This is a genomic window from Pseudomonas salicis (assembly GCF_057128705.1).
In genome coordinates, this window is sequence record NZ_JBSKHU010000008.1 from 57672 (window position 1) to 114503 (window position 56832).

Sequence of the window (56832 nt, forward strand, 5' to 3'; positions counted from 1 at the left end):
GGAATCTGAACCGGTCTTCCGAGTCGTTGAGTACGGCCATGACCCGTCTGTCTTCGGGGTTGCGGATCAACAGTGCCAAAGATGACGCGGCGGGTATGCAGATCGCGAATCGGCTTACGAGTCAAATTCGCGGTCTCACCGTCGCACAACGCAACGCCAATGACGCTATCTCAATCATTCAAACGACGGAGGGTGCGCTGAAGCGTTCGACGGATATCTTGCAGCGCATGCGTGATCTGGGTTTGCAGGCAAAGAATGGCAATAACAGCCCAGCCGAACGCCAAGCGATCAATAAAGAGTTTCTGGAGTCTCAGGAAGAGTTGTCGAGGATTTCATCGACTACTCGTTTCGGGCGTGACTTGAATTTGCTGGATGGAACAGCGGGCACACTGACGTTTCATGTCGGGGCCAATACCGGCCCAAGCGAAGAAATCAGTTTGTCGCTGAATAAAAGTTTTGGAGCGTCGACCTTGTTTGTCGCTACGAAAACGATTGACGAAGTTCAAGCAGGGCCGGGGACCACAGGCAATCGGAAAGTAGTCGCTGGGGAGTACACACCTTACGCGCTGGATGGGACGGGCTATCGAAACACCGTTGAACCGAAGGTCACGAAGCAGATGCAGACGGATGTCGCCGATAAAACCAAACTGGTCGCCGCTGCACAGGCCGGATTGGATGCAGCCAATAAGCTTGATCCGGCCGACCCTGCGACGGCAGGGGCTATCACGACGGCGACGACTGCGGTTACTGATGCTCAGAAAGAGCTTGATACCGCCGCTGCGACCCTCAAAACCGCCCAAAAGGAAGATGAGGTCAATGAGCCTCTCAATAACGCAGCGATCAACGACAACATTGATGCAACCGTCGACGCCGTTGGCAATGCCTTGGAGATCCTGAACGCGTTCACGGCTGAGCTGGGTGCCAAGCAAAACCGGCTCACACATACGGTCGCCAACATTTCCAACGTTGTGGAAAACGTGACGGCCTCCCGAGGGCGAATCGAGGACGTCGACTTCGCCGCCGAAACCGCCGAGCTGACCAAACAACAAACCCTCCAACAGGCTTCCACGGCCATCCTCGCCCAGGCGAACCAACTGCCTGCGGCGGTGTTGAAGCTGCTTCAGTAAGGCGGGTCTTTTCAGGTAAACCGCTGAACCGGGCACGTCCAGGCGACGTGTCCATCTTGAATTCCGTTGGCAATCATAGGTTTAACGTCTTGATTAAAGCTTGCGAGGGTTCCGCCGAAACGCTGTGTAACCCCCGTCGAAAGCAGGGGTGGCGCTCTGGTGGCAAAAAATTTTTGAAAAGCCCTCAAGCTCCTGACAACTACGACGATAAACATTACGAAGGTTCTCTAGGCCACACCCGGCGCTTGCCAGGGCCGGAAAGCCGCAGTACCCAACCAACGAGGAATTCATCATGGCTTTAGGCGTAAACACTAACGTAGCTTCCTTGGCTGTTCAGAAGAACCTGGGCAAAGCTTCCGATGCACTGTCGACTTCGATGACTCGTCTGTCGTCCGGTCTGAAAATCAACAGCGCTAAAGACGACGCTGCCGGCCTGCAGATCGCTACTCGCGAAACTTCGCAAATCCGTGGCCAGACCGTAGCAATCAAGAACGCCAACGACGGTATCTCGATGGCTCAGACGGCTGAAGGCGCTCTGCAAGAGTCGACCAACATTCTGCAACGTATGCGTGAACTGGCTGTTCAGTCGCGAAACGACACCAACGGCTCGGCTGACCGTACCGCTCTGAACGCTGAATTCGCTCAGATGTCGGACGAACTGACCCGTATCTCGGCTTCGACCAACCTCAACGGCAAAAACCTGCTCGACGGCTCCGCCGGCAGCATGACTCTGCAAGTGGGTTCGGACGTAGGTTCGGCTAACCAGATCACCCTGACCCTGACCGGCAAGTTCGACGCAACTTCCCTGTCGGTTGCCAGCGGTTCGGTTGCCATCTCCGGCACCAGCGCCACTGCTTCGGGCAACATTGACAAGGCGATCACTTCGATCGACGCGGCTCTGGCCTCGATCAACTCCACCCGTGCTGCCCTCGGTGCTTCGCAAAACCGTCTGACCAGCACCATTTCCAACCTGCAAAACGTCAACGAAAACGCCACCGCTGCACTGGGCCGTATTCAAGACACCGACTTCGCAGCTGAAACCGCTAACCTGACCAAACAGCAAACTCTGCAACAAGCTTCCACCGCTGTTCTGGCCCAGGCTAACCAACTGCCTTCCGCTGTACTGAAACTGCTTCAGTAATATCGGAATGAGTTTTGGCGGGGGAGTGTGCTTGCGTACTCTCCCGCTTTTTACTTTTGAGAGGTGAGTAGACATGGACATAAGTACGCGGCTGAATCTGTCTTATGCTGCTGTGCAGACGACGCCATTGGTCACGGACAAGACCCCGGTACCTCCTCCGGTCATTCCCGCTCCCGTTCCCGTGTCGGCTTCTGATACGGACACGAACAAAAGTAAAGACTCAAATTCCGACAAAGGTGATCAAGCCTTGAAAGCCGCCGTCGATCAGATCGAAAAGTTCGTTCAGTCGGTTCGGCGTAATCTGGAATTCTCCATTGATGAGGCATCCGGTAAGGTCGTTGTGAAAGTCATTGCCAGCGAAACGGGTGAAGTGGTGCGGCAGTTGCCGTCCGCCGAAGCATTGAAAATCGCTGACAGCCTTCAGAACGCTCATAGCCTGTTGTTCGACGCTAAAGTCTGAGTGGCATGAAACGTGTACGCGGTTGTTTTGAGCTGTGATTAGTCAAAAGACCGACTCAACCTGAAAGGAGACACACATGGCGAGTCCAATTACCCCATCAACCGGCCTGGGGTCTGGCCTGGCGATTGGCGATATCGTTACCGCGCTGGTCAACTCTGACAAGCTCGCGAAGCAAACGCAGATCACGACCCAGACCAAACTGGTCACGACCAAGCTTTCCGGCATCGGCACGCTGCAATCGGCGTTGTCGGCGTTTCAGACATTGCTCAAGCCTCCAACCGGCACCACCAGCAAACTGCAATTCGCAGGCTATGCGGCGACTTCGTCGGACGCCACCAAGGTGAGCGTAACCTCCGACAACTCTGCCGTGCCTGGCACCCACACGGTTGTCGTGAACAAAGTTGCAACCAGTTCCAGCGTCGCAACTGCGGCGTTCGCCGGTGACGCCAAGAGCAGTGCTATTCCGACTGGGGGGTCGCTGACCGTCAGTCAGAATGGCATTGGCAAGACTTACACGATTGCCGATGGCGACACATTGGCTTCCGTTGCCAAACAGATCAATGCTGATACCAAAACCACGGGTATCAGCGCCAACATCATCACCGATACCAATGGTTCCCGGTTGGTGTTTGGCTCTACCGCTACAGGTGCCGGCTCTGATATCACTACCACCAGTGGTATCACAGGCCTTCAGATCGACGCGGGTGTTCCTGTCAACACGACCTCGGCGTCTTCCGCCGGTTACATCGGTGCCCAGCCGATCGATGCTGACGTCACCATCGACGGCTTCAACTTCACCAGCAAAAGCAACACCATCGATAAAAACCTCGGTGGTGTGTCGCTGACGTTGCTGCCGGGCAGTGACAAATCGACGACGCCGGTGACCGTGACGGTTGCCACCAACACCGACGGGCTCAAGGCATCGCTGCAAGCGTTCGTCGATTCCTACAACTCGGTTGTAAAGGCCGTCAGCACGGTCACCAAGGCCACGGTCAGCGCCACGCCCGACCCTACCACCGGCGCAACCGTGACCCCGGCGGCCCTGACCGGCGACTCGATGCCGCGCTCCATTCTGTCGGCACTGCGCAACGAGTTGGTCACCACGGGCGCGGGCGGCGACCTGTCGGTGCTTTCGCAGCTCGGCATCACCACGGCCCAGGCAGACGGTACGCTTTCGCTGGACAGCACCAAGTTCGATGCGGCCATGAGCAAAGGTCTGGCGGGTGATGTGCAGACACTGTTCAGCGGGACCGGTGACGGCAGCAACGGCCTGATCGCGCGCATGAACAACGCCATCACGCCGTACACCCAGACTGGCGGTATTTTCGCCACTCGGACCACCAGCCTGAACAAGCAGCAGAGCGACCTGCAGGATCAACAGACGGCGCTGGACCTGCGTGTGACCACGCTGACTGCCACACTCACCGCGAAATACAACGCGATGGACCTGTTGGTCGGACAGCTGAAGGCGTCGGCGACGAGCATCACCTCGTTCTTCGACTCTTTGAACGCGTCGAAAGGCTGATCCTTAGCGCTCTAAACCATGACCCGGCCCATGTGCCGGGTTTTTGGCATCTGGCCTTAAAGTTTCCCAGGGCCGTGTCGATACATTGAATATACGAACTTCGAGTTGTGCGAGGTAAGAAAACATGAACCGTATGGCAGCCCTTCGGCAGTATCAGAAGGTTAACTCACAGGCGCAGACCGCCGTGGCCACGCCGCACCGTCTGGTACAAATGCTCATGGAAGCCGGCCTGGACCGCATCGCTCAGGCCAAAGGTGCCATCGAGCGTAAAGACATTGCGGCCAAAGGTGTATTGATTGGCAAGGCGATCGAGGTCATCGGTGGTCTGCGTGAGGGGTTGGACATGGAGAAGCAGGCTGAAGCCCTGGCTCACGTCGACAACCTGTATGTGTACATGATGAAGCGTCTGGCCGAAGCCAACATCAAGACCAGCCCGAAAATCCTCGACGAAGTCAGCGATTTGCTGACCACCGTCAAGGAAGGTTGGGACGGTATCGGCGATCAGCAACCCGCGCTGTGAAGGAGACGACCATGAGCGCTGCACTCAAGCGAATCGAAGAAACCCGCGAAGCCCTGGTCGATGCCCTCGCCGAACGCGATTGGGAGACGATCGGCAAGCTCGACCTGGCCTGCCGTGCCTGTGTCGACGACGTGATTCGTGAGGCGAATGACGATGAGCCTGACTTGCGCAGCAATCTGGAAGAGTTGTTGGGGGTCTATCGGCAGTTGATAGATATCGCTGTGGGCGAACGCCAAGCGATTGTCGATGAAATGTCGCAGATCCAGCGAGCGAAATCCGCGGCAAAGGTTTACCATCTGTTCGGTTGACGCTGGGTTGATCGAAAAAATATGTGCGCCATAAAATTGACTGTGTACGGTTTTTTGACTTAACTAGTGATGTTCACTAATTTCTGGCTGTTGTAAACGTCTCTGCGGACCATACACAGGCCAAGCTTGCCCCTGAATGGGCATCGAGTTGACTAGGGAAGTTGCTATTGCATGTGGCGTGAAATCAAGATTCTGCTGATCGATGACGATAGCCAGCGCCGCCGTGACATGGCGGTGATTCTGAATTTTCTCGGCGACGAGAACCTATCCTGCTCCAGTACCGACTGGCAGCAAGTCGTGGGTTCTTTGGCATCCACTCGGGAAGTCCTGTGCGTATTGGTCGGCACCGTAAATGCCCCGGGCAGTCTTCAAGGGCTGCTTAAGACCGTCGCGGCATGGGATGAGTTCCTTCCTGTTTTGCTGATGGGCGAAAATTCTTCGGCTGACCTGGCTGAAGACCTGCGTCGACGCGTGTTGTCCACTGTCGAAATGCCGCCGAGCTACAGCAAGCTGCTGGATTCCCTGCACCGCGCTCAGGTGTATCGCGAGATGTACGACCAGGCCCGTGAGCGTGGCCGTCAACGCGAACCCAATCTGTTCCGCAGCCTCGTCGGCACCAGCCGTGCGATCCAGCACGTGCGCCAGATGATGCAGCAAGTGGCCGACACCGACGCCAGTGTGCTGATCCTTGGCGAGTCCGGCACCGGCAAGGAAGTGGTCGCGCGTAACCTCCATTACCATTCCAAACGCCGTGACGCGCCTTTCGTGCCCGTGAACTGTGGCGCCATCCCTGCCGAACTGCTGGAAAGCGAACTGTTCGGTCATGAGAAAGGCGCGTTCACCGGTGCGATCACCAGCCGGGCAGGGCGCTTCGAACTGGCCAACGGCGGCACGCTGTTTCTCGATGAAATCGGTGACATGCCGCTGCCGATGCAGGTCAAGCTGCTGCGTGTGTTGCAGGAACGTACCTTCGAGCGCGTGGGCAGCAACAAGACCCAGAGCGTCGATGTGCGCATCATTGCGGCGACCCACAAGAACCTCGAAGACATGATCGAGACCGGTGGCTTCCGCGAAGACTTGTACTACCGCCTCAACGTGTTCCCGATCGAGATGGCGCCGTTGCGTGAGCGCGTGGAAGACATCCCGCTGCTGATGAACGAGCTGATCTCGCGCATGGAGCACGAAAAGCGTGGGTCCATCCGTTTCAACTCGGCGGCGATCATGTCGCTGTGCCGTCACGGCTGGCCGGGCAACGTTCGCGAGCTGGCCAACCTGGTCGAGCGCATGGCGATCATGCACCCATACGGCGTGATCGGTGTGGCTGAGCTGCCGAAGAAATTCCGCTACGTCGACGACGAAGATGAGCAGTTGGTGGACAGCCTGCGCAGCGACCTCGAAGAACGCGTGGCCATCAACGGGCATACGCCGAACTTCGCCAACAGCGCGATGCTGCCGCCGGAAGGCCTGGACCTGAAAGACTACCTCGGTGGTCTGGAACAGGGCCTGATCCAGCAGGCGCTCGACGACGCCAACGGCATTGTCGCCCGTGCCGCCGAACGTCTGCGCATCCGCCGCACCACGTTGGTGGAGAAAATGCGCAAGTATGGAATGAGCCGTCGCGAAGGCGATGATCAGCTCGACGAGTGACGCTCGATTGACGCCCGCCAAAAAGACCGCTGATTTTTCAGCGGTTTTTTTTCGGCACGAGGATTGCTAAGTCTCTCGCAACATACCGTTTACTGACGGTTCGCCACCGAGAGATCAACTATGCCCCAGGCCGCTCAGATGTCTTCCGAACCCGTCTTGCCAGGTTCGCAAGTGCAGCCGTCCCCGGAAGTGGAAAGTCGACAGGGTTTGGAGCAGGCGTTCGCCCTGTTCAACCAGATGTCGGTGCAACTGACCGATTCCTACAGCCTGCTGGAAGCGCGGGTCACCGAACTCAAGGGTGAGTTGGCGGTGGTCAGTGCGCAGCGCATGGAGGAGCTGGCGGAGAAAGAGCGTCTGGCGAACCGCCTTCAACACCTGCTGGACCTGCTGCCCGGTGGCGTTATCGTCATCGATGGCACTGGCACCGTGCGCGAGGCCAACCCGGCGGCGATCGATTTGTTGGGCGAGCCGCTGATCGGCATGCTCTGGCGTCACGTCATCGCCCGTTGCTTCGCGCCTCGTGAGGACGACGGTCACGAAATCTCCTTGAAAGATGGCCGTCGCCTGTCCATCGCCACCCGCTCGCTGGACGCCGAACCGGGTCAGTTGGTGTTGCTCAACGACCTGACTGAAACCCGCCACCTGCAAAGCCAGTTGGCGCGCCACGAACGGCTTTCATCGCTGGGGCGAATGGTCGCGTCGCTGGCCCATCAGATTCGCACGCCGCTGTCCGCCGCGATGATTTACGCCAGTCATCTTACCGAGCAGGTCCTGAACGTCGAAACTCAGCAGCGTTTTGCGGGGCGCTTGAAAGAGCGTCTGCACGAGCTGGAGCATCAGGTGCGGGACATGCTGGTGTTTGCCCGTGGCGAGCTGCCGCTGACCGACCGCTTGGCGCCGCAAGCCCTGGTCGAGGCGCTGGAGTCGGCGGCCCAGACTCACGTGCGTGATGTGTCTGTGCGTTGGCAGTGCAACAGCGCAGACGGCGAATTGCTGTGCAACCGTGACACCCTCGTCGGGGCGCTGCTCAACCTCGTCGAAAACGCCGTGCAGGCCAGTGGTCCGGGCGCGCGCGTCAAAATTCATGCGTACAACCGGGGCAACACGCTGCGGCTGTGCATCAGCGACAACGGCAGTGGCATCGACGCCGCTGCGTTGGCGCGGATCGGCGAACCGTTCTTCACCACCAAGACCACGGGCACTGGCTTGGGGCTGGCGGTGGTCACGGCGGTCGCTCGCGCTCACCAGGGACAGGTGCAATTCCGTTCGCGTCCGGGTCGCGGCACCTGTGCCATCGTTTCTTTGCCGCTGATTCCGGGCGTCAGCGCCACAGGTAACGACTCATGACGATCAACGTATTGCTGGTCGAGGACGATCATTCGCTCCGCGAAGCTCTGGGCGAAACCCTGGAGCTGGCCGGCCACGATTTCCATGCCGTCGGTTCGGCGGAAGACGCCTTGCTGGCGGCGGCTGAGCGTTCGTTCAGTCTGGTGATCAGCGACGTCAACATGCCGGGCATGGACGGCCACCAGTTGCTCGCCCAGTTGCGCAGCCGCTACCCGCAATTGCCGGTGCTGCTGATGACCGCCCATGGCGCGGTGGATCGGGCCGTTGAAGCGATGCGTCAAGGCGCCGCCGATTACCTGGTCAAGCCGTTTGAGCCCAAGGCGTTGCTGGCGCTGGTCGCTCGCCACGCGCTGGGCCGTCTGGGGCCTGCCGATGGCGAGGGGCCGATTGCCGTCGAGCCTGCCAGTGCGCAATTGCTGAACCTGGCGAGCCGCGTGGCGAAGAGTGATTCCACCGTGCTGATTTCCGGCGAGTCCGGGACCGGCAAGGAAGTGTTGGCGCGCTTCATTCACCAGCAGTCGCCCCGGGCGGGCAAGCCGTTCATCGCCATCAACTGCGCCGCCATTCCGGACAACATGCTGGAGGCCACGCTGTTTGGCCACGAGAAGGGCTCCTTTACTGGCGCCATCGCGGCCCAGGCGGGCAAATTCGAACAAGCCGATGGCGGCACGATTCTGCTCGACGAGATTTCCGAGATGCCCATGGGCTTGCAGGCCAAGCTGCTGCGGGTTTTGCAGGAGCGCGAAGTGGAGCGCGTCGGTGCGCGCAAGCCTATCGAACTGGACATCCGCGTGCTCGCCACCACCAACCGCGATCTGGCGGGCGAAGTGGCGGCGGGGCGTTTCCGTGAAGACCTGTTCTATCGCTTGTCGGTGTTTCCACTGGCGTGGCAGCCGCTGCGTCAGCGTCCTGGCGATATTCTGCCGTTGGCTGAGCGTCTGCTGGCCAAGCACGTCAATAAAATGAAGCACGCGCCGGTGCGGTTGTCGGCCGAGGCGCAGAAGTGCCTGGTCGGTTACAGCTGGCCGGGCAATGTTCGCGAGCTGGACAACGCCGTGCAGCGTGCGCTGATTCTGCAGCAGGGCGGGGTGATTCAGGCTGAGGACTTCTGCCTCGCAGGCCCGATCAGCTTCGCGTCGGCCATTCCGTCTGCGCCGGCGCTTCAGGTTCTGCCGCCGCTGCCGACAATGCCCAGTGTCACGGAATCGTCGTCGGACGCAATCGGCGGCGAATTGGCCGGGGCGCTGGGTGAAGACCTGCGTCGCCGCGAGTTCCAGATGATCATCGACACCCTGCGCGCCGAGCGCGGCCGCCGCAAGGAGGCCGCCGAACGCCTGGGTATCAGCCCGCGTACATTGCGCTACAAGCTGGCGCAGATGAGGGATGCGGGGATGGACGTCGAGGGGTATCTGTTCGCCAGTTGAGTTTCACCGGCCTGTGCAGGAGCGTGGCTTGTCCCGCGATCTGCCGGGCACCGGCAGCAATATGTATTCATGCGGATCGTTTGACACACCGCGTGGCATGGATTTGCGGCGGGTTCCCCGCCGATCGTGGGACAAGCCACGCTCCTGCAGCCCTCGCGCATGATGTTCTGTAACCCTCCCAATACTTTCACAAAAGCTGGCACAGTGCCGCCATTGGTCTGGCACCGTTGTTGCTACTACATGGGTAACCGCTGAATCGGTGTCAAAAATTTGCGGCCCCTTTGAGAGAGAAGTCCATGAGCCAAGGTGTTGAATTTAATCGCTTGATGTTGGACATGCGCTCCATGCAGATGGACGCCATGGCCAAGCCGAAGGGCATTGAAGCCCCGGAAATGGCCAGTGGGACCCGTTTTTCCGACATGCTCGGCATGGCGGTTAACAAGGTCAACGACACCCAACAGGCGTCGAACCAATTGTCGACCGCATTCGAGATGGGCAAGAGCGGCGTGGACCTCACCGACGTGATGATTTCCTCGCAGAAAGCCAGCGTTTCGTTTCAAGCGCTGACCCAGGTACGCAACAAGCTGGTTCAGGCGTACCAAGACATCATGCAAATGCCGGTTTGAGGACGATTTAAGTCATGGCTGAAGCCGTCGCCGATAACGTACCTGCAAAAGCGGGTGCGACAGGAAGCAAGCCCCCGGTGTTCGGGCTGGCGTTCCTGCAAAATCTTTCCGAGATGACCATGCTGCGTCAGGTCGGCCTCATGGTCGGTCTGGCCGCCAGCGTGGCGATTGGTTTTGCCGTCGTGCTTTGGTCGCAACAGCCAGACTACAAGCCGCTTTACGGCAGTCTGTCGGGCATGGACACCAAGCAGGTGATGGACACGCTGGCCCAGGCTGACATTCCGTACACCGTCGAGCCGAACTCCGGTGCCTTGCTGGTCAAGTCCGACGACCTGTCCCGTGCCCGCATCAAGCTGGCCGGTGCCGGTATCGCGCAGACCGATGGCAATGTCGGCTTCGAGATTCTCGACAAGGATCAGGGCCTCGGCACCAGCCAGTTCATGGAAGCCACCCGTTATCGTCGTGGCCTGGAAGGCGAACTGGCGCGCACCATTTCCAGCCTGAACAACATCAAGGCCGCTCGCGTTCACCTGGCGATTCCGAAAAGCTCGGTGTTCGTCCGTGACGACCGCAAGCCGACCGCTTCGGTGCTGGTTGAAATGTACGCCGGGCGCAGCCTGGAGCCAGGTCAGGTGACCGCCATCGTCAATCTGGTGGCGACCAGTGTTCCCGAGCTGACCAAGTCACAGGTCACCGTCGTCGACCAGAAAGGCAACCTGCTGTCGGACCTGGGTGAGAACTCGGAACTGACCATGGCGGGCAAGCAATTCGACTACACCCGGCGCATGGAAACCATGCTGACTCAGCGTGTCCAGAACATCCTGCAGCCGGTGCTGGGCAATGACCGCTACAAGGCAGAAGTGTCGGCCGACGTTGATTTCAGCGCGGTCGAGTCCACCGCCGAGAGCTTCAACCCTGATCAGCCTGCATTGCGCAGCGAGCAGACCACCACCGAACAACGCTCCAGCGGCAGCGGTCCGCAAGGCGTGCCGGGTGCCTTGAGCAACCAGCCACCGGGCCCGGCCACTGCGCCACAGAACGCCACCGCCGGTGCCGCAGGTGCTGCCGGTCCGATCGCCCCGGGCCAACCGTTGCTGGACGCCAATGGTCAGCAGATCATGGACCCGGCCACCGGTCAGCCGATGCTCGCGCCGTACCCGGCCGACAAACGTAATCAATCGACCAAGAACTTCGAGCTGGACCGCTCCATCAGCCACACCAAGCAACAGCAGGGCAAGATCAATCGCCTCTCTGTCGCTGTCGTGGTGGACGATCAGGTCAAGCTCAACCCGGCCAACGGCGAAACCACCATGGTGCCGTGGACCGCCGATCAATTGGCGCGCTTCACCCGTCTGGTGCAGGACGCCGTCGGCTTTGACGCAGCCCGTGGCGACAGCGTGAGCGTGATCAACGTGCCGTTCTCCACCGACCGTGGCGAAGTGATTCCTGACATCGCGTTCTATCAGCAGCCCTGGTTCTGGGACATCGTCAAACAGGCGATGGGCGTGATCTTCATTCTGGTGCTGGTGTTCGGCGTGCTGCGTCCGGTGCTCAACAACATCACCAATCCGAAGGGCAAGCATGCCGACGGTGACGTGGAACTGGGCGGCATGGTCGGTCTGGACGGTGAGCTGGCCAATGACCGCGTGAGCCTGGGTGGCCCGCAAAGTATCCTGCTGCCGAGCCCGACCGAGGGTTATGACGCGCAGCTCAACGCAATCAAGAGCCTGGTGGCTGAAGACCCGGCTCGGGTGGCTCAGGTCGTAAAAGAGTGGATTAACACAGATGAGTGATAGTCGTGCTGCTGCGGTCAAAATGACCCGTGTCGATAAGGCTGCGATCCTGCTCCTCACCCTCGGTGAGACGGACGCCGCTCAGGTGTTGCGCCACATGGGCCCTAAAGAGGTTCAGCGTGTGGGCGTGGCCATGGCGCAGATGCGCAACGTGCACCGCGAGCAGGTCGAGCAGGTGATGAGCGAGTTCGTCGACGTCATCGGCGACCAGACCGGCGTGGGCATCGGCTCCGACGGCTACATTCGCAAAATGCTGACGCAGGCGCTGGGCGAAGACAAGGCCAACGGCCTGATCGACCGCATCCTGCTGGGCGGCAACACCAGCGGCCTGGACAGCCTGAAGTGGATGGAGCCGCGCGCCGTTGCGGACGTCATTCGCTACGAGCACCCGCAGATTCAGGCCATCGTCGTCGCGTACCTCGACGCCGACCAGGCCGGTGAAGTGGTGAGCCATTTCGACCACAAAGTGCGTCTGGACATCATTCTGCGCGTTTCGTCGTTAAACACCGTACAGCCAGCGGCCCTGAAAGAGCTGAACCAGATTCTTGAGAAGCAGTTCTCGGGCAACGCCAACACGTCGCGTACCACCCTGGGCGGTATCAAGCGTGCAGCGGACATCATGAACTTCCTCGACAGCTCGATCGAAGGCCAGCTCATGGATTCCATCCGCGAAGTGGACGAAGACCTGTCGACGCAGATCGAAGACCTCATGTTCGTCTTCAACAACCTGTCCGACGTCGACGACCGTGGCATTCAGGCCCTGTTGCGCGAAGTCTCTTCCGATGTGCTGGTGCTGGCCCTCAAGGGTTCGGACGACGCCATCAAAGAAAAGATTTTCAAGAACATGTCCAAACGGGCTGCCGAGCTGTTGCGCGACGACCTGGAAGCCAAAGGCCCGGTTCGTGTCAGCGACGTGGAAGCGGCACAGAAAGAAATCCTCACCATTGCCCGTCGTATGGCGGAGGCCGGGGAGATCGTTCTCGGCGGCAAAGGTGGCGAGGAAATGATTTAACAGTAGGTGCAGTCGATGTTCAGCTCCGATAAAGAAGCACCCAGCGAGCTTATCCGCGCCAAGGATCTGCGTGGGATCGATGTCTGGACATTGCCCAGCTTCGATCCTCATGTGGAAGAGCCCGAGCCGGAACCGGTGGTTGAGCCGGAGCCTCAGGAAAGCGAAGAAGTGCCGCTGGAGGAAGTCCAGCCACTGACCCTGGAAGAGCTGGAAAGCATCCGTCAGGACGCCTACAACGAAGGTTTCGCCATCGGCGAGAAAGAGGGTTTCCACAGCACGCAGCTCAAGGTTCGCCAAGAGGCCGAAGTGGCTTTGACGGCCAAGTTGGAAAGCCTTGAAACCCTGATGACGCACCTGCTTGAGCCCATCGCCGAGCAGGACGCGCAGATCGAAAAATCCATGATCCAGTTGGTCGAGCACCTCGCCCGGCAGGTCATTCAGCGCGAGCTGAAAACCGATTCCAGCCAGATCGGCAAAGTGCTTCAGGACGCCTTGCGGCTGTTGCCCATGGGCGCCACCAACGTGCGGATTCTGGTCAATTCCCAGGACTTCGCCCAGGTCAAAGCGCTGCGTGAACGCCACGAAGAAAACTGGCGCATCCTCGAAGACGACACCCTGCAGCCGGGCGGTTGCCGGGTCGAAACCGAACACAGCCGCATCGACGCGACCATCGAGACACGTTTGAGCGTGGCCATCGCCAAGATGTTCGACCAGCTGCACGAACAAGCCCTGCACCCGACGGTGCCGGACGTGAGTGTCGATCTGGAAGCCGCGATCAAAAGCGCCGAAGACCTGATGCAGAAAAACGCGGACGCGTCCGATGCGTCTTGAGCGCACCAGCTTCGGCAAACGCCTGAGCGCCTACCCTGACGCCATCAGCTTGCCCGTCCAGCCCGTGGTCGAAGGCCGCCTGCTGCGCATGGTGGGCCTGACGCTTGAGGCGGAAGGCCTGCGTGCGGCGATGGGCAGCCGCTGTGTAGTGATCAACGACGACAGCCATCAACCGGTGGAAGTCGAGGCCGAAGTCATGGGCTTTGCCGGTGGCAAGGTGTTCCTGATGCCCGTGGGCAGCGTCGCCGGCATTGCACCGGGCGCACGCGTGGTGCCGCTGCCTGACACTGGGCGTTTGCCGATGGGCATGACCATGCTCGGTCGTGTGCTCGATGGCGCCGGTCGTCCGCTGGACGGCAAGGGCGGCATGAAGGCCGAAGACTGGGTGCCGCTGGACGGCCCGACCATTAACCCGCTCAAACGCGACCCGATCAGCCAGCCGCTGGATGTCGGCATTCGCTGCATCAACGGTTTGTTGACGGTGGGTCGCGGCCAGCGTCTGGGCCTGTTCGCCGGGACTGGCGTGGGTAAATCCGTGCTGCTGGGGATGATGACCCGCTTCACCGAGGCCGACATCATCGTCGTCGGGCTGATCGGTGAACGGGGCCGTGAGGTGAAGGAATTCATCGAACACATCCTCGGCGAAGAAGGCCTCAAGCGCTCTGTAGTCGTCGCATCCCCTGCAGACGACGCGCCCCTGATGCGTCTGCGGGCGGCGATGTATTGCACGCGGATCGCCGAATATTTCCGCGACAAGGGCAAGAACGTCCTGTTGCTGATGGACTCCCTGACCCGTTTCGCCCAAGCCCAGCGGGAAATCGCCCTGGCCATCGGCGAACCGCCCGCAACCAAAGGCTATCCGCCGTCAGTGTTCGCCAAACTGCCGAAGCTGGTAGAGCGCGCCGGTAACGCGGAGAAGGGCGGCGGTTCGATCACCGCGTTCTACACCGTTTTGTCCGAAGGCGACGACCAACAGGACCCGATTGCCGACTCGGCGCGGGGCGTGCTGGACGGCCACATCGTGCTGTCGCGGCGCCTGGCGGAAGAGGGGCATTACCCGGCCATCGACATCGAAGCGTCCATCAGCCGGGTCATGCCGTCCGTGGTCTCGCCCGAGCACATGGTTCAGGCCCAGTACTTCAAGCAATTGTGGTCGCGCTACCAGCAGAGTCGCGACTTGATCAGCGTCGGTGCCTATGTCGCCGGGGGGGATCGCGAGACGGACACGGCGATCAATCTGCAGCCGCAACTGGTGCGTTATCTGCGTCAAGGGCTGCACGACAACGAGAGCATGGAGAGCAGCGAAGCGCAGCTGGCGAGGATCTTCAATCCTCAGGCCGGGGGCTGATAGCCCATGGCCCAGAGTCGCGCCGCCCGACTGGCGCCGGTGGTGGACATGGCCGAAAAGGCCGAAAAGACCGCCGTTCAGCGTCTGGGGCATTTTCAAGGACAGGTTCGGCTGGCCGAGAGCAAACTCGGCGAGCTGGAGAAGTTTCGCTCCGACTATCAACAGCAATGGATCGACAAAGGCGCCCACGGCGTGTCCGGCCAGTGGCTGATGAACTACCAGCGCTTTCTCAACCAGCTTGAGACGGCGGTGAGTCAGCAGCGGCAGAGTCTGAACTGGCACCAGAACAACCTGAATAAAGCCCGGGGTGAGTGGCAGAAGGCGTATGCCCGGGTCGAGGGGTTGCGCAAGTTGGTGCAACGGTACATCGACGAGGCGAGGGCGCTGGAAGATAAGCGCGAGCAGAAACTGCTGGATGAGTTGTCGCAGCGGTTGCCCCGGGTTGATCAGCAATTTTAGGGGGCGTTGGGTTTTAGGTGCATATCCATTTAATCGGGTGTTGCTGATATTGGTTCCGCTCTTACAGCGGGTCACTTTTCTTTCGGGAAAAGTAACCAAAACCATCTGCTCCTGGTTTGGCCCTCCTTCGTCGGGTTCCCTCACTTCGGCGACGCTCCGTGGGCCCGCCGCGCTGGGCCATCCATGGCCCAGCGCGGCTCTCGCGGCATCCATGCCGCTCGACCCACTCCGCATCGCCTGCGTTCAGCCTGCACCCAAGTCGCGTTCTGCGGTGTCTGGACTGTCGCGATTGAAGATCAAGAGCCGCTTGCTGGAGCTAACGCTCCTCGCGGTGTATGGCTGTTCGAGGCTTCATTCCGTGCACATCTTCAAACTGTGGGAGCGAATTCATTCGCGAAAAATAGATCAGGTAATGGAGATGCATTGTCTGTACCGGCTATTCGCGAATGAATTCGCTCCTACAGGGGGGGCGTGACAAGAAATGTGTGCACGCCCGGGATCTACTGGAGGAGCGAATTCATTCGCGAAGAATAGATCAGGCAATGGAGATGTATTGTCTGTACCGGCCATTCGCGAATGAATTCGCTCCTACAGGGGGATTGGGGCGTGACAAGAAATGTGTGCACGCCCGGGATCTACTGGAGGAGCGAACTCATTCGCGAAAAATAGATCAGGTAATGGAGATGTATTGTCTGTACCGGCCATTCGCGAATGAATTCGCTCCTACATGGGGATTGGGGCGTGACAAGAAATTTGTGCACGCCCGGGATCTACTGTAGGAGCGAATTCATTCGCGAAAAAGGGTTCAGGCGATGGAGATGTATTGTCTGTAGCGGCCATTCGCGAATGAATTCGCTCCCACAGTGGGATTTGCGGTGCAACAGATAAAGAGCGAATACCCACAACCGCGAAGAGCTTTAGCTCCAGCCAGATGCCGTTGCTCTTCGAACACGGAAGATCAGACACCGCCGAACGCGACTTGGGTGCAGGCCGAATGAAGGCGATGCGGAGTGGGTCGAGCGGCATGGATGCCGCGAGAGCGCCGTCAGGACATGGATGTCCGTTCGGCGCGGGCCCACGGAGCGTCGCCGGAGTGAGGGTATTCCGACGAAGGAGGAACCCAACCAGGAGCAGGGCCTTTTTGGTTACTTTTTCGGCTCTTGGAAAAAGTGACCCGCCGTAAGGGCGGAACCGTAAGTCGCCGTTACCGAAGAAATGGATATTCAAGCGCTCTACAACCCACAGCAAACTCCATTTGCCGCGCCGCAAAACCAATGCTAAAACTTCACCCGTCTGACACCGTTTCACATAAGGGATTTGTCATGTCAGTAACTTCCGATCGTTCTGCAGACGAGCAGCAACTGACCATCAAGATCAAGGGACGCTTTGACTTCTCGACGCACCAGGACTTCCGCGGTGCCTACGAAAAGGAAAACAAGGCCAAACGGTACGTGGTCGACCTCAAGGAAACCAACTACCTCGACAGCTCGGCATTGGGCATGTTGCTGTTGTTGCGCGACCACGCCGGTGGCGATCGCTCCGATGTGCGGCTGGAAAACTGCAGCAACGACGTTCAGAAAATCCTCGCCATCTCCAACTTCTCTAAACTCTTCCGCATCGGCTGATGGTGGGTTCCGCGCCACCCGAGCGCCTGACGATCCTCATCGCCGATGACAATGCCAGCGACCGCATGCTGCTCTCGGCGATCATCAGCCGTCAGGGCCATGAGGCGCTGAGCGCGTGCGATGGGGCCGAAGCGGTGGCGCTGTTCGAACAGCGCCGCCCGCAACTGATCCTGATGGACGCCCTGATGCCCGTGATGGACGGTTTCGAGGCTGCTCGTCGGATCAAGGAACTGGCGGGCGAATCGCTGGTGCCGATCATCTTCCTCACCTCCATGACCGAAGGCGAAGGCCTGGCTCGCTGTCTCGATGCGGGCGGCGATGACTTCGTCGCCAAACCCTATAACCAGGTGGTGCTGGCGGCGAAGATCAACGCCATGAACCGCCTGCGGCTGTTGCAGGAAACGGTCCTGCAACAGCGCGACCTGATTGCCCGGCACCACAAGTACCTGCTCAACGAACAGCGCGTCGCCAAGGCGGTGTTCGATCAGATCGCTCACTCCGGTTGCCTGAGCGCGCCGAACATCCGCTACCTGCAATCGCCTTACGCGCTGTTCAACGGCGATTTGCTGCTGGCGGCCTGGGCGCCGTCCGGCAACATGCATGTGCTGCTTGGCGATTTCACCGGCCATGGCCTGCCTGCAGCAGTGGGCGCGATGCCGCTGGCGGAGGTGTTCTATGGCATGACGGCCAAGGGGTACGGTCTGCCGGAAACCCTGCGCGAGATGAACGCCAAGCTCAAGCGTATCCTGCCCGTGGACATGTTCTGCTGCGCCGCGTTGCTGTGCGTCAACTTCAAGCAGCACTTGGTCGAGGTGTGGAATGGCGGTTTGCCGGACGGTTACCTCCTGCATGGCGACGGTCGCCCGCACACGCCGCTGGTGTCTGCCCACTTGCCGCTGGGCGTGTTGAGTGCCGGCACGTTCGATGACAACACCCAGGTCTATCCCTTCGGCCCCGGTGATCGGGTGTTCCTGCTCTCCGACGGCGTCGTGGACAGCACTGACGAAACAGGCGAGATGTTCGGCGCCCGGCGTTTGCAGAACGTATTCGTGACCAACCGCAACCCGGCGATGCTGATCGAAGAGGTGCAATGGGCGTTGGCGCGGTTTCGCGGGCAGGTGCGGGATGACGTCAGCATGCTGGAAGTGGGCTTCACCGAGCCGGAATCCCTCGGCCCGCCGTCGGTCATCTACACCGACAGCGGCGATTCCAGCCCGCTCGACTGGTCTGCGAGTTTCGAATTCCGCGCCTCGACGCTCAAACGCTTCAATCCGTTGCCCTATCTCTTGCAGCTGTTGCAGGAGGTTCATGGCCTGCGCCAGCAGAGCAGCGAGCTCTACATCGTGCTGGCCGAGCTGTACAGCAATGCCTTGGAACACGGGGTGCTGGGGCTGGATTCGGCGCTCAAGCAGAACGCCGAAGGGTTTGCGCTGTACTATCAGCAGCGCGGTGAGCGGCTGGATAACCTGGAAGACGGGTTCATCCGCTTTAATTTCCAGGTAATCCCGATGGGGCAGGGTGGACGCCTGACCGTCGAGGTGCACGACAGCGGCAATGGTTTCAACGCCGAGCATGTGCTGGCATTGCCGCCTGCGGTCGATCAATTGTCCGGGCGAGGTCTGAGCCTGGTGCGTCAACTCAGCGACCGGTGTCGCTGGTCGGAGGATGGCCGCACGGCGTCTGTGGAGTTTGCGTGGGAGGGTCTGGCATAATCCCGCGCATCTTGATCAAGGAGCGAGCAAGCATTGAACACTCATGTGGATTTGACCGTACTCAGTACGTTGCGCGATGTCATGGAAACCGAATACCCGGCATTGCTGCACATCTTCATCAAGGACTCGGAGGCCCGTGTCACGGATTTGAACGGGCTGATTCACCACCCTGACTTTTCCCCGGCGTCACCCACACAACTGCAAACCCTGCGCTCGATGGCCCATAGCTTCAAAGGCAGCAGCGGCAACATGGGTGCTTCGCATCTGGCGGAGTTGTGCCACCAGCTCGAAGAGCTGGTCCGGGATCAAAGCGCTGTCAGCGGCGCGCGGATTTCGGAGCTGGTCTGGGCCATTCATCTGGAATTCAACGTGGTGCGGGACCTCTTCGACGTTGAATTACAGACCACGCTGACTCGACACTGACACGTCGCCACCACTGGAAAACCGAGTTGATACAGATGTGGCCCGCCATTTGCTAGGTCTCTGGGTAATCGTGTCCTTGCGGAGATCAACATGGCCCTCGCCAACAACCCCCTACTGACGGCTCTGACGGCTGCCAAAGCCCAGAAAGCCAGCGCCGCCACGTCGGCGAAGGCCCCGGACCCCGTCAAGGACAAGGCTTCCAGCTTTTCCACTGTGTTCGCCAAGCAGTCTGCGCCGAAGTCGAATTCCGTCGACGACAGTCCGTCGAAGCCGGCCAGCGCCAAGACTTCGGCGGTCGACAATAAGCACGACGACAAGCAAACGTCTGCCGCTTCCGACAAGACCGTTGCCGAAAACGGCAATGCCTTGCCTGCCAAATCCGTTCACGCCAAGGACAGCGACGACGGCAAGGGCAGCAGTAGCGACAACGATGACGACGATGACGACGACAGCGAAGATGACACCACCGAAGCGGCTAACGCGGCCGACGCGACCACGGTGGCGGATGGGTCGGTAGCGGCTCCGGTCGTTGATCCTTCGCTGTTGGCCGTCGCGCCTCAGACGCCTGTTCCTGCGCCGGTGGTAGACGTGCAGCCTGTGGTTGACCCTGCGTTGCTGGCAGCCACTGCGGCTCCGGTGGTTGCGCCGCCTGTCGCTCAGGCGCCGACGACGCCCACTGACGATCAATTCGATCCGTCCGCCGACCCGCTTGAAGGTCTGACGGCCGTGCAAGTCGCGCTGCAGAACAAGACCCAACAGACCGCCCAATTGAACGGTCACACCAACGACGCGAGCAAAACCGACGCCAAGCAGGACACGAATGCCGACCCTGCCCAGATGTTGGCAGGCACGCTGGCGGCGCTGGGCGACAAGGCGGCGGACAAAGACGCCACGGAAGGCGGGGGTGACAAGGCGTTCAGCGGCTTGCTCGCCGATGGCCTGAAAGACGTCAAGACCGCCACCAGCGACACCCGCGTCGATAACTTTGCCGAGCGTCTGGCCGCGTTGTCCCAGGCTGCACAGGTGAGGACCAGCACGCCAGCGCCCGCGCCGCTGATCAACCAGCCCTTGGCCATGAACCAGAGCGGCTGGACCGAAGGCGTAGTCAACCGCGTGATGTACCTGTCCAGTCAGAACCTGAAACAGGCCGACATTCAGTTGCAACCGGCTGAATTGGGCCGTCTGGACATCCGCGTCAATATGGCGGCAGACCAGCAGACCCAAGTCACCTTCATGAGCGCCCACGTCGGTGTCCGTGAAGCGCTGGAAAGCCAGATGGGCCGTCTGCGTGAGTCGTTCGTTCAACAGGGCATGGGGCAGGTCAACGTCAACGTATCTGACCAGTCCCAAGGCTGGCAGCAACAGGCTCAGCAGCAACAGTCCGGCGACGGCCAGCGGGGTAACGGTTCGCGCGGCGTCGGCGGTGCCAGCGACAGCGACCTCATCGCCGACGGCGCCCCGGTTGACGCAGCCTCTTCAGCGGCCAGCGCGCCGTTGACGGTCGTGGGCTCCAGCGCCGTCGACTACTACGCCTAAAACGCTTGGGCGTTTCAGGCAGCGGCGAGTGGCGAGCTACAAGCGGCAAGTAACAGCAACATCAAAAGCGGTGAGTGCGAGAGAGACCCCGGTTTCTCCCGCCTCGCCGCTTTGCTTTTTCTCGTAGCTTGAAGCTCACTCCTCAAAACTGCTTCTCTGCTTTTCCTCGAAGCTTGCCGCTCAAAGCTCGCCGCTGCCGTTCTGGCACACACCTTGCTCTCCCTCTGTCACGCAACACCGAACCCCTTGGATAGTGACGGATTATTGGCATGGCGAAGAGCGACGACGCAGTTAAAGACCCGGCGAAGAAAAGCAAGTTGAAGGTCATCATTCTGGTGGTGGTGGGCTTGTTGCTGGCCATTGGTCTGTCGGTCGGCGCGACCTGGTTCATCATGCACAAGGCCGAAAGCAAGCCTGATCCAGCGGCTGTCGCCGAGGCCGCCAACGCCCAGAAAGAGGCGATCTTCGAACCGCTGACGCCGCCTTTTGTCGTCAACTACAACGTCAACGGCCGTCAGCGCTACATGCAGGTCAGCATTACCCTCCTGGCCCGTGATCACGCGGACCTGGAAGCGCTGAAGGTGCACATGCCGGTCATCCGCAATAACCTGGTGATGATGTTCTCCGGCCAGCCGTTCGACACCATCGCGACCCCTGTCGGCATGGAAATGCTGCGTCAGAAGGCTGCCGCGGTGGTGCAGGAAGTCGGACAGAAAGAGCTGAACAAAAGCGTCATCGAACAGGTTCTTTTCACTAACTACGTACTGCAGTAGGACCACGACATGGCCGTGCAAGACCTGCTGTCCCAGGATGAAATCGACGCGCTGTTGCACGGCGTGGACGATGGTCTGGTGCAGACCGAAAGCGTTATCGAACCGGGCAGCGTCAAGAGTTATGACCTGACCAGCCAGGATCGCATCGTCCGCGGACGCATGCCGACCCTGGAAATGATCAACGAGCGTTTCGCCCGTTACACCCGTATCAGCATGTTCAACCTGCTGCGCCGTTCTGCGGACGTGGCGGTGGGTGGCGTGCAGGTGATGAAGTTCGGCGAATACGTGCACTCGCTGTACGTGCCGACCAGTCTGAATCTGGTCAAGATCAAGCCGTTGCGCGGCACCGCGCTGTTTATCCTGGACGCCAAGCTGGTGTTCAAGCTGGTGGACAACTTCTTCGGTGGCGACGGTCGTCACGCCAAGATCGAAGGCCGGGAGTTCACCCCGACCGAGCTGCGCGTGGTGCGGATCGTGCTGGATCAGGCGTTCATCGACCTGAAAGAAGCCTGGCAGGCGATCATGGAAGTCAACTTCGAGTACATCAACTCGGAAGTGAACCCGGCCATGGCCAACATCGTTGGCCCGAGTGAAGCCATTGTGGTCTCGACCTTCCATATCGAACTCGACGGCGGTGGCGGCGACCTGCACGTGACCATGCCGTACTCGATGATCGAGCCCGTGCGTGAAATGCTCGACGCCGGTTTCCAGTCCGATCTGGACGATCAGGACGAACGTTGGGTCAACGCGCTCAAGCAGGACGTGATGGACGTGTCGGTGCCGTTGAGCGCCACGGTGGCCCGTCGGCAGCTCAAACTGCGGGACATCCTGCACATGCAACCGGGTGACGTGATTCCGGTGGAGCTGAACGATCATCTGGTGATGCGCGCCAACGGCGTACCGTCGTTCAAGGTCAAGCTGGGTTCGCACAAGGGCAATCTGGCCCTGCAAGTGGTCGAGCCGGTCGAACGCCGCTGACGCTTTGCCGTCAGCTTCAAAATGTGCTGTGTAAACGAATAATGCTTGTCGAGGATCACCATGGCTGATGAAAACGAAATGAACTCCACAGACGACCAGGCACTGGCCGACGAGTGGGCTGCCGCCCTGGGTGAAGCGGGCGAGGGCGGTCAGGCTGACATCGACGCGCTGTTGGCGGCCGACGCCGGGAACTCGACCAATCGTCTGGCGATGGAAGAGTTCGGCAGCATGCCGAAGAACAACGGCCCGGTGTCGCTGGACGGTCCGAACCTGGACGTGATTCTCGACATTCCCGTGTCCATTTCCATGGAAGTGGGCAGCACCGATATCAACATCCGCAACCTGCTGCAACTGAACCAGGGTTCGGTGATCGAGCTGGATCGTCTGGCGGGTGAGCCACTGGACGTGCTGGTCAACGGCACGTTGATCGCCCACGGTGAGGTGGTGGTGGTGAACGAGAAGTTCGGCATCCGCCTGACCGACGTGATCAGCCCGAGCGAACGCATCAAGAAGCTGCGTTAAGTGGGCGGTTTCTGGGTGAAGGGGCTCAAGACCCTGTCGGGGTTGGCGCTGCTGGCCACGTCCTGGCTCGTCATGGCCGCCGATCCGGCGGCTCCGGTCGTGCATGCCAGCCCGGCTGTTGCCCCCGCTGCGGCCACCGTGGCCTCAACGGTTGCGCCAGCGGCCGCTCCGCAAGTGTCCAGCGCGCTGGGCAGTGGTGTCGCCGGGCAATTGACCCAACTGGTGTTGGGTCTGTTGCTGGTGGTCGGCCTGATCTTCGTGCTGGCCTGGCTGATGCGTCGCGTGCAGCGTGCAGGTCCTGCCGGTAATCAGGTAATCGAGCTGGTCGGTTCCCGCGCGCTGGGGCCTCGTGACCGGCTGGTGCTGGTGCAGATCGGCAACGAGCAAGTATTGCTCGGTGTCTCCCCCGGGAGTATCACGGCGCTGCATGTGATGAATGAGCCTGTGGTCGTGCCGGACACGCAAAACACGACACCTGAATTCGCCAGGCGCCTGCTGGAAGCCTTGGGCAATAAGGGCATGGGTGCCTCCCGAGGCGACAAAGGCCGCGCGGGCAATGACGGCCTTGGCAATCCGGGTCAGAAGGACAAGAACTGATGCGTATCGTTTTGACGCTGCTGTTGTTGCTGGCAGCCCCGATGGCCTTCGCCGCCGACCCGTTGTCGATTCCGGCGATCACGCTGGGCACCGGCGCCAACGGCCAGCAGGAATACTCGGTCAGCCTGCAAATCCTGCTGATCATGACGGCGCTGAGTTTTATTCCGGCGTTCGTCATGCTGATGACCAGCTTTACCCGGATCATCATCGTGTTCTCGATCGTGCGTCAGGCGCTGGGCTTGCAGCAGACACCGTCGAACCAGATCCTCACAGGCATGGCCTTGTTTTTGACGCTGTTCATCATGGCCCCGGTGTTCGACCGCGTGAACAGCGATGCCTTGCAGCCGTATCTGGCCGAGAAGATCACGGCCCAGGACGCGGTCGCCAAGGCTGAGGTGCCCATCAAGAACTTCATGCTCGCGCAGACCCGTTCCAGCGACATGGAGCTGTTCATGCGCCTGTCCAAGCGCACCGACATCCCGACCCCAGACGCTGCGCCGCTGACGATCATCGTTCCGGCGTTCGTGACGTCGGAGCTGAAAACCGCGTTTCAGATCGGCTTCATGATCTTCATTCCATTCCTGATCATCGACCTGGTGATCGCCAGCGTGCTGATGGCGATGGGGATGATGATGCTGTCTCCGCTGATCATTTCCCTGCCGTTCAAAATCATGCTGTTCGTGCTGGTGGATGGCTGGGCGTTGATCATTGGCACGCTGGCCGGCAGTTTTGGTGGCGTATGACCCTGTTTGATACGGAGTGCCTGGCATGACCCCGGAAGTCGCCCTCGATATTTTTCGCGAAGCCCTCTGGTTGATCGTCACCATGGTGGCGATTCTCGTTGTCCCGAGCCTGGTGGTGGGCCTGCTGGTGTCGATGTTTCAGGCCGCCACGCAGATCAACGAACAGACCTTGAGCTTTCTGCCGCGTCTGCTGGTGATGCTGGTCACCCTGATCGTGATCGGGCCGTGGATGGTGCGCACCTTTATGGAATACATCATTTCGCTGTACACCAGCATTCCTCAAGTCATCGGCTGACCGGCGCATGGAGCCTGTACTGGCGCTGACCGACACGCAGATCAGCAGCTGGGTGGCGGCGTTCGTGCTGCCGCTGTTCCGGATCGTGACCGTGCTGATGACCATGCCGATCATTGGCACGACCCTGGTGCCCCGACGCATTCGCCTGTATTTCGGGTTGGCCATCACGGTGGTCATCGCGCCGAGCCTTCCGCCCATGCCCGAAGTTCACGCCCTGGACCTCAGTGCGCTGTTGCTGGTGGCTCAGCAGATCATCATCGGCGCGGCATTCGGGTTGTCGTTGCAGTTGTTTTTTCAGGCGTTCGTGATCGCCGGGCAAATCGTGGCGACTCAGATGGGCATGAGCTTCGCGTCAATGATCGACCCCATCAACGGGGTGTCGAGCGCGATCATCGGGCAATTTTTCACCATGCTCCTCACGCTGCTGTTTCTCGCCACCAATGGCCATCTGGTGGTCTTCGAGGTGCTGGTTGAAAGCTTCACGACGTTGCCGGTGGGGCAGGGGCTGATGCCGTCGGACTTCTGGGCCTTGGTGGTGCGGCTGGGCTGGGTTTTCGGTGCTGCGCTGGTGCTGGTGCTGCCCGCGATCACAGCGCTGCTGGTGCTCAACGTCGCCATGGGTGTCATGACCCGCGCCGCGCCGCAGTTGAACATCTTCACCATCGGTTTTCCGTTGACGCTGGTGCTGGGCATGGGGATTCTGTGGGTCTCACTCGGCGACATCCTCAATCAGTACCAGCCGCTGGCGGTCGAAGCCTTGCAGGTACTCAGGGACATGGTCAAGGCGCACTGACATGGCAGAAAGCGAAAGCGGTCAGGACAAGACAGAAGACCCCACGGACAAGCGCAGACGCGATGCCCGGGAGAAGGGCGAGATTGCCCGCTCCAAAGACCTGAACACGGTCATCGTGATGGTCGTCGGCGCGGCGGGCCTGCTGGCGTTCGGCGGGTCCATGGCCGAGATGATGATGCACTTGATGCGCGACAACTTCACCATCACCCGCGAGGCGTTGATGGATGAGCGCAGCATGGGCCTGATGTTGATGGTGTCCGGCAAGGCCGCCTTGGCATCGGTGACACCGCTGTTGGTCTCTTTGATGATCGCTTCGCTGATCGGCCCGATTTCGCTGGGCGGCTGGTTGTTCGCGCCGGATTCGCTATCGCCCAAATTCAGCCGCCTGAACCCGCTCGCCGGTTTGAAGCGCATGGTGTCGCCTCAGGCGCTGATCGAATTGCTCAAGTCGTTCGGCAAGTTCTTGATCGTCCTGACGGTGGCAGTGGTGGTGCTGTCCAAAGACAAAAAAGACCTGCTTGCCATCGCTCACGAGCCCATGGAGATGGCGGTCGTGCACAGCCTGCAATTGGTGGGCTGGAGCACGCTGTGGATGGCGATGGGGCTGTTGATCATCGCGGCGATCGACGTTCCGGTGCAGTTGTATCAGGCGCGTCAGAAGCTGTTGATGACCAAGCAGGAAGTGCGCGACGAGCACAAGGACAATGAGGGGCGGCCTGAGGTCAAGGGTCGTATTCGTCAGTTGCAGCGCGAGATGTCGCAGCGGCGGATGATGGCGGCGGTGCCCGAGGCGGATGTCATCATCACCAACCCGACCCACTATGCCGTGGCCTTGAAGTACGACGCGGACAAGGGCGGGGCGCCGGTGCTGTTGGCCAAGGGTACGGATTTCATGGCGTTGAAAATCCGCGAGATCGCGGCGCAGCATCAGATTCTGCTGTTGGAATCGCCAGGGCTGGCGCGTTCGATTTATTACAGCACGGAGCTGGAACAGGAAATTCCGGCAGGGCTGTACCTGGCCGTGGCGCAGGTACTGGCGTACGTGTACCAGATCCGCCAGTTCCAGGCGGGACGCGGCAAGCGGCCTGATCCGTTGAATGACAACTTGCCGATTCCGCCGGATTTGAGACGGGATTCGTAAGGCTCTCGATTGCTACACGGATGCCCTTCGGGCCTTATCGCGAGCAAGCTCACTCCTACATTGGCTTAAACGTGCCCGTGCCTGATGGACCGAGTCGTTAGCGTCTCAAACCGCACAAACCAGCTCTCCATCGATCCCTGGCCACTCCCAAAAAAATGCCAACGTCTCCACATTTCTACGTGATGGCACTCTGGCATTTTTCACCCATCCCACAAGTTGGACAGGTTTTTGCAATAACCCTGTTACAACGCCTCTGGCGTCAAAGTTTTGATCAACGCGCAGGTACGGAATCGGTGGATCGCTCACAGTTAATCTCTAACGCTCGCGTTGGCCTGGCCGGTCTGGGTCGTGGTCAGTTGGGCGTGCCGTTCTTGCTGCTGGTCATGTTGGCAATGATGATGTTGCCCATGCCGCCGTTCCTGCTGGACGTGTTTTTCACGTTCAACATTGCGCTCTCCATCGTCGTACTGTTGGTCTGCGTTTACGCACTGCGTCCGCTCGACTTCTCGGTATTCCCCACCATCCTGCTCGTCGCCACCTTGCTCCGGCTGGCGCTCAACGTCGCGTCCACCCGTGTGGTCATGCTTCACGGGCAGGACGGTCATGCCGCCGCCGGTAAGGTGATTCAGGCGTTCGGTGAAGTGGTGATCGGCGGTAACTACGTCGTCGGTATCGTGGTGTTCGCGATCCTCATGATCATCAACTTCGTGGTCGTGACCAAAGGTGCCGGTCGTATCTCCGAGGTGAGCGCGCGCTTCACCCTCGACGCGATGCCCGGCAAACAGATGGCCATCGACGCCGACCTCAACGCCGGTCTGATCGATCAGCCCGAAGCCAAGCGCCGTCGTCTGGAAGTCGCCCAAGAGGCTGAGTTCTACGGTTCCATGGACGGTGCCAGTAAATTCGTTCGCGGTGACGCCATCGCTGGTCTGTTGATTCTGTTCATCAACCTCATCGGCGGCATGCTGGTGGGCATCATCCAGCACAGCATGAGCTTTGCTGACGCGGGCAAGGTCTACGCGCTGTTGACCATCGGTGACGGTTTGGTGGCGCAATTGCCATCCCTGCTGCTGTCCACCGCCGCTGCGATCATGGTGACCCGTGCTTCCGGTTCGGAAGAAATGGGCAAGCTGGTCAAGCGCCAGATGTTCGCTTCGCACCAGGCACTGGCCGTATCCGCTGGCATCATGATCGTCATGGGTCTGGTGCCCGGCATGCCGCACTTCTCGTTCATCAGCCTCGGGCTGGCGGCGGCGGGTGGCGCTTACCTGCTGTGGAAGAAACAGAACATGGTCAAGCTGGCCGCGATCCAGGAAGTCAAACGCCAGCAGGACTTGCTGCCTGCGCCGAATCGCGCCCAGGAGTCGAAAGAGCTGGGCTGGGACGACGTGACGCCGATCGACATGATCGGCCTGGAAGTGGGCTATCGCCTGATTCCGCTGGTGGACCGCAACCAGGGTGGTCAACTGCTGGCGCGGATCAAGGGCGTGCGCAAGAAGCTCTCGCAGGAGCTGGGCTTCCTGATGCCGACCGTTCACATTCGCGACAACCTCGACCTGGCGCCGAGTGCCTACCGCCTGACGCTGATGGGCGTGACCCTCGCCGAGGCCGAGATTTACCCGGACCGCGAGTTGGCGATCAACCCCGGTCAGGTGTTTGGCAGCCTCAACGGCATCACTGCCAAAGACCCGGCGTTCGGGCTCGAAGCGGTCTGGATCGAGATTTCCCAGCGTGCCCAGGCGCAGTCTCTCGGCTACACCGTGGTCGACGCCAGCACCGTAGTGGCAACCCACTTGAACCAGATTCTCTACAAACACTCTCATGAGCTGATCGGGCACGAGGAAGTTCAGCAACTGATGACGTTGCTGGCTAAAAGCTCGCCCAAGTTGGCTGAAGAGTTGGTACCCGGCGTGCTGTCGTTGTCTGCGCTGCTCAAGGTGTTGCAAGCGCTGCTGGCGGAACAGGTCCCGGTGCGCGATATTCGCAGCATTGCCGAGGCCATCGCCAACAACGCTGCGCGGAGTCAAGATACCGCCGCATTGGTGGCGGCTGTACGGGTCGGATTGTCCCGCGCCATCGTGCAAAGCATTGTCGGCATTGAGCCGGAGCTGCCTGTTATCACGCTTGAGCCAAGGTTGGAACAGATATTGCTCAATAGTCTGCAGAAGGCAGGACAGGGTCAGGAAGAAGGCGTTCTCCTCGAACCGAGCATGGCTGAGAAACTTCAGCGCTCGTTGATCGAAGCGGCGCAGCGTCAGGAGATGCAGGGTCAGCCGGTTATTTTGTTGGTCGCAGGTCCGGTTCGCGCCATGTTGTCCCGCTTTGGACGCCTGGCCGTCCCGAACATGCATGTTTTGGCGTATCAGGAAATTCCTGACAATAAGCAAGTCACCATCGTAGCGACTGTCGGGCCGAACGGCTGAGGTAGTGAGTCATGCAAGTTAAGCGTTTTTTCGCCGCCGATATGCGACAAGCCATGAAACTGGTTCGCGATGAGCTGGGCGCTGAAGCCGCCATCATCGGGAATCGGCGGATCGCAGGCGGTGTGGAACTGACTGCCGCACTGGACTACAAATTGTCTGCGCTGGCCCCGCGCGTGCCGAACATCGAGCTGGAAGACGAACTGCGCAAGACCCAATCGCGCATCGTGACCGCTCAGGCCGAGCTGACCCATCGCAGCGAGCTGGACACCGTCGCCAATCGCCAGCTGTTCACCGGCGTGGCCATGGACGACAGCAAACAAATCGAACCGACGCTGGACGAACCCTTTCGCCCGTCTATCCACGCGGCCATTGCGGCTGATCGTGCTGAACGCGCCGAGCGTCAATCGGCCGAGCCGGGCATCAGCCAGCGTGCGTACGACTCGATGCGCTCTGAATTGAATGGCCTGCGTGAACTGCTGGAAGTCCAGCTGGGTTCGCTGGCCTGGAACCAACTGCAAGGCAGCCGCCCGCAACAGGCGAACCTGTGGCGCCGTCTGCAACGCGTCGGTCTGTCGGGGCCTCTGTCCCGTGACCTGCTGGCGATGGTGCCGGACACCGACGATCAGCCCCACGCCTGGCGCATGTTGCTGGCGCACCTGGCGCGCATGATCGTCACGCCGGATGTCGAGCCGCTGGAAGAGGGCGGTGTGATTGCGATGGTCGGCCCGGCAGGCATGGGCAAGACCACGACGCTGGCCAAGCTGGCGGCGCGTTACGTGTTGAAGTACGGCGCACAAAACATCGCGCTGGTGAGCATGGACAGCTTCCGCATCGGGGCGCAGGAACAGCTCAAGACGCTGGGCCGCATTCTCAATGTGCCGGTGACCCACGTTGACCCCGGTCAATCGCTGGCTCAGGCGCTGGAGCCGTTGCTGCGCAAGCGTGTGGTGTTGATTGACACCGCCGGCTTGCAAGCCAGTGATCCGGCCCTACGCCTGCAACTGGAGAGTCTGGCCGGTCGCGGGATCAAGGCGCGCAATTACCTGGTGCTCGCCACCACCAGCCAGAAGCAGGTGCTGACGGCGGCGTACCACAGTTATAAGCGTTGCGGTTTGGCCGGGTGCATCCTGACCAAGCTCGACGAAACCGCCAGCCTCGGCGAAGTGCTGAGCCTGGCGGTGACACATGAATTGCCCGTGGCCTATCTCACCGATGGCCCGCGCATTCCGGATGATCTGCATCTGCCACGTCGGCATCAGTTGGTCAGCAGGGCTGTCAGCGTTCAGATGCAGGAGGAGCCTAGCGAGGAAGCGATGGCGGATATGTTTGCGGATCTTTATCACAGCCCCGGCAAGCGCGCGGGCTAGGTAAGGAAAATGACAGTGGAATATACCTGCATCGATGGTCTGCCAAGCATTGTTCACGCAGTGAACGTGCAGCCCGAAATGTGGCTTTGGTCTAAGCAAGACAAGGTAAAAAATTAACATGGGCAGCATGCATCCCGTACAGGTTATCGCGGTGACCGGTGGCAAAGGTGGCGTCGGCAAGACCAACGTGTCAGTGAACCTCTCGCTGGCCCTGGCCGAGTTGGGACGTCGCGTCATGTTGCTGGACGCCGATCTGGGTCTCGCCAACGTTGACGTATTGTTGGGGCTGACCCCTAAACGCACCTTGGCGGACGTCATCGAAGGACGCTGCGAGCTGCGCGATGTTCTGTTGCAGGGCCCGGGCGGTGTGCGCATCGTGCCTGCGGCGTCGGGCACCCAGACCATGGTTCACCTGAGCCCTGCGCAACACGCGGGTCTGATTCAGGCGTTCAGCGACATCGGCGACAACCTGGACGTACTGGTGATCGACACCGCTGCCGGGATCGGCGAATCGGTGGTCAGCTTCGTGCGCGCCGCGCAGGAAGTGCTGTTGGTGGTCTGCGATGAGCCGACCTCGATCACCGACGCCTACGCGCTGATCAAACTGCTGAACCGCGACTACGGCATGAACCGTTTCCGCGTGCTGGCCAACATGGCGCAGAGCCCGCAGGAAGGCCGCAACCTGTTCGCCAAGCTGACCAAGGTCACCGACCGTTTCCTCGACGTGGCCCTGCAATACGTCGGCGCCGTGCCGTACGACGAATGCGTGCGCAAGGCCGTGCAGAAACAGCGTGCGGTGTACGAAGCGTTTCCACGTTCCAAATGCGCGCTGGCGTTCAAGGCCATTGCGCAGAAGGTCGATACCTGGCCATTGCCGGCGAACCCGCGAGGCCACCTTGAATTTTTCGTTGAGCGCCTGGTTCATCAGACCAGTGCAGGGCCTGTGTCATGACTGCAAGTGGCTATCGCATGTACAGCAAATCGTCCAAAGATTCTCAGTATGAGCTGATCGAGCGCTATGCCCCTTTGGTCAAGCGCATCGCCTACCACTTGCTGGCGCGTCTGCCGGCCAGCGTGCAGGTCGAGGATCTGATCCAGGCCGGCATGATCGGCCTGCTCGAAGTGTCGACCAAATACGACTCCACCAAGGGTGCGAGTTTCGAGACATACGCCGGCATTCGTATTCGCGGCGCGATGCTCGATGAAGTGCGCAAGGGGGACTGGGCGCCACGCTCGGTCCACCGCAATACGCGCATGGTCAGTGACGCGATTCGTGCAATTGAAGCGAAAACCGGTCGCGACGCTAAAGATCATGAAGTTGCGGCCGAACTTCAATTGAGTCTCGACGATTACTACGGGATTCTGAACGATACCTTGGGCAGCCGCTTGTTCAGCTTCGACGACCTGTTGCAGGACGGCGAGCATGAAGGGTTGCACGAGGACGGCGCGAGCCAGTCGCTCGAACCGTCGCGGGATCTGGAAGATGAACGTTTCCAGAGCGCGCTGGCGGACGCCATCGCCAACTTGCCCGAGCGTGAGCGCCTGGTGCTGGCGTTGTACTACGACGAAGAGCTGAACCTCAAAGAGATCGGGGAGGTCTTGGGGGTCAGCGAATCCCGTGTCAGCCAGCTGCATAGCCAGTGCGCCGCACGTCTGCGGGGCCGGTTGGGAGAATGGCGCGCGCGTTGACGCATTGACGCGGGCCCGTCTTTTCACAAAGATGCCTGCGTTTTGGGTGGTAAGGCCGGCTGTGCAAGGCGTTGTGTGGGAAGCAAAAGGGACAAGGCAGGAGCCGCTGGGATCAGGTCTTCGGACTTTTTCCGTGGCGCTCATCACGTGTTTCTTCGAAAGGCCCCCTCGTTTTCGTGTGACCGGTGGAGCGATGTTGCCGGTATTGATTGAACGCGCGTCCAGGCACTGGGCGCGTTAAAGACTGCTTGGAGGTCGAATTGGACAAGAACATGAAAATCCTCATCGTTGATGACTTTTCAACGATGCGGCGGATCATAAAAAACCTGTTGCGTGACCTTGGGTTCACCAACACGGCCGAAGCAGATGACGGTACCACCGCATTGCCGATGCTGCAGAGCGGTGCTTTTGACTTTCTGGTGACCGACTGGAACATGCCTGGCATGTCCGGCATCGACCTGCTGCGTCAGGTGCGTGCCGACGAACGTCTGCGTCACCTGCCTGTGTTGATGGTGACCGCCGAAGCCAAGCGCGAGCAGATCATCGAAGCCGCTCAGGCGGGCGTGAACGGTTACGTGGTCAAGCCTTTCACGGCTCAGGTGCTCAAAGAAAAGATCGAGAAGATATTCGAGCGCGTCAATTCCTGATGTCCGCTGTGAGGGCGCTATGGATTCCAAAGATTCGACAATGGGTGACTTCGAGTCGACCCTGAAGAAACACGCACAAGAACTGGTCGCCAGCCTCGAAAAAGGCAAGTTCGGCGACGCCGTGCAACTTATCCATGAGCTTAATCAGACCCGGGACCGCGGCCTGTATCAGGAAGTGGGCAAGCTGACGCGCGAGCTGCACAGTGCAATCGTCAATTTCCAGATTGACCCGCACATGCCGCAAGCCGAGGAAGTGTCGCAGATCACGGATGCCACCGAGCGTCTGTCGTACGTTGTCCGCCTCACTGAAGGCGCGGCCAACCGCACGATGGACCTGGTGGAGCAGAGCACACCGCTGATGAACGGCCTGAGCGCCGACGCCAAGGCGTTGAGCGTCGATTGGGGCCGCTTCATGCGCCGCGAAATCGGTGCTGAAGAGTTTCGTGATCTGGCCCGCCGCGTCGAAGGTTTTCTGACCCGCAGCGAGAAGGAGACCCACGAGGTCGCCAGTCACCTGAACGACATTCTGCTGGCTCAGGACTATCAGGACCTGACCGGCCAGGTGATCAAGCGTGTGACCACGCTGGTGACCGAAGTCGAGAGCAATTTGCTCAAGTTGGTGCTGATGGCCAGTCAGGTCGATCGCTTCGCCGGGATCGAACACGACCAGGAAGAGTTCCGTAAGCAAAAAGAACAGGAAAAACTTCATTCCAAGGGTGAAGGTCCGCAGATTCATGCCGATAAACGTGAAGACGTCGTATCCGGTCAGGATGATGTAGACGATCTGCTATCCAGCCTCGGCTTCTGAAATCCAGAGCCAGGGTTCTATGTGAAAGTGGCTGTGGGCTTGCGCGCCAATGTCTCGACGAAGGCAATGCGCGCAGGCCATCGACGCAGCTCCTGGATCGGTTGACGGTTAATTTTAGGAGCACCCCCAATGAGCTTCGGCGCCGATGAAGAGATCCTTCAGGATTTTCTGGTAGAGGCCGGCGAGATTCTGGAGCAGTTGTCCGAACAGTTGGTCGAGCTGGAAAGCCGACCGGACGATGCGGACCTGCTCAATGCAATTTTTCGCGGTTTTCACACTGTAAAAGGGGGCGCAGGCTTCCTCCAGCTCAACGAGCTGGTCGAATGCTGCCACATCGCCGAAAACGTGTTCGACATCCTGCGCAAAGGTGAGCGCCGGGTCGACGCGGAACTCATGGATGTCGTGCTCGAAGCACTGGACACCGTCAACAGCATGTTCGGCCAGGTCCGTGAGCGTTCGGACGTGACCCCGGCCACGCCAGAGCTGCTCGCCGCGCTGTCGCGTCTGGCCGAGCCTGCGTCTGCCGACGAAATCGCCGCTGCCCCTGCGCCGGTAGTTGAAGAGGTGGCCGAAGCGCCTTCCGACGACATCACCGATCACGAATTCGAACAACTGCTGGACTCGCTGAATGCCGTGAAGGCGGAAGCGGCGAGCGCAGCCGTGTCTGCGCCACCGGCACCGGCACCCGCTGCGCCTGCAACGGAAGCCGCCAGCGACGAAATCACCGACGCCGAATTTGAATCCCTGCTGGATCAACTGCATGGCAAAGGCCAGTTCGCGGTCGATGCCGTGGCGCCTGCTGCTGCACCGGCTGCGTCTTCTGCGCCGGCTGCCGCGCCTGCCAGCGATGAAATCACCGACGACGAATTCGAAGCGTTGCTTGATCAACTGCACGGCAAAGGCTCGTTTTCCGCCGACACAGCGACAGCCGTTGCCCCTGCTCCAGTGGCGGCCGCGCCTGCCGCTGCCGAGTCCGGCGCCCCGGCGTCGGATGAAATCACCGATCACGAATTCGAAGCGCTGCTCGACCAACTGCATGGCAAGGGCACCTTCTCGGCGGATGTTGCCGCGAGCGCGCCCGTTGCCACGGCACCCGTGAAAAAAGCCGAACCGGCCAAGGCCGAGGCCCCCAAAGCCGAGCCAGCCAAACCGGCGGCCGCGCCTGCTCCGGCTGCGGCACCTGCGCCTGCAAAAGCGGCCGCTGCGCCAGCCCCTGCAGCGGCAGCACCGGCCCCGACAGCACCGGCCCGGGCACCTGCACCGGCAGCCGCCGACAAGGCCCCGACCGAAGCCGAAACCACCGTGCGCGTCGACACCGCGCGGCTGGACGAAATCATGAACATGGTCGGCGAGTTGGTGCTGGTGCGTAACCGTCTGGTGCGCCTGGGCCTCAACAGCGGCGATGAAGCCATGTCCAAGGCCGTGTCCAACCTGGACGTGGTCACCGCTGACCTGCAAACCGCCGTCATGAAGACCCGGATGCAGCCGATCAAGAAAGTCTTCGGTCGCTTCCCGCGACTGGTTCGCGATCTGGCCCGTCAGCTCAAGAAAGAAATCAACCTTGAACTGGTCGGTGAAGAAACCGACCTCGACAAGAACCTGGTCGAGGCCCTGGCCGACCCGCTGGTCCACTTGGTGCGCAACGCGGTTGACCACGGCATCGAATCGCCGGAAGAGCGCGAAGCATCGGGCAAAGCCCGTGGCGGTCGCGTAGTGCTCTCGGCGGAACAGGAAGGCGACCACATCCTGCTGTCGATTTCCGATGACGGCAAAGGTATGGACCCGGCGGTGCTGCGCGCCATCGCGGTCAAGCGTGGGGTGATGGACAAGGATGCGGCGGATCGCCTGAGCGACACCGACTGCTACAACCTGATCTTCGCGCCGGGCTTCTCGACCAAGACCGAGATTTCCGACGTGTCGGGCCGTGGCGTGGGCATGGACGTGGTGAAAACCAAGATCGCCCAGCTCAACGGCACCATCAACATCTACTCGACCAAGGGCCAAGGCTCGAAGATCGTCATCAAGGTCCCGTTGACCCTGGCGATCATGCCGACCCTGATGGTGATGCTGGGCAACCAGGCGTTCGCGTTCCCGCTGGTCAATGTCAACGAAATCTTCCACCTGGACCTCTCGACCACCAACGTCGTCGACGGTCAGGAAGTGGTGATCGTGCGTGACAAGGCGCTGCCGCTGTTCTACCTCAAGCGCTGGCTGGTCAGCTCGGCTGCGCACGAGGAGCAACGCGAAGGTCACGTGGTGATCCTTTCCGTCGGCACCCAACGCATCGGCTTCGTGGTCGATCAACTGGTGGGTCAGGAAGAAGTCGTGATCAAACCGCTGGGCAAGATGTTGCAAGGCACGCCAGGCATGTCCGGCGCCACCATCACCGGTGACGGCCGCATCGCGCTGATTCTCGATGTGCCGAGCATGCTCAAGCGGTACGCCGCGCGGCGTATTTGATGCCCGGTATGCAGTGAACCTTGTGGGTGCGAATTGATTCGCGAAAATCGGTCAGGCGACACTTCTGTAGCGTCTGTCCCGCCGCTTCGCGAATGAATCCGCTCCCACAGGTTCGTTATCCATCCTTGAAAGACGGGTGGATCAGAGGTTGATGAAACGGGATGGCCCCTGAGGGGACAGGCCCTACGGAGTGTTTATGGCAGTCAAGGTTCTGGTGGTAGACGATTCCGGTTTTTTCCGCCGGCGCGTCTCGGAAATTCTTTCCTCTGACACAACGATTCAAGTGGTCGGCACCGCCACCAACGGCAAGGAAGCGATCGAGCAGGCCCTGGCCCTGAAGCCCGATGTGATCACCATGGACTACGAAATGCCGATGATGGATGGCATTACCGCAGTCCGTCACATCATGCAGCGTTGCCCGACTCCGGTGTTGATGTTCTCCTCGCTGACCCACGAAGGCGCCCGGGTGACTCTGGATGCGCTGGATGCCGGTGCGGTCGATTACCTGCCCAAGAATTTCGAAGACATCTCGCGCAACCCCGAGAAGGTCAAACAAATGCTGTGCGAAAAGGTGCATACCATTTCCCGCAGCAACCGTCGTTTCAGCGGTTACAGCAGTGCGCCCGCGGCCCCGTCTCACGCACCGGCTGCACCGGCCCTGGCGACCGGTTCGCTGCGCAGTCCGGCCCCGACGCCCGGTGCCACGACCCGACCTGCGCCAGCCCCCGCGCCGACCCGTGCACCGGCAGCCCACTCGCCGACGTCGCCCGCGCCCAAGCGCAAGGCCTACAAGCTGGTCGCGATTGGCACGTCCACCGGCGGCCCGGTGGCGCTGCAACGCGTACTGACTCAATTGCCCGCGAACTTTCCGGCCCCCATCGTGCTGATCCAGCACATGCCTGCAGCCTTCACCAAAGCCTTCGCCGAGCGGCTGGACAAGCTGTGCCGCATCAGCGTCAAGGAAGCCGAGGACGGCGACATTCTGCGTCCAGGTCTGGCGCTGCTGGCCCCTGGCGGCAAGCAGATGATGGTCGATGGCCGTGGCGCGGTGAAAATCCTGCCGGGCGACGAGCGTCTGAATTACAAACCGTGCGTGGACATCACCTTCGGCTCGGCCGCCAAATCCTACGGCGACAAAGTGCTGGCGGTGGTGCTGACCGGCATGGGCGCCGATGGCCGTGAGGGCGCGCGTCTGCTCAAGCAGGGCGGCAGCCACATCTGGGCCCAGGACGAAGCCAGCTGCGTGATCTATGGCATGCCGATGGCCATCGTCAAAGCCGATCTCGCCGACGCGGTCTACAGCCTGGATGACATCGGGCGTCACCTGGTCGAGGCGTGTCTCTGATGGATGTCTTGACGCTCATAGGGATCATTCTGGCGTTCGTCGCGATCATTGGCGGCAACTTCCTCGAAGGCGGTCATATCGGCGCCTTGCTCAATGGCCCGGCGGCGCTGATCGTGCTCGGCGGCACGCTGGCAGCGTGCCTGTTGCAGACGCCGATGAGTGCCTTCAAACGGGCGATTCAGATCTTCATCTGGATTCTGTTCCCGCCGCGCATCGACCTTGCCGGGGGCATCGACCGCGTTGTGTCCTGGAGCCTGACCGCACGCAAGGAAGGCCTGTTGGGCCTGGAAACCGTGGCCGACACCGAGCCGGATGCCTATTCGCGCAAGGGCCTGCAATTGCTGGTGGACGGGGTCGAACCCGAAGCCATTCGCAGCATTCTGGAAGTGGACTTTCTGACCCAGGAAAGCCGCGACATTCAGGCGGCCAAAGTTTTTGAAAGCATGGGCGGCTACGCGCCGACCGTGGGCATCATCGGTGCGGTCATGGGCCTGATCCATGTGATGGGCAACCTGGCCGATCCGAACCAACTCGGCAGCGGCATTGCCGTGGCCTTCGTCGCGACCATTTATGGCGTGGCGTCGGCCAACCTGATTCTTTTGCCGGTGGCGAACAAGCTCAAGGCCGTGGCGATTCGTCAGTCTCGTTACCGCGAAATGCTGCTCGAAGGCCTGCTGTCGATTGCCGAAGGCGAGAACCCGCGCTCGATTGAATTGAAGCTGCAAGGCTTCATGGAGTGATGGACTGATGGCCCGTCGACGTCGCCACCACGAAGAGCACGAAAACCACGAACGCTGGCTGGTGTCCTACGCGGACTTCATCACCTTGCTGTTCGCGTTTTTCGTGGTCATGTACTCGATCTCGTCGCTGAACGAGGGCAAGTACAAAGTGCTGTCCGAAGCACTGGTCGGGGTGTTCAACGAAGCCGAGCGCAGCGTCAAGCCGATTCCTATTGGCGAGCAGAAACCCCAGACCGTGCGCCCGGCCGACCCGCTGGTGCAAGACAGCGAGCAGACCGACGCGGCGCTGGGGCAGGGCTCCCAAGACCCGCTTAAGTCGATTGCCGACGACGTCAACGCGGCGTTCGGTGATTTGATCGCCTCCAATCAGATGACCGTGCGCGGCAACGAGCTGTGGATCGAGATCGAACTCAATTCCAGCCTGCTGTTCGGCAGCGGTGATGCCTTGCCCAGCAATCAGGCCTTCGACCTGATCGACAAAGTGGCCAAAATCATCAAGCCGTTCGACAACCCGATCCACGTCGAGGGCTTCACCGACAACCAGCCCATCAACTCGTCGCAGTACCCGAGCAACTGGGAGCTGTCGTCGGCGCGGGCGTCGAGCATCGTGCGTATGCTGGCCATGGACGGGATCAACCCGGTGCGCATGGCCTCGGTGGGTTACGGCGAATTCCAGCCGCTGACCTCCAACGCGACCGCCGATGGGCGTGCCCGCAACCGCCGTGTGGTGCTGGTGATCTCGCGTAATCTGGACGTGCGTCGCAGCCTGACCGGCTCCGGCACCGCCGCCAATGCGAAACCCGATGCGGCGCTGCGTCGTGCTGGCACACAAACTGCACCGGCACCCGCCAAGCCGCCGCAAGGCGTCAAATCTTCGTCACCTGCCCCTTGAATCGGTCTCGGTCATGGTTGTGATGGCTGGGGGGAACGCGAACACATGAGAGTCTGGGCAGTAGCCAATCAGAAAGGCGGGGTCGGGAAGACCACCACCTCCATCGCTTTAGCCGGTTTGCTGGCAGAGGCGGGCAAGCGCGTGGTCGTCGTCGACCTGGACCCCCATGGTTCGATGACCAGCTATTTCGGCCACGACCCCGATGCGCTGGAACACAGCAGCTTCGACCTGTTCTTGCACAAGGGCGCGGTGCCGGAAGGCCTGCCCGGTCAACTGCTGCTGCCCACCAGCGACAAACGCATTTCCCTGCTGCCGTCGAGCACCGCGCTCGCCACCCTTGAGCGCCAATCGCCGGGGCAGAGCGGGCTGGGCCTGGTGATCGCCAAGAGCCTCGCGCAGCTGTGGCAGGATTTCGATTACGCGATCATCGACAGTCCGCCATTGTTAGGCGTGTTGATGGTCAACGCGCTGGCCGCGAGTCAGCAACTGGCGATCCCGGTGCAGACCGAGTTTTTGGCGGTAAAAGGCCTGGAGCGCATGGTCAACACGCTGGCGATGATCAACCGCTCGCGCAAGGTGCCGCTGCCGTACACCATCGTCCCGACCCTGTTCGACCGTCGCACCCAGGCGTCGATGAGCACCCTCAAACTGCTGCGCGACAGCTACCCGGAACATGTCTGGAAGGCCTATATCCCGGTCGATACCCGGTTGCGCGATGCCAGCCGGGCCGGGGTCACGCCGTCGCAGTTCGACAACAAGAGCCGGGGCGTGCTGGCATACCGCACGCTGCTCAAACACATGCTCACCGAACAGCTTGTCGGGCAGGTGGCCTGAAGTGTCCGCTGATCGTTTATTCACACGCCTTGCGCCTGCGCGCTCAAGTCGGCCTGCAGTGCAGCCGATAAAAAAGACAGGCGGTAATCGCATCACTTATTTTCGGGCTCCTGTATGAACCGCCCTCTGGACATCGCATCCCGGCCACAGCTGGCGCTGCAAAACTACCTCGACGCGTTGTTGCAAGACGCCACCGAAGAGCTGGACGTCAGCGACAGCATCGATGAATTTCAAGCGGCCGTGCTTGAAGAGCAGGCCCACGACGCGCGCATGCGTTCGGCGGTCGCTGAAGCGGTCGCGGTCGCGGCGGCGGTGCCTGTGCGTCCTGCGGCGCCGATCACCCGGCCTGCGCCGACCCTGCAGTCTGCGCCGCACGCCCAACCGGTGTCGCGCCCGGTCGCCGAGCCTCTAGCCGCTCGGGTACTTGAGCGTCCGGTGATATTGCCGCCGGTCATCGCACCGCCGATGGTCGTGCCGGTGGTCGTGCCGGTGGTCGAGCCTGTTATTTCCGAACCCACTGTCGAACCGACGGTGGCGGTGGTCGAGCCGATTGCCGAAGTGCACCTGCCGTCGCAGCGCACGCCGACGCCTCCGCCGACCGCCGATGATCGTCCGGACTGGGCCGCCGAGCCGTTCGAATGCCTGCTGTTCGACGTCGCGGGCCTGACGCTGGCGGTGCCGCTGGTGTGCCTGGGGTCGATCTATCCGTTGGCCGGGCACGACCTGACGCCGTTGTTCGGGCAGCCGGACTGGTTTCTCGGCATCCTGCCCAGCCAGGCGGGCAACCTGAAAGTGCTGGATACGGCGCGCTGGATCATGCCGGACCGTTACCGCGATGATTTCCGCCAGGGCTTGCAGTACGTGATTTCGGTTCAAGGGTACGAATGGGGATTGGCGGTGCATCAGGTCAGCCGTTCGCTGCGCCTGGAGCCTGACGAAATCAAATGGCGCACCCATCGGGGTCAACGTCCGTGGCTGGCCGGGACAGTCATCGAGCACATGTGCGCGCTGCTGGACGTGTCCGAACTGGCCGAGTTGATCGCCAGTGGCGCGGTCAAGCAGATGCAGGCACGCAAATAGCTGTATTGAAAAGCATCTTCCAATAAACACAGGGCGGCGCGAGTGCGTCGCCTGAAGAGCACAACACGCAAGGGGTTAGGGGTATGAAGAAGTCGTCAGCACAGGGTTCCGAAGATCCGATCCTGCAATGGGTCACCTTCCGCCTGGACAACGAAACGTATGGCATCAACGTGATGCAGGTTCAGGAAGTGCTGCGCTATACCGAGATTGCGCCAGTGCCGGGTGCGCCGAGCTACGTGCTGGGCATCATCAACCTGCGCGGTAACGTCGTCACTGTGATCGACACCCGTCAGCGCTTTGGTCTGCCGCCAGTTGAAGTCAGCGACAACACGCGTATCGTGATCATCGAGGCCGACAAGCAAGTGGTCGGGATACTGGTCGATAGCGTGGCGGAAGTGGTGTACCTGCGTCAGTCGGAAGTCGAAACGGCGCCGAACGTGGGCAACGACGAATCTGCCAAGTTCATCCAGGGTGTTTGCAACAAGAACGGCGAGCTGCTGATCCTCGTGGAGTTGGACAAGATGATGTCCGAGGAAGAGTGGTCCGAGCTGGAGAACATCTGATTGATTCTTGAGGTTGCGGTCATTTTTCTGGCGGTGTTGTGGGTGGCGTCCGTTGCGATGTTCATGGCCCACACCAAACGCCTGCGCACGCTGGCCACGCAGCAGGTCGAGGCTGACTCGCTGCGGGACCAGCGCATCCGTGAATTGGCCCGGCGTCTGGAGAATTACCAGAGTGGTACGGTGAAGATGGGCGAGGATTTGCAGGATTTGCGCTCTATGGTCTCGCCGTTGCCTGACAAGGTGACGGCGCTGGAGCAGCGGGATCCTTCGACGCTGTCTTTCGCTCAGGCGGCGCGTCTGGTGAGTATGGGGGCGAGTGTGGATGAGCTGACTCAGTCGTGCGGGTTGACTCAGGCTGAGGCGCAGTTGATGAGTAAGTTGCACGGGAATAATTGAGAGGCTTAATGGCGCTTCCTCTTGTTATGTGAATATCCGTTGCTGCGGGCGGGGCTGATAACGGTTCCGCCCTTACGGCGGGTCACCTTTTCCAAGAGCCGAAAAAGTAACCAAAAAGGCCCTGCTCCTGGCTCGGCCCTCGTTCCTCGGGTTCCCTCACTCCGGCGACGCTCCGTGGGCCCGCGCCGAACGGACATCCATGTCCTTGCGGCGCTCTCGCGGCATCCCTGCCGCTCGACCCACTCCGCGCCTCCTGCGCTCGGCCTGCACCCAAGTCGCGTTCTGCGGCGTCTGAACCACCGTGTTCGAAGAGCAACGGCATCTGGCTGGAGCTAACGCTCTTCGCATGCGCGCAAACTCTTCTGCCGAGCCTCGATCAACCTGTGGGAGCGAATTCATTCGCGAGAGGCCGGTACAGCCAACACATCTCCATCGCCAGATCCATTTTTCGCGAATGAATTCGCTCCTACAGTAGATCCGGACGGGCACACATTCCGGGCACGCCGAGAATCCTGTGGGAGACGCCGGAGGTTACGACGGCAGCGAAAGCGGCGGTCCAGCCAACGATCCTGTCAACGCGGTGTGATATCCCGCTCCACCGGCTGCGGATCAGGGTCGAACCCTTCGGGAAATTTCCCTTTCAGTCGCCAGGCAAACGCAATGATTTCGGCAATCGTCAGGTAAAGCTCCTGAGGAATGCTGTCCCCCAGTTCCATTCTGGCGAGCATTTTCACCAGTTCGGCGTTTTCGTAGATCGGGACTTTGTATTCCCGGGCGATGGCGAGGATGGCTTCGGCGAGGGCGTCGTCGCCTTTGGCGGTGAGGGTCGGGGCCTGGTGGCCGTCGTAGCTCAGGGCGATGGCCTGACGGGGGGCTTGGTCGGGCGTGGTCATCAGGCGTTCTCGTCGATCCAGCGTTGTTCGAGCACGGTGCGGCTGCCTTGGGCGGGAACGCCCCGGTTGCACGCCAGTTCTTTCACGTTCAGGCCACAGGCCACCAGCCTTGCGCGCAGGCTGTCGAGTTCGCCAGAGATCAGTTCCGCCGCGCCTTCGCGCTCGGCCCACATCTGGCTGGACAGGCTGCCCGCGACCAGTTGCGCCTGAACCTGCAACGGCCCGAGCGGTTCCAGATCGAAGGCCAGGTCCACCCGCCACAGTTTTTCTTTTGCCTTGACCTCTTGCGTGGCGGTCTCGGGAGTCTCCTCCCGATCAGGTGTGTCCTCACGTTGAACCTTGACCTGCAACGGCACGATGTCCTGGGCGTTGCGCATGGGGATTTCCAGCTGCCAGGTGGTCACTTGCGTGCCGTCGGCGTTCATCCGTGTCTGTTCGAGGCCGCCCAGTTGGTGGCTTTGCAGGCGGGAGATCGCACCGGCAGCGAGCTTGAGCAGGGTTTCCAGGTCGTCGTTGTTCTCCGCGTTGGCCAGCGTGCGCGACGGTAATGGGAAGTTGGTCGGCACCTTCGGCGCAGCGACCAGCCCCAGCGTACCCAAGGCATTGCGGATCACGTTGGGCATGAGGCGGGCGAGGGTGTTGGCGGCGGCTGCGTCGTTGTAGCTGACATTGCCCGGCAGCCCCGGCAGGATTTGCGCGATGACCCTCAGCAGGTTGGCCTTCATGTCCGGGACCAGCGTCGGGTCCTGCCCGGCCAGCAAGCGCGACTCCATGAACAACCCGCTGGCGCTCAGCGCCTGAGCCACCCCTTTGGCGGTGGTCATCTGCGGCAGGTCGGGCAGGTCGTCGAGCAACTGAGTGATGCTGGCGCGCAGCTGCGGCGACAGGTCGTCGGCCGCGCTGGCGTCTGAAGTCGGTGGCGGCAGATTCTGTAACGCGGTGAGCAGGCTTTGCAGCGAGCCTTGGCGGCTTTGTTGGGTCGACAGTTGCTGTGCTAGCGCCAGTTCGTCGAGCCGGTTGGGCATGGCGATGAAATTCAGCGCCTGACTGTTTTGCACCTGAGCGCTGAGCAGGCTGCCCACACGCAAGGGTTGCGGGCTGTCGAGGGTCAGGCTGCTGCCCGCCAGTGCGGTGTTGAGCAGCATCACGATGGAGCGGTACGTGGCGGGTTGAGTCGCCGCGCTGCCCGTGGATTGCCCCGTCAGTTGCGCCACGTTATCGGCCATCACCTGCGTGGTCAGTACCTTGCCTTGCAGCAGGGTGCCGGGGGGCAGTTGGCGCGTGTCGAGGCTGGTCAGGCTGTTGGTGATGGCCTTCTGCAGGTCTTGCACGCTGATGGTCAGCGTGTCCGCCGAGCCTTGCGCGACGTTCACGGTGGTGCCCGGCGTGAGCGGCAGGCTGCTGCTGACGGGGAGGGTGGTCTGGCGGCCGTTGTCCATGGTCAGTTTGAGCAGCAACTGGAAATCCTGGCCCAGCTGTTTGAGGCTGACCACCTCGGCATTGGCCACCTGACCGGAATTGAGCAGGCCTTCTCGCGGCTCCATGAGCTTGAGCACTTCGCCCGGTGGCACGCCAGCGCGCAGTAGAGCGGTCGCGGCGGCGACGGGGGATAGATTGGGTATATCGCCTGTCATTGAATTCCAACTCGGTAAATGTGCGCATGAACTGGCATAATCCTGCCCCGATGTCTTCGGTGGCCCGTCAGGCTGCCACCAGTATAACGGCCGCGCCGACCCCGACTTGAACCGCCGCGCGCCCCTGTCATCCGAAAAGAAGGACCTCATGCCGATCCCTGTTCTTGAAGCCGTGGCCCTGGCCTGCGAGCGCGACTGGCGGCTGCTGTTCGAGCATTTCGACCTGCGGCTGACGGCGGGCGACATGGTGCAGATCAGCGGCCCCAACGGCAGCGGCAAGACCAGCCTGTTGCGCCTGCTCAGCGGCCTCATGCAGCCCACGGCCGGTGAAGTGTTGATCGGCGGCCAACCCCTCGCCCGGCAACGCCACGCACTCGCGCAGCACCTGTTGTGGATCGGTCACGCTGCGGGCATCAAGGATCTGCTGACCCCGGTCGAAAACCTCGCCTGGCTGTGCGCCCTGCATCAGAGCGCCGACACCGACGCCCTTTGGCACGCCCTTGAAGCGGTTGGACTGCGGGGTTTCGAAGATGTGCAGTGCCACACGCTGTCTGCCGGACAAAAGCGCCGGGTGGCACTGGCCCGTTTGTACCTGCCAGGCCCTGGCCTGTGGATGCTCGACGAGCCGTTCACCGCGCTGGACAAGCAGGGCGTGGCGCAATTGGAGGCCCATCTCGCTGATCACTGTGAACAGGGCGGCGTCGTGGTGCTGACCACCCACCACACGCTGAACCAAACGCCGACCGGTTATCGCGACCTGAATCTGGGAGAGTGGGCGCCATGAGCCACGTGTTCACCCTGCTGATCGCCCGCGAAGCCCGCCTGTTGTTTCGCCGTCCCGCCGAACTGCTCAACCCGCTGGTGTTTTTCGCCATTGTCATTGCGCTGTTTCCGCTGGCGGTGGGGCCGGAATCGCAACTGTTGAAGACGATTTCCCCTGGCTTGGTCTGGGTCGCGGCGCTGCTCTCGGTGCTGCTGTCGCTGGACGGGCTGTTTCGCAGCGATTTCGAAGACGGTTCGCTGGAGCAATGGGTCCTTTCGCCGCACCCCTTGCCGCTTCTGGTGTTGGCAAAGGTGATGGCACACTGGGCGTTTTCCGGGCTGGCACTCGTGTTGCTAGCGCCAGTGCTGGCGCTGATGCTCGGCCTGCCGGGTGAGTGCCTGCCGGTGTTGCTATTGTCATTGTTACTGGGCACGCCGGTGTTGAGCCTGCTGGGCGCGGTGGGCGCGGCGTTGACCGTCGGCCTCAAGCGCGGCGGCCTGCTGCTGGCGCTGCTGATCCTGCCGCTGTACATCCCGGTGCTGATTCTGGGCAGCGGCGCCTTGCAGGCGGCCCTTCAGGGCATGGCAGCGACCGGCTATCTGCTTTGGCTTGGCAGCCTGACGGCGCTCGCGATAACCCTGACACCTTTTGCAATTGCCGCTGGCTTGAAAATCAGTGTTGGCGAATAATCAGAACCTGATCGACCGGACAGCTTTTTAATCGCCCGCGCTTTAAATAGTTAATATCCGAGGCAGGACGCTTCAGTTAAAAGGAGCGCCTGAACAGGCAAGCCACCGTGATGAAACGCATTTTGATGAGAAGCAGCGTGATGAAAAGGCAGCGTGATGAACACAAGCGCCAAGGCTAAAAGCGGTATCAGTTGGGCGTGGTTCCACAAGCTCGGTTCGCCGAAGTGGTTCTATGGCATCAGCGGCCGTCTGCTGCCGTGGCTGAGCATCGCCGCCGCGTTGCTGATCGGCATTGGCGTGGTCTGGGGCCTGGCCTTCGCGCCGCCGGATTACCAGCAGGGCAACAGCTTCCGCATCCTCTACATCCATGTGCCGTCGGCGATGCTGGCGCAGTCCTGCTACGTGATGTTGGCGGTCTGCGGCGTGGTGGGGCTGGTGTGGAAGATGAAAATGGCCGACGTCGCGCTGCAATGCGCCGCGCCCATTGGCGCCTGGATGACCGCCGTGGCGCTGCTGACCGGGGCCATCTGGGGCAAGCCGACCTGGGGCGCGTGGTGGGTCTGGGATGCGCGGCTGACCTCGATGCTGATCCTGCTGTTCCTGTATTTCGGCCTGATCGCGCTGGGCAACGCCATCACCAACCGCGAAAGCGCGGCGAAAGCGTGCGCGGTGCTGGCCATCGTCGGCGTAGTGAACATTCCGATCATCAAATATTCGGTGGAGTGGTGGAGCACGCTGCACCAGGGCGCGACTTTCAGCCTCACCGAAAAACCGGCGATGCCGGCCGAGATGTGGCTGCCGTTGCTGTTCACCGCGCTGGGCTTCTATTGTTTCTTCGGCGCCGTGTTGCTGGCGCGCATGCGTCTGGAAGTGCTCAAGCGAGAATCCCGCGCGACCTGGGTGAAGGAAGAAGTGATGAAAGCCCTCGGCCAGAATCTGCGCAAGGGGGGCGGTCAATGAGCTTCGATTCCTTCAGCGATTTTCTGGCCATGGGCAAACACGGTCTGTATGTCTGGACCGCCTATGGCATTTGTCTGGCCGTGTTGGCGATCAACGTCGCGTCACCGTTATTGGCGCGTCGGCGTTACCTGCAACAAGAGGCGCGCCGTTTACGCCGGGAGAGCAACACGTGAATCCGCTGCGAAAAAAGCGACTGTTGATCATCGTGGCGATTCTCGCCGGGGTCGGCATCGCGGTTAGCCTGGCGCTCAGCGCCCTGCAAGAGAACATCAATCTGTTCTACACCCCGACCCAGATTGCCAGCGGCGAAGCGCCCCACGGCACGCGGATTCGCGCTGGCGGCATGGTGGAGAAAGGATCATTGCAACGTTCCGGGGATTCGCTGGACGTGACCTTCGTGGTCACCGATTTCAACAAGTCGGTGACTATTACCTACCGTGGCATTCTTCCGGACCTGTTCCGTGAAGGGCAGGGCATCGTCGCGCTGGGCAAACTCAATGCCGATGGCGTGGTGGTCGCCGATGAAGTGTTGGCCAAGCACGACGAGAAATACATGCCGCCGGAAGTCACCAAGGCGTTGAAGGATAGCGGTCAATCTGCACCGAACGCACCGGCGGGCGCGTCCTACACACCCGCCAAACAGGGGTAAACCATGATTCCCGAACTCGGCCATCTGGCCATGATCCTGGCCCTGTGCTTCGCCGTCGTGCAGGCCGTCGTGCCGCTGGTTGGCGCTTGGCGCGGCGATCGCGTGTGGATGGGCCTGGCGCAACCGGCGGCGTGGGGGCAATTCGCGTTTTTGTTGTTTGCGTTCGGTTGCCTGAGCTATTCGTTCATGGTCGACGACTTTTCGGTGGGCTACGTCGCTGAAAACTCCAACAGCGCCTTGCCGTGGTACTACAAATTCAGCGCGGTGTGGGGTGCCCACGAAGGCTCGTTGCTGCTGTGGGCCTTGATTCTCGGGGGCTGGACCTTTGCGGTGTCGGTGTTCTCCCGGCAGTTGCCGCAGGTGATGCTGGCGCGGGTACTGGCGGTGATGGGCATGATCAGCATCGGTTTTTTGCTGTTTCTGATCCTCACCTCCAACCCGTTCAGCCGCATCCTGCCGCAGATTCCCCAGGACGGTCGCGACCTCAACCCGCTGCTGCAAGACCCCGGCCTGATCATTCACCCGCCGATGCTCTACATGGGCTACGTCGGGTTCTCGGTAGCCTTCGCCTTCGCCATCGCCGCGTTGCTCGGCGGTCGCCTCGACGCGGCGTGGGCACGCTGGTCGCGCCCGTGGACCATCGTCGCCTGGGCATTCCTCGGCATCGGCATCACCCTCGGCTCATGGTGGGCGTATTACGAATTGGGCTGGGGCGGCTGGTGGTTCTGGGACCCGGTGGAAAACGCCTCGTTCATGCCGTGGCTGGTGGGCACTGCGCTGATTCACTCGCTGGCGGTCACCGAAAAGCGCGGCGTGTTCAAAAGCTGGACCGTGTTGCTGGCCATCGCAGCGTTCTCCCTGAGCCTGCTGGGCACCTTCCTCGTGCGCTCCGGTGTGCTGACTTCGGTTCACGCGTTTGCGTCTGACCCTGCCCGTGGCGTGTTCATTCTGATCTTCCTGCTGCTGGTGGTGGGCGGTTCGCTGACGCTGTTTGCCATCCGCGCGCCGGTGGTGAAAAGCCACGTCGGCTTTGGCCTGTGGTCGCGGGAAACCCTGCTGCTGGGTAACAACCTGGTGCTGGTGGTGGCCGCGTCGATGATTCTGCTCGGCACGCTGTACCCGCTGGTGCTTGACGCCATGAGCGGGGCGAAGATGTCAGTCGGCCCGCCGTACTTCAATGCGCTGTTCGTGCCGTTGATGGGGTTGTTGATGGTGGTCATGGCCGTGGGCGTGCTGGTGCGCTGGAAAGACACCCCGGTGAAGTGGCTGATGAGCATGCTGGCGCCGGTGTTGGTCGGCAGTGCCGTGCTGGCGGTGATCGCCGGTTTCGCGATGACGGATTTCCACTGGGCGGTGCTCGCCACTGTAATGCTGGCCGCGTGGGTGCTGCTGGCAGGCGTGCGCGACCTGCTCGACAAGACTCGCCACAAAGGCCTGATCAAAGGCGCTGGCTCGCTGACCCGCAGCTATTGGGGCATGCAACTCGCGCACATCGGCATCGCCGTGGTGGCGCTGGGCGTGGTGCTGTCCAGCCAGAACAGCGCCGAACGGGACCTGCGCATGGCCCCAGGCGATTCGGTCGAACTGGGCGGCTACACCTTCGTATTCGAGGGCGCGAGACACGTTCAAGGCCCGAACTTCACCTCGGACGAAGGCACGATTCGCGTGCTGCAAGATGGCAAGGAAGTCACCGCGTTGTACCCGGAAAAACGCCTGTACACCGTGCAACGTTCGATGATGACCGAGGCGGGTATCGACGGCGGTTTCAGCCGTGACCTGTACGTGGCGCTGGGTGAACCGCTGGACAACGGTGCGTGGGCCGTGCGGGTGCACGTCAAACCTTTCGTGCGCTGGATCTGGTTCGGTGGGCTGATCACCGCACTGGGCGGTTTGCTGGCGGCGCTGGACAAGCGTTATCGGGTCAAGGTGCGGGCGAAAGTGCGGGACGCGTTGGGTCTGTCGGGAGCTGCGGTATGAAGCGTTGGGTGTTGTTGATTCCGCTGGTGCTGTTTCTCGGCATGGCGGTGGTTCTGTATCGCGGGCTGTACCTGGACCCGTCCGAGCTGCCGTCCGCGTTGATCGATAAACCGTTCCCGGAATTCGCGTTGCCCGCCGTGCAAGACGGCAAGCCACTGACTCGCGCCAACCTGTTGGGGAAACCGGCGCTGGTCAACGTCTGGGGCACTTGGTGCATCGCCTGCCGGGTCGAACACCCGGTTCTGACCAAACTGGCGCAGCAGGGCGTGGTGATCTACGGCGTCAACTACAAGGACGTCAACACCGACGCCTTGAAATGGCTCAGCGAGTTTCACGACCCGTACCAGCTGAACATCAATGACGAGGCGGGCAGTTTGGGACTGAACCTGGGCGTCTACGGCGCGCCGGAAACCTTTCTGATCGATAGCAAAGGCATCATTCGCTACAAGCACGTCGGCGTGATCGACGAGACCGTCTGGCGCGAGAAACTGGCCGGGCTATATCAGGGGCTGGTGGATGAGGGCAAACAATGAGCTTTCTCCACCGCCTCTCGACTTGTGGGCACTCCGCGTTGGCCCAGGTGCGCCGAGGATTTCTCTGCGGGAGCGAATTCATTCGCGAATCGGTGGTTCGGGCAACACCTCTCGGTCGGATGTACGGACGCTTCGCGAATAAATTCGCTCCCACAGGTTTGAACTGTGATCGGCCATGCAGTGACAGGGGGCGACGGCTGCTCGCCGCTGCGATGTTGGCACTGGGTTTTGCGAGCACTGCCCACGCCGCCATCGACGCTTACACCTTCAAGGACGACGCCGAGCGGGCCCGTTACACCGAGTTGACTCGCGAGTTGCGGTGCCCGAAATGCCAGAACCAGGACATCGCCGATTCCAACGCGCCCATTGCCGCCGACTTGCGCAAAGAGATTTACCGCATGCTCGGCGAAGGCCAGAGCAATCAACAGATCATTGATTTCATGGTCGATCGCTACGGCGAATTCGTGCGTTACAAGCCCGAACTCAACGCCCACACCTGGCTGCTCTGGTTTGGTCCTGCCGGTCTGCTGCTGGGCGGGGCGGTGCTGATTGGCGTGATCGTCGTGCGTCGTCGCGGCCAGCGTGCCGAAGATGCCGATGTGCTTTCCGACGAGGAGCGTCAGCGCCTCGCCCACCTGCTGGATAAAAACCACGAATGATCGATTTCTGGCTCGCCGCTGGCCTGCTGTTGCTGGTGGCCTTGGGTTTCCTGTTGATCCCGTTGCTGCGCGGCCGTCGCGCACAGCGGGAAGAAGACCGCACCGCCCTCAACGTCGCGCTGTATCAGGAACGCGTGGCTGAACTGCACGCGCAACAGGCCGAGGGCGTGTTGTCCTCCGCGCAAATGGACACTGGCCGTGCCGAGGCGGCGCGCGAGTTGCTGGCCGACACTGAAGGCGCCTCTGCAGAGCGTGTGTCGCGCTTAGGTACGCCGCTGCCCTTGCTCGCGGCGGTGCTGGTGCCGTTGGTGGCGCTGGGGCTCTATCTGCACTTCGGCGCCAGCGACAAGGTCGAATTGACCCGCGAATTCGCCCAGCCGCCGACCTCGCTGGCGCAGATGACCGACCGGCTGGAGCGTGCAGTGAGGGCGCAGCCGGACTCGGCAGAAAGCCTGTACTTCCTCGCCCGCACCTACATGTCCCAGGACCGGCCCGCCGATGCGGCGAACATGTTCGAGCGCGCCGTGGCGTTGGCGGGGCGTCAGCCGGAATTGCTGGGGCAGTGGGCGCAGGCGTTGTATTTCGCGGGCAACAAAGCCTGGACCCCGCAGATTCAAGGGTTGGCGGATGAGGCCTTGAAGACCGATCCCAAGGAAGTCACCAGCCTCGGCCTCAAGGGCATCAACGCCTTCGAAAGCCAGCACTTCCAGGACGCCGTGGATTACTGGAAACGGTTGCTCGCGGTATTGCCGCCGAACGACCCGTCGCGTCCGGCGCTGGAAGGGGGGATCGCCCGCGCCGTCGAAAAGGTCGTACAGAGTGGCGGCCAGGTGCAGGACGCCACGCTGATCGCCGCGCCGGGTGCGCATTTGAAGGTCCGCGTGACCCTGTCCGACGAGCTCAAGGCCAAGGTCCAGCCCGGTGACACGGTGTTCGTGTTTGCCCGCGCGGTGTCAGGCCCGCCTGCGCCGCTGGCGGTGAAGCGCGTGACGGTCGCCGATCTGCCCGTTGAGGTGGAACTGACCGACGCTGACGCGATGATGCCGCAACTGAAACTGTCGAACTTTCCGGAAGTCCAACTGGTTGCTCGGGTATCCCGCGCAGGCCAGCCCACTTCCGGAGAGTGGATCGGTCGCAGCCAACCGTTGCCCAGCAACGTCACGGCGCGACAGGCCCTGACCATCGACAGCCCCGATCAGTAGCGTTTTTGCTGATCCTGATCGCGCGGCCCAGACACAGTAGAGAATCCTATGTATCGCGTCGCACGATTTGCCTTGTTGAGTGTGGTGGTGGCATTGAGCGCCGCCTGTGCGGTCCAGCGCCCCGGGCCGCAGAGTTCTGAACCGATCCCGACGATTCCTCGCGGCTCATCGAGTCCGTCGCCAACGCCCCAGCCAGGAACCCCACGCACCACACCTCAGACCCCGCCCTCGACGCCGATCCCGTCCGGCCCGAAAACCTCCGCCAACTTCGCTCCGCCGCCCGGTGGCAACAGCCATTGGGATGCCAGGCTGGGCGTGCACGTGCTGGATAACGTGCCCAACACCTTCTACCGCCAACGCACCTACTACCGCTGGAACAACGGCTGGACCTGGTCCACCTCGCCGAGCGGCCCTTGGCAGGAAACCGATTCCAGCGGCGTGCCGCCGGGGTTGAGCCGACAGTTCGGGAATTGAGCATGACGGCTGATCGCAGATCCTTTGTAGGAGTGAGCTTGCTCGCGATCGCTCGTCCAGCCTACTTACGCAGTAGCTGACCCACCGTATCGCAGTAGGAGCGCGCTTGCCCGCGATAGGGTGTGTCAGCGGCAGAGGGTGGTCTGGCACACCGCCATCGCGGGCAAGCCCGCTCCTACCGTTCCGACGCTGTTTGCCAGCGACGCGATTCATCCGGCATAAACACAAACGGCGACCTGTCGAGGTCGCCGTTTTGCGTTAAACGGTGCGTTTACTTGGCCGGGTAAATCTGGTCGAACACGCCACCGTCGTTGAAGTGGGTCTTCTGGATGTCGGGCCAGGTGCCAAAAGTTTTTTCGATGTTGAGGAAATCGACTTTCGGGAAGCGGTCGGTGTACTTCGCCAGCACTTTCGGGTCACGCGGACGCAGGTAGTTGGCGGCGGCGATTTCCTGGCCTTCCGGGGACCACAGGTATTTCAGGTAATCTTCGGCGAGGGCGCGGGTGCCTTTCTTGTCGACGACTTTGTCCACTACGCTCACCGGTGGCTCGGCTTCAGCAGATACGCTCGGGTAGACCACTTCGAACTGATCGCGGCCAAACTCGCGGGCGATCATCTCGGCTTCGTTCTCAAACGTCACCAGCACGTCGCCGATGTGGTTGGTCATGAACGTGGTGGTGGCGCCACGGCCGCCCGTGTCGAGGACCGGCACATGGCTGAACACTTGGCCGACGAATTTTTTCGCAGCGGCTTCATCGCCGCCGTTCTTCAGGGTGTAGCCCCACGCCGACAGGTAGGTGTAGCGCCCGTTGCCCGAGGTCTTCGGGTTCGGCACGATCACCTCAACGCCGTCCTTCACCAGGTCGTTCCAGTCTTTCAGCGCTTTCGGGTTGCCCTTGCGCACGATGAACACCGTGGCAGAGGTGAACGGCGCGCTGTTGTTCGGCAGGCGCGCGACCCAATCCTTCGGCACCAGCCCTCCGTTGTCCGCCAGGGCATTGATGTCGGTGGCCATGTTCATGGTGATCACGTCAGCGGGCAGGCCGTCGATGACCGAACGGGCCTGCTTGCTCGACCCGCCGAAGGACATCTTCAGGGTCACGTCTTCCTTGTGCTCGGCCTGCCAGTGTTTCTGGAAGGCGGCGTTGTAGTCCTTGTAGAAATCGCGCATCACGTCGTACGAAACGTTGAGCAATTCAGGCGCGGCCTGGGCGGCGCTACCAAAGGCCATTCCGGCGGCCAGAAGAGAAGCGGCGAAGAGTTTGTTCACAGCGAATTCCTTTGTCGTGTGTGGAAATTGTTCTTATGAATAAAGGGCTGGCTAATGGCCGCGACTATAACGAAAAGCCCCAGTCGCTTAATAGATTAAAAACGTCTGTGCTTATGAATTCTCGACGCCGTCCGACACGGCAATCGCATCGACTTTCGGAAACAGCGCGTTGCCACACCGCGAACAGAACGCCGAGTGGGGCTCATGGCTGTCCTTGGCGCACACCGGGCAATCGTGCTGGAGCTGATCGCCGCGCATGGCGGTGGCCAGTTCAGCGGTGAAGATGCCGGTGGGCACCGCGATGATCGAGTAACCCGTGATCATCACCAGCGACGACAGAATCTGGCCGACCGGCGTTTTCGGCACGATGTCGCCGAAGCCCACGGTGGTCAGCGTGACGATGGCCCAGTAAATCCCCTTGGGAATGCTGGTAAAGCCATGTTCAGGGCCTTCGACGACGTACATCAGCGTGCCGAACACGGTCACCAGCGTCGAGACAGTCACCAGGAATACGATGATTTTCTGCTTGCTGCCACGCAGGGCCGCCAGCAAGTAGTTAGCCTGTTTCAGATAGGGGCTGAGTTTGAGGACGCGAAAGATCCTCAGCATCCGCACCACGCGGATGATCAACAGGTACTGAGCGTCGGCGTTATACAGCGCCAGAATCCCCGGCACGATGGCCAGCAGATCGATCAGGCCGTAGAAGCTGAAGGCGTATTTCAGCGGCTGCGGCGAGCAGTACAGGCGCAGGATGTACTCGACGAGGAACACGAACGTGAAGCCCCATTCGATGTAGGCCAGCAGGTCGGCGTAGTCGCGATGGATGGCCTGGATGCTGTCGAGCATCACAATGGCGAGGCTGGCGAGAATGGTCAGCAGCAGGGCCTTGTCGAAGCGCCGACCGGCGGTGGTGTCTGTCTGAAAAACGATGATGCGCAGTTGTTCGCGCCAACCGGTGTTGCTGTCCATGAGGGTTTTCCGAGTGCAAGGTCGGCAGAGCCTGTGACAAACCGTTCAGGAGCGCAACCGCTGATCGCTGATCGTCTGGCGCATCAACCGACTGCCAGCCTGCACCAGCCAGCAAGCGAGAATGAACGGGGCGGTCAGCGTCGCCAGGCCCAGCCCGGAAAAACCCGGTTGCAGCAGGATCGCCAGTAAGATTGCCACGCCCGGCAACCAGGGTTTCTGGCGCACATGGCTGAACGCCAAGGCTGCCAGCGCCGGGTTGTAGCCTGACAGGCCGAGCAACGCCAGGTCGGTTTCCTGTTGCCACAACGCGAAAGCGATGCCGCATGCGCAACCCAATGCCGCCCACACCGCGGCGGTGCGATTGGCGATGAGCAGGCCAATCCCGATCAGCACACCGGCAAACGGATGATCCAGCAGGAACACTTGGCCGAGACCCAGTGGCAGCGCCCGGATCAGGTCCGAATGGGCCATGCCCACATTCGGCACAGGCTCGGCGAATACCAGCAGCACCCAACTGAACAGCACGAACGGCGCGGTGTAGGCCTTGAGGCAAGACGCACGAGGCGCCTGTTGCATCCACGCGTGCATCAGCATAGCGCTGAGACCGCCGCAGGCGATGATCAGCAAAGGTGACAGGGGCGAATCATCGAAACGGTAGCTGATCAGCAAGCCCAACAGTACGCCGTTGTAGCTGTAGACCCCGGACTGCCGCTCGGCCTTGGGATAGCCGCGACGTTGCGCGGTGAGCAATCCGGCGACCGCACCCAATAACGCGCCGCCCAAGGAATGGGGTGCGCTGATCAGGATCGCCATCAGACAAAATAGGCCGCACACGGGGCTGCGTTGCAGCAGGACCTGACTGAAACCGTTAAGCAGCGCTTCGGCCCAGTCGGGGCAATGGGAGGGGGGGGCAGGATTGAGGTTGCTCATTTATGTATTCAATATATTTAGTTATTGTATACATATTGGATCGGGCGACCGGCGTAATCAAGCCCTAGGGTCGGATATCACGAACCTGTGGGAGACGCCGGAGGTACGACGGCGTCTCCCACAGGGGATCGGAGCATTCCGGAGTTTTGTTTGAACCTTATTAAACCCGAAACTGCCGCAACAACCCATTCAACTGCTCGCTCAACCCTTTGAGCTGCACGCTCGCCGCGCTGGATTGTTCGGCCGCCACCGCTGTGCTTTGCGACAACTGTGCGGCCTGGGTCACGTTCTGGTTGATGTCTTCCACCACGTGGGATTGCTGCAGGGTGGCGCTGGCAATGGAGGCGTTCAGGCCATTGAGGTTACGCAGGGCCTGGCTGATGGAGGTCAGGCTCTGGCCCGCGAGGTTGGCCTGTTCGATGGTCAACTGCGACGACCGGCTGCTGTCGCCGATCACTTTCACGGCCGCGTCGGAATGGCTTTGCAGGCGTTCGATCATCGCCTGAATTTCTGCCGTGGACTTCTGCGTGCGTTGCGCCAGCAAACGCACCTCGTCCGCCACCACCGCGAAGCCGCGCCCTTGATCCCCGGCGCGGGCCGCTTCGATTGCAGCGTTCAGCGCCAGCAGGTTGGTCTGCTCGGCGATGGAACTGATCACCTCCAGCACCCCGCCGATCTGCGTGCTTTCACTGGACAAGGTGCGGATCACCTCGACCGCCTGATCGATGGTGCCCGACAGGTGCCCGATCTGTTTCAGGCTGCTGTCGATATTGGCTTGGCCCTGCTGGGCCTGGGATTCGGCGTTGCGCATTTCGCTGGCGGCGTGTTCGGCGTTCTTCGCCACGTCCTGCACGCCGTAAGTGACCTCGTTGACCGCGGTCGCCACTTGCTCCATCTGCAGCGATTGCTGCTGGCTGCGTTCTTGCGCCTGCACGGCGTTGTTGCCCAAGTCGTTGGATGCCTGGCCCAGTCCGAGCGCCGACACCTGCAACTCCCCGACGACCCGGCGCAGCTTGGCGGTGAACGCGTTGAAATGGGTGGCCAGTTGTGTGATTTCATCGCGCCCGTGGGTTTCCAGGGTGCGGGTCAGGTCGCTCTCGCCACTGGCAATGTTGGCCATGGCGTCGACCGTGGTTTTCAGTGGCCCGGCGATGCTGCGGCCAATGACGATCAGCAGGATCGCCATCAACAGAATGATCCCCAGGCTGATGGAGACGGCTTTGATTACCTGTTGCTGGAACTCGGCCTGCACGTCATCGACGTACACGCCGGAGCCAATC

Annotated in this window: 57 protein-coding genes (2 of these 57 running past the window's edge); 51 read left to right on the forward strand and 6 right to left on the reverse strand. The window is 61.1% G+C overall.

The annotated features are described in order from the left end of the window. From ACWKWE_RS26005 to ACWKWE_RS26205, 41 genes are all read left to right on the forward strand, one after another. A protein-coding gene (locus ACWKWE_RS26005; protein ID WP_341958969.1) for a flagellin N-terminal helical domain-containing protein crosses the window boundary here: on the forward strand, positions 1-1127 show its 3' portion. It extends 46 nt beyond the left edge of the window; only the last 1127 of its 1173 coding nucleotides appear in the window; the start codon falls outside the window, past its left edge; its stop codon occupies positions 1125-1127. A 292-nt stretch (positions 1128-1419) separates the two neighbouring features. Next, a complete protein-coding gene (locus ACWKWE_RS26010; RefSeq protein WP_483852108.1) occupies positions 1420-2268 on the forward strand; it encodes a flagellin domain-containing protein in 849 nt (282 codons plus the stop codon). A gap of 73 nt (positions 2269-2341) precedes the next feature. Next, the gene (locus ACWKWE_RS26015; RefSeq protein WP_483852109.1) at positions 2342-2728 is read left to right on the forward strand and encodes a flagellar protein FlaG; all 387 of its coding nucleotides are present in this window, start codon (positions 2342-2344) and stop codon (positions 2726-2728) included. Positions 2729-2804: 76 nt separating this feature from the next. Next, a complete protein-coding gene (gene fliD / locus ACWKWE_RS26020) occupies positions 2805-4253 on the forward strand; it encodes a flagellar filament capping protein FliD (RefSeq protein WP_483852110.1) in 1449 nt (482 codons plus the stop codon). A gap of 124 nt (positions 4254-4377) precedes the next feature. After that, positions 4378-4773, forward strand: a complete 396-nt coding sequence (fliS, locus tag ACWKWE_RS26025; RefSeq protein ID WP_166598001.1) for a flagellar export chaperone FliS — start codon at positions 4378-4380, stop codon at positions 4771-4773. Between the two features lie 11 nt (positions 4774-4784). Further along, on the forward strand, positions 4785-5081 hold the full coding sequence (fliT, locus tag ACWKWE_RS26030) for a flagellar protein FliT (RefSeq protein WP_166598000.1): 297 nt from the start codon (positions 4785-4787) through the stop codon (positions 5079-5081). A 171-nt stretch (positions 5082-5252) separates the two neighbouring features. Then, positions 5253-6728: a sigma-54 dependent transcriptional regulator gene (locus ACWKWE_RS26035; RefSeq protein ID WP_483852111.1), complete on the forward strand. Its 1476-nt coding sequence runs from the start codon at positions 5253-5255 to the stop codon at positions 6726-6728. Positions 6729-6866: 138 nt separating this feature from the next. Continuing rightward, positions 6867-8075 carry a sensor histidine kinase gene (locus tag ACWKWE_RS26040; protein ID WP_256665378.1) on the forward strand — a complete coding sequence of 403 codons (1209 nt, stop codon included), beginning with the start codon at positions 6867-6869 and terminating at the stop codon, positions 8073-8075. Next, positions 8072-9499 (forward strand): sigma-54-dependent transcriptional regulator, encoded by a 1428-nt coding sequence (locus tag ACWKWE_RS26045; protein ID WP_483852112.1) that lies wholly within the window; start codon positions 8072-8074, stop codon positions 9497-9499. Before ACWKWE_RS26040 ends, ACWKWE_RS26045 begins: the two co-directional genes overlap by 4 nt. Positions 9500-9795: 296 nt before the next feature. After that, positions 9796-10125 carry a flagellar hook-basal body complex protein FliE gene (fliE, locus tag ACWKWE_RS26050; RefSeq protein WP_166597996.1) on the forward strand — a complete coding sequence of 110 codons (330 nt, stop codon included), beginning with the start codon at positions 9796-9798 and terminating at the stop codon, positions 10123-10125. A 14-nt stretch (positions 10126-10139) separates the two neighbouring features. Next, positions 10140-11918 (forward strand): flagellar basal-body MS-ring/collar protein FliF, encoded by a 1779-nt coding sequence (gene fliF, locus ACWKWE_RS26055; RefSeq protein ID WP_166597995.1) that lies wholly within the window; start codon positions 10140-10142, stop codon positions 11916-11918. Continuing rightward, positions 11911-12930, forward strand: a complete 1020-nt coding sequence (gene fliG / locus ACWKWE_RS26060) for a flagellar motor switch protein FliG (protein ID WP_483852113.1) — start codon at positions 11911-11913, stop codon at positions 12928-12930. The genes fliF and fliG overlap by 8 nt, the downstream gene beginning before the upstream one ends. Before the next feature lie 15 nt (positions 12931-12945). Beyond that, positions 12946-13761, forward strand: coding sequence for a flagellar assembly protein FliH (gene fliH / locus ACWKWE_RS26065; RefSeq protein ID WP_166597994.1), 816 nt, complete (start codon positions 12946-12948; stop codon positions 13759-13761). Continuing rightward, positions 13751-15109, forward strand: coding sequence for a flagellar protein export ATPase FliI (gene fliI, locus ACWKWE_RS26070; RefSeq protein ID WP_166597993.1), 1359 nt, complete (start codon positions 13751-13753; stop codon positions 15107-15109). Before fliH ends, fliI begins: the two co-directional genes overlap by 11 nt. Positions 15110-15115: 6 nt before the next feature. Beyond that, positions 15116-15568 (forward strand): flagellar export protein FliJ, encoded by a 453-nt coding sequence (fliJ, locus tag ACWKWE_RS26075; protein WP_401151170.1) that lies wholly within the window; start codon positions 15116-15118, stop codon positions 15566-15568. Positions 15569-16890: 1322 nt separating this feature from the next. Next, positions 16891-17193 carry an STAS domain-containing protein gene (locus ACWKWE_RS26080; protein ID WP_166598688.1) on the forward strand — a complete coding sequence of 101 codons (303 nt, stop codon included), beginning with the start codon at positions 16891-16893 and terminating at the stop codon, positions 17191-17193. Beyond that, a complete protein-coding gene (locus ACWKWE_RS26085) occupies positions 17193-18905 on the forward strand; it encodes an ATP-binding SpoIIE family protein phosphatase (protein ID WP_483852114.1) in 1713 nt (570 codons plus the stop codon). Before ACWKWE_RS26080 ends, ACWKWE_RS26085 begins: the two co-directional genes overlap by 1 nt. A 33-nt stretch (positions 18906-18938) precedes the next feature. Then, positions 18939-19328: an Hpt domain-containing protein gene (locus tag ACWKWE_RS26090; RefSeq protein ID WP_483852115.1), complete on the forward strand. Its 390-nt coding sequence runs from the start codon at positions 18939-18941 to the stop codon at positions 19326-19328. Positions 19329-19418: 90 nt separating this feature from the next. After that, entirely contained in the window at positions 19419-20864 is a 1446-nt protein-coding gene (locus tag ACWKWE_RS26095; RefSeq protein WP_483852116.1) for a flagellar hook-length control protein FliK, read from the forward strand. Between the two features lie 269 nt (positions 20865-21133). After that, entirely contained in the window at positions 21134-21637 is a 504-nt protein-coding gene (fliL, locus tag ACWKWE_RS26100) for a flagellar basal body-associated protein FliL (RefSeq protein WP_483852117.1), read from the forward strand. Positions 21638-21646: 9 nt separating this feature from the next. Then, complete coding sequence (gene fliM, locus ACWKWE_RS26105; RefSeq protein ID WP_166598683.1) at positions 21647-22615, forward strand: flagellar motor switch protein FliM; 969 nt, start codon at positions 21647-21649, stop codon at positions 22613-22615. A 60-nt stretch (positions 22616-22675) separates the two neighbouring features. Beyond that, positions 22676-23137 (forward strand): flagellar motor switch protein FliN, encoded by a 462-nt coding sequence (gene fliN, locus ACWKWE_RS26110; protein WP_341958959.1) that lies wholly within the window; start codon positions 22676-22678, stop codon positions 23135-23137. Between the two features lie 72 nt (positions 23138-23209). After that, entirely contained in the window at positions 23210-23734 is a 525-nt protein-coding gene (gene fliO / locus ACWKWE_RS26115) for a flagellar biosynthetic protein FliO (protein ID WP_483852194.1), read from the forward strand. Next, positions 23734-24477, forward strand: coding sequence for a flagellar type III secretion system pore protein FliP (gene fliP, locus ACWKWE_RS26120; protein ID WP_401151181.1), 744 nt, complete (start codon positions 23734-23736; stop codon positions 24475-24477). The genes fliO and fliP overlap by 1 nt, the downstream gene beginning before the upstream one ends. A 25-nt stretch (positions 24478-24502) precedes the next feature. Next, positions 24503-24772 (forward strand): flagellar biosynthesis protein FliQ, encoded by a 270-nt coding sequence (gene fliQ / locus ACWKWE_RS26125; protein WP_166598680.1) that lies wholly within the window; start codon positions 24503-24505, stop codon positions 24770-24772. A gap of 7 nt (positions 24773-24779) precedes the next feature. Beyond that, a complete protein-coding gene (gene fliR / locus ACWKWE_RS26130; RefSeq protein ID WP_166598679.1) occupies positions 24780-25565 on the forward strand; it encodes a flagellar biosynthetic protein FliR in 786 nt (261 codons plus the stop codon). Between the two features lies 1 nt (position 25566). After that, the gene (flhB, locus tag ACWKWE_RS26135; protein ID WP_166598678.1) at positions 25567-26706 is read left to right on the forward strand and encodes a flagellar biosynthesis protein FlhB; all 1140 of its coding nucleotides are present in this window, start codon (positions 25567-25569) and stop codon (positions 26704-26706) included. A gap of 293 nt (positions 26707-26999) precedes the next feature. After that, positions 27000-29129, forward strand: a complete 2130-nt coding sequence (gene flhA / locus ACWKWE_RS26140) for a flagellar biosynthesis protein FlhA (RefSeq protein ID WP_166598677.1) — start codon at positions 27000-27002, stop codon at positions 29127-29129. Positions 29130-29140: 11 nt separating this feature from the next. After that, the gene (flhF, locus tag ACWKWE_RS26145; protein WP_166598676.1) at positions 29141-30496 is read left to right on the forward strand and encodes a flagellar biosynthesis GTPase FlhF; all 1356 of its coding nucleotides are present in this window, start codon (positions 29141-29143) and stop codon (positions 30494-30496) included. A 118-nt stretch (positions 30497-30614) separates the two neighbouring features. Beyond that, positions 30615-31448 carry a flagellar synthesis regulator FleN gene (fleN, locus tag ACWKWE_RS26150; RefSeq protein ID WP_166598675.1) on the forward strand — a complete coding sequence of 278 codons (834 nt, stop codon included), beginning with the start codon at positions 30615-30617 and terminating at the stop codon, positions 31446-31448. Then, entirely contained in the window at positions 31445-32185 is a 741-nt protein-coding gene (gene fliA, locus ACWKWE_RS26155; protein WP_081568863.1) for an RNA polymerase sigma factor FliA, read from the forward strand. Before fleN ends, fliA begins: the two co-directional genes overlap by 4 nt. Positions 32186-32457: 272 nt before the next feature. Further along, a complete protein-coding gene (locus tag ACWKWE_RS26160) occupies positions 32458-32832 on the forward strand; it encodes a chemotaxis response regulator CheY (protein ID WP_175500148.1) in 375 nt (124 codons plus the stop codon). 19 nt (positions 32833-32851) lie between these two features. Further along, the gene (locus ACWKWE_RS26165; protein ID WP_166598674.1) at positions 32852-33640 is read left to right on the forward strand and encodes a protein phosphatase CheZ; all 789 of its coding nucleotides are present in this window, start codon (positions 32852-32854) and stop codon (positions 33638-33640) included. Positions 33641-33769: 129 nt separating this feature from the next. Next, entirely contained in the window at positions 33770-36100 is a 2331-nt protein-coding gene (locus tag ACWKWE_RS26170; RefSeq protein ID WP_483852118.1) for a chemotaxis protein CheA, read from the forward strand. 196 nt (positions 36101-36296) lie between these two features. Further along, entirely contained in the window at positions 36297-37445 is a 1149-nt protein-coding gene (locus tag ACWKWE_RS26175) for a protein-glutamate methylesterase/protein-glutamine glutaminase (RefSeq protein WP_483852119.1), read from the forward strand. Continuing rightward, positions 37445-38185 carry a flagellar motor protein gene (locus ACWKWE_RS26180; protein WP_483852120.1) on the forward strand — a complete coding sequence of 247 codons (741 nt, stop codon included), beginning with the start codon at positions 37445-37447 and terminating at the stop codon, positions 38183-38185. The genes ACWKWE_RS26175 and ACWKWE_RS26180 overlap by 1 nt, the downstream gene beginning before the upstream one ends. 7 nt (positions 38186-38192) lie before the next feature. Further along, on the forward strand, positions 38193-39077 hold the full coding sequence (motD, locus tag ACWKWE_RS26185) for a flagellar motor protein MotD (RefSeq protein ID WP_483852121.1): 885 nt from the start codon (positions 38193-38195) through the stop codon (positions 39075-39077). A 45-nt stretch (positions 39078-39122) separates the two neighbouring features. Further along, positions 39123-39911, forward strand: coding sequence for a ParA family protein (locus ACWKWE_RS26190; RefSeq protein WP_483852122.1), 789 nt, complete (start codon positions 39123-39125; stop codon positions 39909-39911). Between the two features lie 114 nt (positions 39912-40025). Continuing rightward, positions 40026-40991 (forward strand): CheW domain-containing protein, encoded by a 966-nt coding sequence (locus tag ACWKWE_RS26195; RefSeq protein ID WP_483852123.1) that lies wholly within the window; start codon positions 40026-40028, stop codon positions 40989-40991. An 83-nt stretch (positions 40992-41074) separates the two neighbouring features. Next, the gene (locus ACWKWE_RS26200; RefSeq protein WP_062385949.1) at positions 41075-41554 is read left to right on the forward strand and encodes a chemotaxis protein CheW; all 480 of its coding nucleotides are present in this window, start codon (positions 41075-41077) and stop codon (positions 41552-41554) included. Further along, entirely contained in the window at positions 41555-41950 is a 396-nt protein-coding gene (locus ACWKWE_RS26205; RefSeq protein WP_166598667.1) for a DUF2802 domain-containing protein, read from the forward strand. Between the two features lie 572 nt (positions 41951-42522). Here the strand turns inward: ACWKWE_RS26205 and ACWKWE_RS26210 are convergent. Both ACWKWE_RS26210 and fliK read right to left on the reverse strand, forming a co-directional pair. Next, positions 42523-42843, reverse strand: a complete 321-nt coding sequence (locus ACWKWE_RS26210; RefSeq protein WP_166597915.1) for an EscU/YscU/HrcU family type III secretion system export apparatus switch protein — start codon at positions 42841-42843, stop codon at positions 42523-42525. After that, on the reverse strand, positions 42843-44477 hold the full coding sequence (gene fliK, locus ACWKWE_RS26215) for a flagellar hook-length control protein FliK (protein ID WP_483852124.1): 1635 nt from the start codon (positions 44475-44477) through the stop codon (positions 42843-42845). The genes ACWKWE_RS26210 and fliK overlap by 1 nt, the downstream gene beginning before the upstream one ends. A 148-nt stretch (positions 44478-44625) precedes the next feature. Between fliK and ccmA the strand changes: the two genes are divergently transcribed. From ccmA to ACWKWE_RS26265, 10 genes are all read left to right on the forward strand, one after another. Further along, complete coding sequence (gene ccmA, locus ACWKWE_RS26220; protein WP_483852125.1) at positions 44626-45261, forward strand: cytochrome c biogenesis heme-transporting ATPase CcmA; 636 nt, start codon at positions 44626-44628, stop codon at positions 45259-45261. Beyond that, a complete protein-coding gene (ccmB, locus tag ACWKWE_RS26225) occupies positions 45258-45929 on the forward strand; it encodes a heme exporter protein CcmB (RefSeq protein WP_166597912.1) in 672 nt (223 codons plus the stop codon). The genes ccmA and ccmB overlap by 4 nt, the downstream gene beginning before the upstream one ends. Before the next feature lie 156 nt (positions 45930-46085). Next, the gene (locus tag ACWKWE_RS26230; protein WP_483852126.1) at positions 46086-46889 is read left to right on the forward strand and encodes a heme ABC transporter permease; all 804 of its coding nucleotides are present in this window, start codon (positions 46086-46088) and stop codon (positions 46887-46889) included. Then, complete coding sequence (gene ccmD, locus ACWKWE_RS26235; protein ID WP_401151214.1) at positions 46886-47062, forward strand: heme exporter protein CcmD; 177 nt, start codon at positions 46886-46888, stop codon at positions 47060-47062. Before ACWKWE_RS26230 ends, ccmD begins: the two co-directional genes overlap by 4 nt. Then, the gene (gene ccmE / locus ACWKWE_RS26240) at positions 47059-47538 is read left to right on the forward strand and encodes a cytochrome c maturation protein CcmE (protein ID WP_483852127.1); all 480 of its coding nucleotides are present in this window, start codon (positions 47059-47061) and stop codon (positions 47536-47538) included. The genes ccmD and ccmE overlap by 4 nt, the downstream gene beginning before the upstream one ends. A gap of 3 nt (positions 47539-47541) precedes the next feature. Beyond that, complete coding sequence (locus ACWKWE_RS26245) at positions 47542-49515, forward strand: heme lyase CcmF/NrfE family subunit (RefSeq protein WP_483852128.1); 1974 nt, start codon at positions 47542-47544, stop codon at positions 49513-49515. Continuing rightward, a complete protein-coding gene (locus ACWKWE_RS26250; protein WP_166597907.1) occupies positions 49512-50048 on the forward strand; it encodes a DsbE family thiol:disulfide interchange protein in 537 nt (178 codons plus the stop codon). Before ACWKWE_RS26245 ends, ACWKWE_RS26250 begins: the two co-directional genes overlap by 4 nt. Positions 50049-50260: 212 nt before the next feature. Then, positions 50261-50707 carry a cytochrome c-type biogenesis protein gene (locus ACWKWE_RS26255; RefSeq protein WP_166597906.1) on the forward strand — a complete coding sequence of 149 codons (447 nt, stop codon included), beginning with the start codon at positions 50261-50263 and terminating at the stop codon, positions 50705-50707. Beyond that, positions 50704-51909, forward strand: a complete 1206-nt coding sequence (gene ccmI / locus ACWKWE_RS26260; RefSeq protein WP_483852129.1) for a c-type cytochrome biogenesis protein CcmI — start codon at positions 50704-50706, stop codon at positions 51907-51909. Before ACWKWE_RS26255 ends, ccmI begins: the two co-directional genes overlap by 4 nt. Positions 51910-51957: 48 nt before the next feature. Further along, positions 51958-52383, forward strand: coding sequence for a hypothetical protein (locus ACWKWE_RS26265; protein ID WP_166597904.1), 426 nt, complete (start codon positions 51958-51960; stop codon positions 52381-52383). A gap of 271 nt (positions 52384-52654) precedes the next feature. Here ACWKWE_RS26265 and ACWKWE_RS26270 read toward each other — a convergent pair whose 3' ends face one another. The 4 genes from ACWKWE_RS26270 to ACWKWE_RS26285 form a co-directional block, all read right to left on the reverse strand. Further along, positions 52655-53653 carry a sulfate ABC transporter substrate-binding protein gene (locus tag ACWKWE_RS26270; protein ID WP_483852130.1) on the reverse strand — a complete coding sequence of 333 codons (999 nt, stop codon included), beginning with the start codon at positions 53651-53653 and terminating at the stop codon, positions 52655-52657. 111 nt (positions 53654-53764) lie between these two features. Next, positions 53765-54622, reverse strand: coding sequence for an ion transporter (locus tag ACWKWE_RS26275; RefSeq protein WP_166597902.1), 858 nt, complete (start codon positions 54620-54622; stop codon positions 53765-53767). Between the two features lie 45 nt (positions 54623-54667). Next, positions 54668-55552 (reverse strand): urea transporter, encoded by an 885-nt coding sequence (locus ACWKWE_RS26280; protein ID WP_483852131.1) that lies wholly within the window; start codon positions 55550-55552, stop codon positions 54668-54670. A 160-nt stretch (positions 55553-55712) separates the two neighbouring features. Next, positions 55713-56832, reverse strand: the 3' portion of a protein-coding gene (locus tag ACWKWE_RS26285) for a methyl-accepting chemotaxis protein (protein ID WP_483852132.1). The gene runs 512 nt beyond the window's last position; the window shows 1120 of its 1632 coding nt (coding positions 513-1632); the start codon falls outside the window, past its right edge; its stop codon occupies positions 55713-55715.

Bases quoted from the DNA above. Each gene is read 5' to 3' on its own strand.
- ACWKWE_RS26010 (WP_483852108.1), top strand. From the start codon at position 1,420: ATGGCTTTAGGCGTAAACACTAACGTAGCTTCCTTGGCTGTTCAGAAG.
- ACWKWE_RS26015 (WP_483852109.1), top strand. From the start codon at position 2,342: ATGGACATAAGTACGCGGCTGAATCTGTCTTATGCTGCTGTGCAGACG.
- fliD (WP_483852110.1), top strand. From the start codon at position 2,805: ATGGCGAGTCCAATTACCCCATCAACCGGCCTGGGGTCTGGCCTGGCG.
- fliS (WP_166598001.1), top strand. From the start codon at position 4,378: ATGAACCGTATGGCAGCCCTTCGGCAGTATCAGAAGGTTAACTCACAG.
- fliT (WP_166598000.1), top strand. From the start codon at position 4,785: ATGAGCGCTGCACTCAAGCGAATCGAAGAAACCCGCGAAGCCCTGGTC.
- ACWKWE_RS26035 (WP_483852111.1), top strand. From the start codon at position 5,253: ATGTGGCGTGAAATCAAGATTCTGCTGATCGATGACGATAGCCAGCGC.
- ACWKWE_RS26040 (WP_256665378.1), top strand. From the start codon at position 6,867: ATGTCTTCCGAACCCGTCTTGCCAGGTTCGCAAGTGCAGCCGTCCCCG.
- ACWKWE_RS26045 (WP_483852112.1), top strand. From the start codon at position 8,072: ATGACGATCAACGTATTGCTGGTCGAGGACGATCATTCGCTCCGCGAA.
- fliE (WP_166597996.1), top strand. From the start codon at position 9,796: ATGAGCCAAGGTGTTGAATTTAATCGCTTGATGTTGGACATGCGCTCC.
- fliF (WP_166597995.1), top strand. From the start codon at position 10,140: ATGGCTGAAGCCGTCGCCGATAACGTACCTGCAAAAGCGGGTGCGACA.
- fliG (WP_483852113.1), top strand. From the start codon at position 11,911: ATGAGTGATAGTCGTGCTGCTGCGGTCAAAATGACCCGTGTCGATAAG.
- fliH (WP_166597994.1), top strand. From the start codon at position 12,946: ATGTTCAGCTCCGATAAAGAAGCACCCAGCGAGCTTATCCGCGCCAAG.
- fliI (WP_166597993.1), top strand. From the start codon at position 13,751: ATGCGTCTTGAGCGCACCAGCTTCGGCAAACGCCTGAGCGCCTACCCT.
- fliJ (WP_401151170.1), top strand. From the start codon at position 15,116: ATGGCCCAGAGTCGCGCCGCCCGACTGGCGCCGGTGGTGGACATGGCC.
- ACWKWE_RS26080 (WP_166598688.1), top strand. From the start codon at position 16,891: ATGTCAGTAACTTCCGATCGTTCTGCAGACGAGCAGCAACTGACCATC.
- ACWKWE_RS26085 (WP_483852114.1), top strand. From the start codon at position 17,193: ATGGTGGGTTCCGCGCCACCCGAGCGCCTGACGATCCTCATCGCCGAT.
- ACWKWE_RS26095 (WP_483852116.1), top strand. From the start codon at position 19,419: ATGGCCCTCGCCAACAACCCCCTACTGACGGCTCTGACGGCTGCCAAA.
- fliL (WP_483852117.1), top strand. From the start codon at position 21,134: ATGGCGAAGAGCGACGACGCAGTTAAAGACCCGGCGAAGAAAAGCAAG.
- fliM (WP_166598683.1), top strand. From the start codon at position 21,647: ATGGCCGTGCAAGACCTGCTGTCCCAGGATGAAATCGACGCGCTGTTG.
- fliN (WP_341958959.1), top strand. From the start codon at position 22,676: ATGGCTGATGAAAACGAAATGAACTCCACAGACGACCAGGCACTGGCC.
- fliO (WP_483852194.1), top strand. From the start codon at position 23,210: ATGGCCGCCGATCCGGCGGCTCCGGTCGTGCATGCCAGCCCGGCTGTT.
- fliP (WP_401151181.1), top strand. From the start codon at position 23,734: ATGCGTATCGTTTTGACGCTGCTGTTGTTGCTGGCAGCCCCGATGGCC.
- fliQ (WP_166598680.1), top strand. From the start codon at position 24,503: ATGACCCCGGAAGTCGCCCTCGATATTTTTCGCGAAGCCCTCTGGTTG.
- fliR (WP_166598679.1), top strand. From the start codon at position 24,780: ATGGAGCCTGTACTGGCGCTGACCGACACGCAGATCAGCAGCTGGGTG.
- flhB (WP_166598678.1), top strand. From the start codon at position 25,567: ATGGCAGAAAGCGAAAGCGGTCAGGACAAGACAGAAGACCCCACGGAC.
- flhF (WP_166598676.1), top strand. From the start codon at position 29,141: ATGCAAGTTAAGCGTTTTTTCGCCGCCGATATGCGACAAGCCATGAAA.
- fleN (WP_166598675.1), top strand. From the start codon at position 30,615: ATGGGCAGCATGCATCCCGTACAGGTTATCGCGGTGACCGGTGGCAAA.
- fliA (WP_081568863.1), top strand. From the start codon at position 31,445: ATGACTGCAAGTGGCTATCGCATGTACAGCAAATCGTCCAAAGATTCT.
- ACWKWE_RS26160 (WP_175500148.1), top strand. From the start codon at position 32,458: ATGAAAATCCTCATCGTTGATGACTTTTCAACGATGCGGCGGATCATA.
- ACWKWE_RS26165 (WP_166598674.1), top strand. From the start codon at position 32,852: ATGGATTCCAAAGATTCGACAATGGGTGACTTCGAGTCGACCCTGAAG.
- ACWKWE_RS26170 (WP_483852118.1), top strand. From the start codon at position 33,770: ATGAGCTTCGGCGCCGATGAAGAGATCCTTCAGGATTTTCTGGTAGAG.
- ACWKWE_RS26175 (WP_483852119.1), top strand. From the start codon at position 36,297: ATGGCAGTCAAGGTTCTGGTGGTAGACGATTCCGGTTTTTTCCGCCGG.
- ACWKWE_RS26180 (WP_483852120.1), top strand. From the start codon at position 37,445: ATGGATGTCTTGACGCTCATAGGGATCATTCTGGCGTTCGTCGCGATC.
- motD (WP_483852121.1), top strand. From the start codon at position 38,193: ATGGCCCGTCGACGTCGCCACCACGAAGAGCACGAAAACCACGAACGC.
- ACWKWE_RS26190 (WP_483852122.1), top strand. From the start codon at position 39,123: ATGAGAGTCTGGGCAGTAGCCAATCAGAAAGGCGGGGTCGGGAAGACC.
- ACWKWE_RS26195 (WP_483852123.1), top strand. From the start codon at position 40,026: ATGAACCGCCCTCTGGACATCGCATCCCGGCCACAGCTGGCGCTGCAA.
- ACWKWE_RS26200 (WP_062385949.1), top strand. From the start codon at position 41,075: ATGAAGAAGTCGTCAGCACAGGGTTCCGAAGATCCGATCCTGCAATGG.
- ACWKWE_RS26210 (WP_166597915.1), bottom strand. From the start codon at position 42,843: ATGACCACGCCCGACCAAGCCCCCCGTCAGGCCATCGCCCTGAGCTAC.
- fliK (WP_483852124.1), bottom strand. From the start codon at position 44,477: ATGACAGGCGATATACCCAATCTATCCCCCGTCGCCGCCGCGACCGCT.
- ccmA (WP_483852125.1), top strand. From the start codon at position 44,626: ATGCCGATCCCTGTTCTTGAAGCCGTGGCCCTGGCCTGCGAGCGCGAC.
- ccmB (WP_166597912.1), top strand. From the start codon at position 45,258: ATGAGCCACGTGTTCACCCTGCTGATCGCCCGCGAAGCCCGCCTGTTG.
- ACWKWE_RS26230 (WP_483852126.1), top strand. From the start codon at position 46,086: ATGAACACAAGCGCCAAGGCTAAAAGCGGTATCAGTTGGGCGTGGTTC.
- ccmD (WP_401151214.1), top strand. From the start codon at position 46,886: ATGAGCTTCGATTCCTTCAGCGATTTTCTGGCCATGGGCAAACACGGT.
- ACWKWE_RS26245 (WP_483852128.1), top strand. From the start codon at position 47,542: ATGATTCCCGAACTCGGCCATCTGGCCATGATCCTGGCCCTGTGCTTC.
- ACWKWE_RS26250 (WP_166597907.1), top strand. From the start codon at position 49,512: ATGAAGCGTTGGGTGTTGTTGATTCCGCTGGTGCTGTTTCTCGGCATG.
- ACWKWE_RS26255 (WP_166597906.1), top strand. From the start codon at position 50,261: ATGTTGGCACTGGGTTTTGCGAGCACTGCCCACGCCGCCATCGACGCT.
- ccmI (WP_483852129.1), top strand. From the start codon at position 50,704: ATGATCGATTTCTGGCTCGCCGCTGGCCTGCTGTTGCTGGTGGCCTTG.
- ACWKWE_RS26265 (WP_166597904.1), top strand. From the start codon at position 51,958: ATGTATCGCGTCGCACGATTTGCCTTGTTGAGTGTGGTGGTGGCATTG.
- ACWKWE_RS26275 (WP_166597902.1), bottom strand. From the start codon at position 54,622: ATGGACAGCAACACCGGTTGGCGCGAACAACTGCGCATCATCGTTTTT.
- ACWKWE_RS26280 (WP_483852131.1), bottom strand. From the start codon at position 55,552: ATGAGCAACCTCAATCCTGCCCCCCCCTCCCATTGCCCCGACTGGGCC.